Source organism: Caulobacter sp. 05L422 (assembly GCF_056397765.1).
On sequence record NZ_JBFTOB010000032.1, the window covers coordinates 1 to 54,453 of the forward strand.

The 54,453-nt window shown below is 68.7% G+C and carries 56 protein-coding genes, 2 pseudogenes and 1 riboswitch (1 of these 59 only partly in view); of the genes and pseudogenes, 33 read left to right on the top strand and 25 right to left on the bottom strand.

The window, feature by feature from the left end:
• Nucleotides 1-71: 71 nt before the first annotated feature.
• Nucleotides 72-181: pseudogene (locus tag AC1DMQ_RS24045) on the top strand (hypothetical protein); the annotation flags it as partial.
• Between the two features lie 184 nt (nucleotides 182-365).
• On the top strand, nucleotides 366-896 hold the full coding sequence (locus AC1DMQ_RS24050; RefSeq protein ID WP_477036059.1) for an AAA family ATPase: 531 nt from the start codon (nucleotides 366-368) through the stop codon (nucleotides 894-896).
• Nucleotides 897-944: 48 nt separating this feature from the next.
• Here AC1DMQ_RS24050 and AC1DMQ_RS24055 read toward each other — a convergent pair whose 3' ends face one another.
• The gene (locus AC1DMQ_RS24055) at nucleotides 945-3,188 is read right to left on the bottom strand and encodes a S9 family peptidase (RefSeq protein WP_477036060.1); all 2,244 of its coding nucleotides are present in this window, start codon (nucleotides 3,186-3,188) and stop codon (nucleotides 945-947) included.
• 308 nt (nucleotides 3,189-3,496) lie between these two features.
• On the bottom strand, nucleotides 3,497-5,875 hold the full coding sequence (locus AC1DMQ_RS24060) for a TonB-dependent receptor (RefSeq protein WP_477036061.1): 2,379 nt from the start codon (nucleotides 5,873-5,875) through the stop codon (nucleotides 3,497-3,499).
• 252 nt (nucleotides 5,876-6,127) lie between these two features.
• On the opposite strand from AC1DMQ_RS24060, the gene ettA reads away from it, so the two are divergent.
• The 3 genes from ettA to AC1DMQ_RS24075 are packed head-to-tail and all read left to right on the top strand — an operon-like array spanning nucleotide 6,128 to nucleotide 8,370.
• Nucleotides 6,128-7,795, top strand: a complete 1,668-nt coding sequence (gene ettA / locus AC1DMQ_RS24065; RefSeq protein WP_477036062.1) for an energy-dependent translational throttle protein EttA — start codon at nucleotides 6,128-6,130, stop codon at nucleotides 7,793-7,795.
• A gap of 15 nt (nucleotides 7,796-7,810) precedes the next feature.
• Nucleotides 7,811-8,041 (top strand): DUF433 domain-containing protein, encoded by a 231-nt coding sequence (locus tag AC1DMQ_RS24070; RefSeq protein WP_477036063.1) that lies wholly within the window; start codon nucleotides 7,811-7,813, stop codon nucleotides 8,039-8,041.
• Nucleotides 8,038-8,370, top strand: a complete 333-nt coding sequence (locus AC1DMQ_RS24075) for a DUF5615 family PIN-like protein (RefSeq protein ID WP_477036064.1) — start codon at nucleotides 8,038-8,040, stop codon at nucleotides 8,368-8,370. The genes AC1DMQ_RS24070 and AC1DMQ_RS24075 overlap by 4 nt, the downstream gene beginning before the upstream one ends.
• 66 nt (nucleotides 8,371-8,436) lie before the next feature.
• On the opposite strand, the gene AC1DMQ_RS24080 is transcribed toward AC1DMQ_RS24075, so the two are convergent.
• Both AC1DMQ_RS24080 and AC1DMQ_RS24085 read right to left on the bottom strand, forming a co-directional pair.
• Nucleotides 8,437-8,862, bottom strand: a complete 426-nt coding sequence (locus AC1DMQ_RS24080) for a hypothetical protein (RefSeq protein WP_477036065.1) — start codon at nucleotides 8,860-8,862, stop codon at nucleotides 8,437-8,439.
• 151 nt (nucleotides 8,863-9,013) lie between these two features.
• Nucleotides 9,014-9,157, bottom strand: coding sequence for a hypothetical protein (locus AC1DMQ_RS24085; RefSeq protein WP_477036066.1), 144 nt, complete (start codon nucleotides 9,155-9,157; stop codon nucleotides 9,014-9,016).
• Between AC1DMQ_RS24085 and AC1DMQ_RS24090 the strand changes: the two genes are divergently transcribed.
• A complete protein-coding gene (locus AC1DMQ_RS24090; protein WP_477036067.1) occupies nucleotides 9,156-10,115 on the top strand; it encodes a 2-hydroxyacid dehydrogenase in 960 nt (319 codons plus the stop codon). The two genes, AC1DMQ_RS24085 and AC1DMQ_RS24090, sit on opposite strands and share 2 nt — an antisense overlap.
• Here the strand turns inward: AC1DMQ_RS24090 and AC1DMQ_RS24095 are convergent.
• Both AC1DMQ_RS24095 and AC1DMQ_RS24100 read right to left on the bottom strand, forming a co-directional pair.
• Complete coding sequence (locus AC1DMQ_RS24095; RefSeq protein WP_477036118.1) at nucleotides 10,112-10,339, bottom strand: carboxymuconolactone decarboxylase family protein; 228 nt, start codon at nucleotides 10,337-10,339, stop codon at nucleotides 10,112-10,114. The two genes, AC1DMQ_RS24090 and AC1DMQ_RS24095, sit on opposite strands and share 4 nt — an antisense overlap.
• A pseudogene (locus tag AC1DMQ_RS24100) lies at nucleotides 10,319-10,654 on the bottom strand (carboxymuconolactone decarboxylase family protein); the annotation flags it as partial. The gene AC1DMQ_RS24095 and the pseudogene AC1DMQ_RS24100, both read right to left, overlap by 21 nt.
• A 45-nt stretch (nucleotides 10,655-10,699) precedes the next feature.
• Between AC1DMQ_RS24100 and AC1DMQ_RS24105 the strand changes: the two are divergent.
• The 9 genes from AC1DMQ_RS24105 (at nucleotide 10,700) to metH (ending at nucleotide 19,634) form a co-directional block, all read left to right on the top strand.
• Complete coding sequence (locus tag AC1DMQ_RS24105; RefSeq protein WP_477036068.1) at nucleotides 10,700-11,095, top strand: winged helix-turn-helix transcriptional regulator; 396 nt, start codon at nucleotides 10,700-10,702, stop codon at nucleotides 11,093-11,095.
• On the top strand, nucleotides 11,096-11,470 hold the full coding sequence (locus AC1DMQ_RS24110; RefSeq protein WP_477036069.1) for a VOC family protein: 375 nt from the start codon (nucleotides 11,096-11,098) through the stop codon (nucleotides 11,468-11,470). It abuts the gene before it with no gap.
• 97 nt (nucleotides 11,471-11,567) lie between these two features.
• Nucleotides 11,568-12,545 (top strand): ArsR/SmtB family transcription factor, encoded by a 978-nt coding sequence (locus AC1DMQ_RS24115; RefSeq protein WP_477036070.1) that lies wholly within the window; start codon nucleotides 11,568-11,570, stop codon nucleotides 12,543-12,545.
• Nucleotides 12,542-13,513: a methylenetetrahydrofolate reductase [NAD(P)H] gene (metF, locus tag AC1DMQ_RS24120; protein WP_477036071.1), complete on the top strand. Its 972-nt coding sequence runs from the start codon at nucleotides 12,542-12,544 to the stop codon at nucleotides 13,511-13,513. Before AC1DMQ_RS24115 ends, metF begins: the two co-directional genes overlap by 4 nt.
• A complete protein-coding gene (gene blaCAU, locus AC1DMQ_RS24125) occupies nucleotides 13,510-14,385 on the top strand; it encodes a CAU/MBL1b family subclass B3 metallo-beta-lactamase (RefSeq protein ID WP_477036072.1) in 876 nt (291 codons plus the stop codon). The genes metF and blaCAU overlap by 4 nt, the downstream gene beginning before the upstream one ends.
• 96 nt (nucleotides 14,386-14,481) lie before the next feature.
• Nucleotides 14,482-15,558, top strand: coding sequence for a homocysteine S-methyltransferase family protein (locus tag AC1DMQ_RS24130; protein ID WP_477036073.1), 1,077 nt, complete (start codon nucleotides 14,482-14,484; stop codon nucleotides 15,556-15,558).
• An 11-nt stretch (nucleotides 15,559-15,569) separates the two neighbouring features.
• Nucleotides 15,570-16,565 carry a D-alanine--D-alanine ligase family protein gene (locus tag AC1DMQ_RS24135; protein ID WP_477036074.1) on the top strand — a complete coding sequence of 332 codons (996 nt, stop codon included), beginning with the start codon at nucleotides 15,570-15,572 and terminating at the stop codon, nucleotides 16,563-16,565.
• A gap of 1 nt (nucleotide 16,566) precedes the next feature.
• Complete coding sequence (locus tag AC1DMQ_RS24140; protein WP_477036075.1) at nucleotides 16,567-16,968, top strand: DUF4259 domain-containing protein; 402 nt, start codon at nucleotides 16,567-16,569, stop codon at nucleotides 16,966-16,968.
• Nucleotides 16,965-19,634: a methionine synthase gene (metH, locus tag AC1DMQ_RS24145; RefSeq protein WP_477036076.1), complete on the top strand. Its 2,670-nt coding sequence runs from the start codon at nucleotides 16,965-16,967 to the stop codon at nucleotides 19,632-19,634. The genes AC1DMQ_RS24140 and metH overlap by 4 nt, the downstream gene beginning before the upstream one ends.
• 51 nt (nucleotides 19,635-19,685) lie before the next feature.
• On the opposite strand, the gene AC1DMQ_RS24150 is transcribed toward metH, so the two are convergent.
• Complete coding sequence (locus AC1DMQ_RS24150; RefSeq protein WP_477036077.1) at nucleotides 19,686-20,609, bottom strand: LysR family transcriptional regulator; 924 nt, start codon at nucleotides 20,607-20,609, stop codon at nucleotides 19,686-19,688.
• A gap of 107 nt (nucleotides 20,610-20,716) precedes the next feature.
• Between AC1DMQ_RS24150 and AC1DMQ_RS24155 the strand changes: the two genes are divergently transcribed.
• From AC1DMQ_RS24155 to AC1DMQ_RS24165, 3 genes are all read left to right on the top strand, one after another.
• Nucleotides 20,717-21,325 (top strand): FMN-dependent NADH-azoreductase, encoded by a 609-nt coding sequence (locus AC1DMQ_RS24155; protein ID WP_477036078.1) that lies wholly within the window; start codon nucleotides 20,717-20,719, stop codon nucleotides 21,323-21,325.
• 87 nt (nucleotides 21,326-21,412) lie between these two features.
• Nucleotides 21,413-23,251, top strand: coding sequence for a DUF885 domain-containing protein (locus AC1DMQ_RS24160; RefSeq protein ID WP_477036079.1), 1,839 nt, complete (start codon nucleotides 21,413-21,415; stop codon nucleotides 23,249-23,251).
• Between the two features lie 89 nt (nucleotides 23,252-23,340).
• The gene (locus tag AC1DMQ_RS24165) at nucleotides 23,341-24,789 is read left to right on the top strand and encodes a GH1 family beta-glucosidase (RefSeq protein ID WP_477036080.1); all 1,449 of its coding nucleotides are present in this window, start codon (nucleotides 23,341-23,343) and stop codon (nucleotides 24,787-24,789) included.
• Between the two features lie 50 nt (nucleotides 24,790-24,839).
• Here the strand turns inward: AC1DMQ_RS24165 and AC1DMQ_RS24170 are convergent, their stop codons facing one another.
• Nucleotides 24,840-25,709: a hypothetical protein gene (locus AC1DMQ_RS24170; RefSeq protein ID WP_477036081.1), complete on the bottom strand. Its 870-nt coding sequence runs from the start codon at nucleotides 25,707-25,709 to the stop codon at nucleotides 24,840-24,842.
• A 369-nt stretch (nucleotides 25,710-26,078) separates the two neighbouring features.
• Here AC1DMQ_RS24170 and AC1DMQ_RS24175 point away from each other — a divergent pair, with 369 nt between their 5' ends.
• The 5 genes from AC1DMQ_RS24175 to AC1DMQ_RS24195 all read left to right on the top strand — a co-directional run bounded on the left by AC1DMQ_RS24175 (nucleotide 26,079) and on the right by AC1DMQ_RS24195 (nucleotide 30,029).
• On the top strand, nucleotides 26,079-26,774 hold the full coding sequence (locus tag AC1DMQ_RS24175) for a TerB family tellurite resistance protein (RefSeq protein ID WP_477036082.1): 696 nt from the start codon (nucleotides 26,079-26,081) through the stop codon (nucleotides 26,772-26,774).
• 125 nt (nucleotides 26,775-26,899) lie between these two features.
• The gene (locus AC1DMQ_RS24180; protein ID WP_477036083.1) at nucleotides 26,900-27,187 is read left to right on the top strand and encodes a hypothetical protein; all 288 of its coding nucleotides are present in this window, start codon (nucleotides 26,900-26,902) and stop codon (nucleotides 27,185-27,187) included.
• A 130-nt stretch (nucleotides 27,188-27,317) separates the two neighbouring features.
• A complete protein-coding gene (locus AC1DMQ_RS24185; RefSeq protein WP_477036084.1) occupies nucleotides 27,318-27,608 on the top strand; it encodes a putative quinol monooxygenase in 291 nt (96 codons plus the stop codon).
• Nucleotides 27,609-27,613: 5 nt separating this feature from the next.
• Nucleotides 27,614-28,825, top strand: a complete 1,212-nt coding sequence (locus tag AC1DMQ_RS24190; RefSeq protein WP_477036085.1) for an acyl-CoA dehydrogenase family protein — start codon at nucleotides 27,614-27,616, stop codon at nucleotides 28,823-28,825.
• Between the two features lie 112 nt (nucleotides 28,826-28,937).
• A complete protein-coding gene (locus tag AC1DMQ_RS24195) occupies nucleotides 28,938-30,029 on the top strand; it encodes an NADH:flavin oxidoreductase (protein WP_477036086.1) in 1,092 nt (363 codons plus the stop codon).
• Nucleotides 30,030-30,158: 129 nt separating this feature from the next.
• Here the strand turns inward: AC1DMQ_RS24195 and AC1DMQ_RS24200 are convergent, their stop codons facing one another.
• The 9 genes from AC1DMQ_RS24200 to AC1DMQ_RS24240 all read right to left on the bottom strand — a co-directional run bounded on the left by AC1DMQ_RS24200 (nucleotide 30,159) and on the right by AC1DMQ_RS24240 (nucleotide 37,188).
• Entirely contained in the window at nucleotides 30,159-30,950 is a 792-nt protein-coding gene (locus AC1DMQ_RS24200; RefSeq protein WP_477036087.1) for an SDR family NAD(P)-dependent oxidoreductase, read from the bottom strand.
• Nucleotides 30,951-31,056: 106 nt separating this feature from the next.
• On the bottom strand, nucleotides 31,057-31,968 hold the full coding sequence (locus tag AC1DMQ_RS24205; protein ID WP_477036088.1) for an SMP-30/gluconolactonase/LRE family protein: 912 nt from the start codon (nucleotides 31,966-31,968) through the stop codon (nucleotides 31,057-31,059).
• Between the two features lie 156 nt (nucleotides 31,969-32,124).
• Nucleotides 32,125-32,523, bottom strand: a complete 399-nt coding sequence (locus AC1DMQ_RS24210; protein WP_477036089.1) for a hypothetical protein — start codon at nucleotides 32,521-32,523, stop codon at nucleotides 32,125-32,127.
• Nucleotides 32,523-33,038: a dihydrofolate reductase gene (locus tag AC1DMQ_RS24215; protein WP_477036090.1), complete on the bottom strand. Its 516-nt coding sequence runs from the start codon at nucleotides 33,036-33,038 to the stop codon at nucleotides 32,523-32,525. The genes AC1DMQ_RS24210 and AC1DMQ_RS24215 overlap by 1 nt, the downstream gene beginning before the upstream one ends.
• Before the next feature lie 45 nt (nucleotides 33,039-33,083).
• The gene (locus AC1DMQ_RS24220) at nucleotides 33,084-34,181 is read right to left on the bottom strand and encodes a hypothetical protein (protein WP_477036091.1); all 1,098 of its coding nucleotides are present in this window, start codon (nucleotides 34,179-34,181) and stop codon (nucleotides 33,084-33,086) included.
• A gap of 68 nt (nucleotides 34,182-34,249) precedes the next feature.
• Entirely contained in the window at nucleotides 34,250-34,678 is a 429-nt protein-coding gene (locus AC1DMQ_RS24225) for a PaaI family thioesterase (protein ID WP_477036092.1), read from the bottom strand.
• Nucleotides 34,675-35,517 (bottom strand): thymidylate synthase, encoded by an 843-nt coding sequence (locus tag AC1DMQ_RS24230; protein ID WP_477036093.1) that lies wholly within the window; start codon nucleotides 35,515-35,517, stop codon nucleotides 34,675-34,677. The genes AC1DMQ_RS24225 and AC1DMQ_RS24230 overlap by 4 nt, the downstream gene beginning before the upstream one ends.
• Nucleotides 35,518-35,615: 98 nt before the next feature.
• Nucleotides 35,616-36,566 (bottom strand): SH3 domain-containing protein, encoded by a 951-nt coding sequence (locus tag AC1DMQ_RS24235; protein ID WP_477036094.1) that lies wholly within the window; start codon nucleotides 36,564-36,566, stop codon nucleotides 35,616-35,618.
• A gap of 67 nt (nucleotides 36,567-36,633) precedes the next feature.
• Entirely contained in the window at nucleotides 36,634-37,188 is a 555-nt protein-coding gene (locus tag AC1DMQ_RS24240) for a DUF924 family protein (RefSeq protein WP_477036095.1), read from the bottom strand.
• A 133-nt stretch (nucleotides 37,189-37,321) separates the two neighbouring features.
• On the opposite strand from AC1DMQ_RS24240, the gene AC1DMQ_RS24245 reads away from it, so the two are divergent.
• The 4 genes from AC1DMQ_RS24245 (at nucleotide 37,322) to AC1DMQ_RS24260 (ending at nucleotide 40,858) form a co-directional block, all read left to right on the top strand.
• Nucleotides 37,322-38,293: an RcnB family protein gene (locus tag AC1DMQ_RS24245; RefSeq protein WP_477036096.1), complete on the top strand. Its 972-nt coding sequence runs from the start codon at nucleotides 37,322-37,324 to the stop codon at nucleotides 38,291-38,293.
• Nucleotides 38,294-38,489: 196 nt separating this feature from the next.
• Nucleotides 38,490-38,882, top strand: coding sequence for a DoxX family protein (locus AC1DMQ_RS24250; RefSeq protein ID WP_477036097.1), 393 nt, complete (start codon nucleotides 38,490-38,492; stop codon nucleotides 38,880-38,882).
• 240 nt (nucleotides 38,883-39,122) lie between these two features.
• Entirely contained in the window at nucleotides 39,123-40,142 is a 1,020-nt protein-coding gene (ilvC, locus tag AC1DMQ_RS24255) for a ketol-acid reductoisomerase (protein ID WP_477036098.1), read from the top strand.
• 131 nt (nucleotides 40,143-40,273) lie between these two features.
• On the top strand, nucleotides 40,274-40,858 hold the full coding sequence (locus AC1DMQ_RS24260; RefSeq protein ID WP_477036099.1) for a YceI family protein: 585 nt from the start codon (nucleotides 40,274-40,276) through the stop codon (nucleotides 40,856-40,858).
• 4 nt (nucleotides 40,859-40,862) lie between these two features.
• Here the strand turns inward: AC1DMQ_RS24260 and AC1DMQ_RS24265 are convergent, their stop codons facing one another.
• Nucleotides 40,863-41,675, bottom strand: coding sequence for a CAP domain-containing protein (locus AC1DMQ_RS24265; protein ID WP_477036100.1), 813 nt, complete (start codon nucleotides 41,673-41,675; stop codon nucleotides 40,863-40,865).
• 50 nt (nucleotides 41,676-41,725) lie between these two features.
• Between AC1DMQ_RS24265 and AC1DMQ_RS24270 the strand changes: the two genes are divergently transcribed.
• On the top strand, nucleotides 41,726-42,289 hold the full coding sequence (locus tag AC1DMQ_RS24270) for a nucleoside 2-deoxyribosyltransferase (protein WP_477036101.1): 564 nt from the start codon (nucleotides 41,726-41,728) through the stop codon (nucleotides 42,287-42,289).
• Between the two features lie 148 nt (nucleotides 42,290-42,437).
• On the opposite strand, the gene metE is transcribed toward AC1DMQ_RS24270, so the two are convergent.
• The gene (gene metE / locus AC1DMQ_RS24275; protein WP_477036102.1) at nucleotides 42,438-44,783 is read right to left on the bottom strand and encodes a 5-methyltetrahydropteroyltriglutamate--homocysteine S-methyltransferase; all 2,346 of its coding nucleotides are present in this window, start codon (nucleotides 44,781-44,783) and stop codon (nucleotides 42,438-42,440) included.
• Between the two features lie 118 nt (nucleotides 44,784-44,901).
• Nucleotides 44,902-45,129: riboswitch (cobalamin riboswitch) on the bottom strand.
• A 144-nt stretch (nucleotides 45,130-45,273) separates the two neighbouring features.
• Between metE and AC1DMQ_RS24280 the strand changes: the two genes are divergently transcribed.
• The gene (locus AC1DMQ_RS24280) at nucleotides 45,274-46,626 is read left to right on the top strand and encodes an FAD/NAD(P)-binding protein (protein ID WP_477036103.1); all 1,353 of its coding nucleotides are present in this window, start codon (nucleotides 45,274-45,276) and stop codon (nucleotides 46,624-46,626) included.
• Between the two features lie 9 nt (nucleotides 46,627-46,635).
• On the opposite strand, the gene AC1DMQ_RS24285 is transcribed toward AC1DMQ_RS24280, so the two are convergent.
• Nucleotides 46,636-47,316: a tRNA1(Val) (adenine(37)-N6)-methyltransferase gene (locus AC1DMQ_RS24285; RefSeq protein ID WP_477036104.1), complete on the bottom strand. Its 681-nt coding sequence runs from the start codon at nucleotides 47,314-47,316 to the stop codon at nucleotides 46,636-46,638.
• 218 nt (nucleotides 47,317-47,534) lie between these two features.
• On the opposite strand from AC1DMQ_RS24285, the gene AC1DMQ_RS24290 reads away from it, so the two are divergent.
• Entirely contained in the window at nucleotides 47,535-48,545 is a 1,011-nt protein-coding gene (locus tag AC1DMQ_RS24290; protein ID WP_477036105.1) for a polyprenyl synthetase family protein, read from the top strand.
• 1 nt (nucleotide 48,546) lies between these two features.
• Complete coding sequence (locus AC1DMQ_RS24295) at nucleotides 48,547-49,149, top strand: hypothetical protein (protein ID WP_477036106.1); 603 nt, start codon at nucleotides 48,547-48,549, stop codon at nucleotides 49,147-49,149.
• Between the two features lie 4 nt (nucleotides 49,150-49,153).
• Here AC1DMQ_RS24295 and AC1DMQ_RS24300 read toward each other — a convergent pair whose 3' ends face one another.
• Entirely contained in the window at nucleotides 49,154-50,008 is an 855-nt protein-coding gene (locus tag AC1DMQ_RS24300; protein ID WP_477036107.1) for an FkbM family methyltransferase, read from the bottom strand.
• 176 nt (nucleotides 50,009-50,184) lie between these two features.
• Between AC1DMQ_RS24300 and AC1DMQ_RS24305 the strand changes: the two genes are divergently transcribed.
• A complete protein-coding gene (locus tag AC1DMQ_RS24305; RefSeq protein ID WP_477036108.1) occupies nucleotides 50,185-50,586 on the top strand; it encodes a YccF domain-containing protein in 402 nt (133 codons plus the stop codon).
• 11 nt (nucleotides 50,587-50,597) lie between these two features.
• On the opposite strand, the gene AC1DMQ_RS24310 is transcribed toward AC1DMQ_RS24305, so the two are convergent.
• The 4 genes from AC1DMQ_RS24310 to fumC all read right to left on the bottom strand — a co-directional run bounded on the left by AC1DMQ_RS24310 (nucleotide 50,598) and on the right by fumC (nucleotide 54,111).
• Nucleotides 50,598-51,458, bottom strand: coding sequence for a class I SAM-dependent methyltransferase (locus AC1DMQ_RS24310; protein ID WP_477036109.1), 861 nt, complete (start codon nucleotides 51,456-51,458; stop codon nucleotides 50,598-50,600).
• Nucleotides 51,459-51,590: 132 nt separating this feature from the next.
• Entirely contained in the window at nucleotides 51,591-52,274 is a 684-nt protein-coding gene (locus AC1DMQ_RS24315; RefSeq protein ID WP_477036110.1) for a phytanoyl-CoA dioxygenase family protein, read from the bottom strand.
• Nucleotides 52,271-52,717: a GNAT family N-acetyltransferase gene (locus AC1DMQ_RS24320; protein ID WP_477036111.1), complete on the bottom strand. Its 447-nt coding sequence runs from the start codon at nucleotides 52,715-52,717 to the stop codon at nucleotides 52,271-52,273. Before AC1DMQ_RS24320 ends, AC1DMQ_RS24315 begins: the two co-directional genes overlap by 4 nt.
• Nucleotides 52,718-52,719: 2 nt before the next feature.
• A complete protein-coding gene (gene fumC, locus AC1DMQ_RS24325; protein ID WP_477036112.1) occupies nucleotides 52,720-54,111 on the bottom strand; it encodes a class II fumarate hydratase in 1,392 nt (463 codons plus the stop codon).
• A gap of 128 nt (nucleotides 54,112-54,239) precedes the next feature.
• Between fumC and AC1DMQ_RS24330 the strand changes: the two genes are divergently transcribed.
• Nucleotides 54,240-54,453, top strand: the beginning of a protein-coding gene (locus AC1DMQ_RS24330) for a DUF1697 domain-containing protein (protein ID WP_477036113.1). 326 nt of this gene lie beyond the right edge of the window; 214 of the gene's 540 nt are visible here — the first part of the coding sequence; the start codon lies at nucleotides 54,240-54,242; its stop codon lies off the right edge, out of view.

Here is a 54,453-nt window from a genome sequence, read left to right on the forward strand (position 1 = left end):
CACGCGCTTTGTCCCCGTTCGACGCCGACGGCGGGCGGGGCCTGCAACGCCAGGCTCCCCGGACACGCTGAAGTAACCCCCTCCAGCCCAGTCCCGCTCGATCGCCCCCCGCCGCCGCATCGGTCGCTGGCCATGCGCCCTTTCCCTGCAACGAGGTGAKATCAGGATATGGGCGCTTTGAAGGGGTGAGCACAGACCCGGGTCGAGAAAGTTCAGGGCGTTGAAATCGCGGGGGTTTGTTTGCTGAACGCCGAGCATAAGCGCCCTTGCCCCCTCCCTCTCCCCTCCGGGAGAGGGTGAAAGGAGGGCGTTCCATCGCCCCGGCTCGCAAGGGACGACGTAGACAACAGCGCAGGAGTTCGAACTTGAATCGTTTCGTCGTGATCTCCGGCTGCTCCAGCGGCGGCAAGTCTACCCTGCTGGACGAGCTGAAGCGGCGCGGCCTCGCCGTGGTCGAGGAGCCCGGCCGGCGGATCGTGCGGGCGGAACTGACCGGCGACGGCGCGGCCTTGCCATGGGTCGACGCGGCGGCGTTCGCGCAGCGAGCCGTGGCTATGGCGCTGGCTGATCGGGACGAGGCCGAGCGCCTGGATGGCTGGGTGTTCTTCGACCGGGGCCTGGTCGACGCGGCGGCCGCCCTGGAGCATGCGACGGGCGAGGCCGTGCTGCAGCGGCTGGGCCGCGCCCATCGCTATCACCGACAGGTGTTCCTGACGCCGCCCTGGCCGGAGATCTATGTCAACGACCCCGAGCGGCCCCACGGGTTCGAGGCGGCACGGGCGGAGTATGGGCGGTTGCTGGAGGCCTATGCGGCGCTGGACTACGCGGTCTCGATCCTGCCCAAGATCGACGTCGCCGCGCGCGCCGACGTCCTGCTGGAGGTGTTGGAGGTCTAGGAAGCGCTGGGGACACGCGCGCGTGTCCCCAGCCGTGCCAGCCGACGTCTATTCGCCCTTCAACTGGCGATCGAAGAACTCCAGGTGCGTCTTCAGCACGTGCAGGCCCTTGGTCTTGCTGCCGGGCGCGCTGTGGCGCTCGCCCGGATAGAGCATCATCTCGAACGGGATGGCGTTCTTCTGCATCGCCGCGATCAGGCGGGTGCTGTTTTCGAAGATGACGTTGTCGTCGGCCATGCCGTGCAGCAGCAGCAGGCTGTCCGGCTTCAGGTTCTTCAGACGATTGAGCGCGTCGGAATTGGCGTAGCCTTCCTTATTCTCGTCCGGCTTGCCCATGAACTGCTCGGTGTAGTGGGTGTCGTAGAGGCCCCACTCGGTCGGCGGCGCGCCGGCCGCGCCCGCCTTGAACGGGGTGTCCGGCGCGGTCAGCAGCATCAGGGTCATGAACCCGCCGTACGACCAGCCCATCACGCCCAGCTTGTCGGCGTCGACATAGGGCAGGCCCGCCAGGAACTTGGCGCCGGCCAGCTGGTCCTCGACCTCGACCGTGCCCATGCGGCGGTCCAGGGCGCGCTTGAACTTGGCGGAGCGGTTGCTGCTGCCGCGGTTGTCCAGCTTGAAGATGACGTAGCCGTCCTCGAGATAGGGCCGCTCGCCGACCTTCTGCCAGGACCGACTGACGGTCTGGGCGTGCGGGCCGCCATAGACCGAGACGATGGCCGGATACTTCTTGGCCGGGTCGAAGCCGACCGGCTTGAGGATCTCGTAGTTCAGCACCTCGCCGTCGGACGCCTTCAGCGTGCCGTACTCCGGAACGGGCAAGGTGGCGGCGTAGGGGCCGTAGGGGTGGCTGGCGTCGAGCTTGTTCTCCTCGATCCAGCGCACGCGCTTGCCCGTGGCGTCATAGAGCGCGGTCTGGGGCGGGGTCTTGGGATCGCTGTAGCCGGCCGTGAAGGCGTTGCCCGCCTCGGCGACCTTGGCGGTCCACCAGCCGCCGGCCGGGGTCAGGGCCTTGGGCTTGCCGGGTTTGGCGTAGCTGACCTCGTAGATTCGGCGTTCCAGCGGGGTGTCGATCGAGGCGGAGAAGATCGCGATCTTGCGAGCTTCGTCGACGCCTTCCAGCGCGGTGATCGGCCAGTCGCCCTGGGTGACCTGGGCGATCAGCTTGCCGCCGGCGGCGTAGTGGTAGAGGTGGTTGTAGCCCGACTTCTCGGACGACCACAGGAAGCTGCCGTCCTTCAGCGGATGGAAGTCGTCGTTCAGCTCGATCCAGTGGGCGTCGGTCTCGGTCAGGATCGTCTTGCCCCCAACCATCTGATTGGAGCCCTTGGCCGGGTCGTAGGCGATCAGCTCGACGGTCTTCTGGTCGCGGGTCTGGCGCTGGACGTACAGGGTCTTGCCGTCGGCCGACCAGTCGACGCGGGCGACATAGATGTCCTTGTTGGGGCCCAGGTCGATCTGCACGACCTTGCCGGTGGCCAGGTCCTGGACGAACAGGTCGACCACGGCGTTCGGGCGGCCGGCGCGCGGATAGCGCTGCTCGACCACCGTGGCGCCGCCCGGACCGATGTCGGCGCGCGGGATCACGTCGACGGTGCTCTCGTCGACGCGGGTGTAGGCGATGCTGGTTTCGGCGGGGTTCCACCAGTAGCCGGTGAAGCGGTCCATTTCCTCCTGGGCGACGAACTCGGCCGTGCCGAACGACAGGGCGTCCTTGCCCTCGGTCGTCAGGGCCTTCTCGGCGTCGCCGGTCGCCCCCCGATTTAGGGGCTTGATGTAGAGGTTCTGGTCGCGGACGTAGGAGACGAAGCCGCCCTTGGGCGAGACCTTGGCGTCGACCTCGTCGCCGGGGGTCTGGGTCAGGCGGCTGACCTTGCCGTCGGCGACGCTGTCCAGATAGAGGTCGCCGTCCAGCGGCACCAGGATGAAGCGGCCTTCCTTGTCCCAGCTGTATTCGACGATGCCGCGGGCCGAGACGCGGGCGCGTTCACGTCGGGCCTTCTCGGCTTCCGACAGTTCCTTGCCGCCGGCCGACAGGGCCGCCGAGTCGATCAGGCGATAGGGCTCGCCGCCCTTGATGTCGGCCGCCCACAGGTCCTGGACGTTGGCCGCCTCGGCCTTGCCCTTCAGATAGGTGACGCGCTTGCCGTCCGGCGACAGGGCCACGCCCTTGGCGGTGGGACCGTTCAAGGCCGGGTCGGCGAAGATCCGCTCCGGGGTCAGTTTTTCCGCCAACACAGGCGACGACAGGGCGAGGCAGGCCGCGATGGCCAGGAGCGAGGGTCTGATCATGGCGCGGGACGCTATCGGCGAGCGTGACTGTTGTCAGCAGGGAAGTTTGGCTCGCCCTTGTCGTGGCCGCAGGTGCGTCAGCTCGCCGCGCCTCGATGGAATCGCTTGCAATGACACCGGTGTTAGCGGTAACAGCTCGTCCGTGAGGCGCCGAGCGCCTCTGCCCTTCCTGGGCGTTTCCTCCCTAATGACTTCAAGCCCGGTCTTTTTGGCCGGGCTTTCTTTTTGGGCGCGACCCTGGCGGAGCGCATGAAAAAAGGGCCGGAGGTTTCCCTCCGGCCCTTCGCTTCGTCAGTGACGCCGCGGTCCTAGAACCGCTTGCGGATCGTCACGTAGCCCTGGCGCGGGGCGCCCGGCAGCAGGGTCATGGCCGTGCCGCCCGGGTCGGCCTTGGCCGCGCCGCCCGAACCCACCGTCGAGATGTAGTCCTCGTCGGTCAGGTTGGTGATGTTGGCCTGAACCTCCAGGCCGCGCAGCCAGGCGTTGTCGCCGCCGTCGAAGCGGTAGCCCACCGTCAGGTCGGCCACCGTGAAGCCCTCGACGTTGCCGCCGTCGTTCTCGAACGTGTACCAGCGCGAGCTGGTGTAGCTGACGCCGAGATTGGCGAAGAGGCCCGGGCCGTTGTCGTAGCCCAGGACGGCCTTGAACAGATGCTTGGGCGTGAAGACCACGTCCTTGTCCTTGGTGTGCATCGCTACCGCGCCGCCGGCGCCGGGGACGTCGTCCTGGTAGACGGAGTCGTTGTAGGCGTAGGAGCCGTACAGCGACCAGGCGTCGGTCAGGCGGTACTGGCCGGCCAGCTCGATCCCCTTGGTCTCGACCGCGCCGACGTTCGACAGAACGGCCGGCAGGCCCAGGATCGGCGGAGCCGTGCTGGCGCTGTCCAGGCGGTTCTCGAAGTCGACGTGATAGACCGCCGCCACGCCTTGGAAGCGGTCGGTCTTGAGGCGGACGCCGCCTTCGAAGGTCTTGGAGGTCTCGGGCTCGAGGTTGTCGCGGATGTAGTCGACGACGGTCTGGTTCTGCGAGGCGAACGGACCCGAGGTCGCGGCCGACACGAAGGCGGCCATGTTCTCGGTGTAGCCGGCGAAGAACTCCACGCCGTTGTTCAGGCTATAGACGGCGCCGACCTGGGGCAGGAAGCTGTCCTTGGACTCGATCTTGCCGTTCACCGCGCCGACGATCGACTTGACCTCGTTCTCGACCTTCAGGGCCTTGAAGCCGAAATTGACCTTCAGGGCGTCGGTCACGGTCCAGACGTCCTGGATGTAGCCGGTCGTGGTCTTGGTGTTGAACTTGTATTCCCACGAGGTCAGGAACGGGTTGGACTGGAAGTCCAGCGGGTCGCGCGACGGGGAAGACAGGGTCTCGGCGTAGAACCGGCGAGCCTGGTGGAAATCGTTGTCCTCGGTCCAGAAGCCGGCGCTGATCGCGTGGCCGCCCAGATCGACATAGACGTTGCCGATCAGACCCTTGCGATCGATGTCGTATTCGGTGGTGCGGATCGACAGCGGGGCGGCGTTCGATCCGGCCGTGCCGTAGCCGGGGCTGACCGTGTAGGGCGTGTACCACAGGCCCTGGCCTTCGTTCTTGTGGCCGTAGCCGGTCAGGTCGAAGCGGGCCATTTCGCCCAGGTCGTGCTTCAGCGTGACGGCGTAGATGTCGTCGTCGCGGATGCCGGCGCCGGCGTAATAGGCGTCGTCAGGCGTGGCCACGCCGTACTGGGCGTAGGGGTTGGTCCCCACGCCGGTCCAGTAGCCGCCGTTCAGGATCGGGTTCGGGCCCGCGTAGTTGGCCGGGTTGTTCAGCACCGTGGCGACGCCGACGGCCTTGTTCCAGTCGGGCTGGAAGTTGTCCCAGTCGCGGCCCAGGCGCTTGATCATGTCGAACGACATGTCCTGGTAGTCCTGCTCGCGGCGCTCGGAGTGGTTATAGAACGCGGTCAGCGAGCCGGTCTCGCCCAGGGGCAGCACGACCTTGGCGTCGAACTGGCGCTGCTTCTGCTCGCTGCCGCCCTTCCACTTGTCGGCCTTCTGGTCGACGCCCGAGATGTAGGCGCGCAGGCCGCCCAGGCTTTCGATCGCGCCGGTGTCGATGCGGCCGAACACCCGGTACATCGAGTCCGAACCGACCGTGGCGTTGGTCTGGACGTGGAACTCGCGCGACGGGTCGCGGGTGAAGAACTGCAGCGTGCCGCCCAGGTTCGAGGTCGAGGCGGTCGACAGCGAGCCGGCGCCCTGGGCCAGCTCGACCTTGCCCAGGTCTTCGCTGGTGACGGCGCGGCTGATGTGCAAGCCGTTGTAGTTGCCGTAGCTCATGTCGCCCAGCGGCACGCCGTCCAGCGTGAAGCCCAGGCGGCTCTGGTCGAAGCCGCGGATGGCGACGCGGGTCGACCACTCGTAGGCGCCGAACGCGTCGGCCGACTGGAAGCTGACGCCCGGCAGTTTCTCGATCGCGCGCAGCGGGCTGGAACCGGCGGCCAGGACTTCGATCTGGGTGGTGGTGATCGTCTGGACCTGGCGGCTCTGGCCCTGGCCCAGCACGATGACGGCGTCGACTTCGTTGGCGTCCGCCGGAGCGGCGTCGGCGGGGGCCGCGGCGGGCGCGGTTTCGGCGGCCAGGGCCAGGAGCGGCGTGGCCGACAGCAGGGCGCACAAGGCCCCGCCCAGCATCAGGTGTCGTTTCATGATTTGAATCCCCACGCCGGCGCTCAAGGGGAGCGGCGCCGGCTTAGTGATCTGCGGTAACAGTGCTCGGCGACAGAGTTTCGACAGTTCCATGTCAGGTTGCGGACGGTCCGGCGACGGCCGGATGACAGGCTGTCGCACCGCCGCGAGCCCCCTGCGCATTGCGGAATCCCGCCCCGAAGGCTATCTGAGCGCCCGACCCCTGATCCCCAAGATCTTCCCCGATCTGACCAGCGAGAACCAACGCCCCCCATGGCTCAGCAATATATTTTCCAGATGCAAGGCCTGACCAAGGCCTATCCCGGCGGCAAGAAGGTCTTCGAGAACATCTGGCTGTCGTTCTACTCCGACGCCAAGATCGGCGTCGTGGGCGTTAACGGCTCGGGTAAGTCGACCCTGCTGAAGGTGATGGCCGGGATCGACAAGGAATTCTCGGGCGAGGCCAAGGCCGCCGACGGCATCCGCCGCGGTTACCTCCCGCAGGAGCCGGTGCTGGACCCTACGCTCGACGTCTGGGGCAACGTCATCGCCGACTGCGAGGACAAGCAGATCTTCGACCGCTACAACGCGGCCGCCAACAAGCTCGGCGAGGAATATTCCGACGAGCTGATGGAGGAGATGACCAAGCTCCAGGAGATCATCGACGCCCGCGACCTGTGGGACATCGACTCCAAGGTCGAGATGGCCATCGACGCGCTGCGCTGCCCGCCCAACGACGCCAACATCGACAGCCTGTCGGGCGGTGAGAAGCGCCGCATCGCCCTGGCGCGCCTACTGCTCAGCAAGCCCGACATCATGCTGCTGGACGAACCGACCAACCACCTGGACGCCGAGTCGGTGGCCTGGCTGCAGCATCACCTGGAAAACTTCCCGGGCTGCGTGATCCTGGTCACCCACGATCGCTACTTCCTGGATCAGGTCACCAAGTGGACGCTCGAGCTCGATCGCGGCAAGGGCATCCCCTACGAAGGCAACTATTCCGGCTGGCTGGAGCAGAAGACCAAGCGCGTCGTGCAGGAGCAGTCGGAGTCCGACAGCCGCCAGCGCGCGCTGACCCGCGAACTGGAATGGGTCCGCAGCTCGCCCAAGGCCCGTCAGTCCAAGTCCAAGGCCCGCCTGGCGAGCTACGAGGAAATGGTTTCGGCGCAGGAGAACGCCCGCGCCGCCCAGACCCAGGCCCACATCCAGATCCCGCCCGGCCCGCGCCTGGGCAACCTGGTGCTGGAAGTCTCAGGCCTGGAAAAGGAATACGGCGACAAGGTGCTGTTCAAGGACCTGTCGTTCAAGCTGCCGCCCAACGGCATCGTCGGCGTCATCGGCCCGAACGGCGCCGGCAAGTCGACGCTGTTCAAGCTGATCACCGGCCGCGAGCAGCCCGACCAGGGCACGGTCAAGGTCGGCGAAACCGTCAAGCTGTCGTATGTCGACCAGAGCCGCGACGCTCTGGATCCGAACAAGACCATCTGGCAGGAAGTCTCGGGCGGCACCGACGTGATGGTCGTCGGCAAGCGCGAGATCAACAGCCGCGCCTATGTCGGCAGCTTCAACTTCAAGGGCGCCGACCAGCAGAAGAAGGTCGGCCTGCTGTCGGGCGGTGAGCGCAACCGCGTCCACCTGGCCAAGACCCTGGCGACCGGCGGCAACCTGCTGCTGCTCGACGAACCGACCAACGACCTGGACATCGAAACCTTGCAGGCCCTGGAAGAGGCCCTGGAAGAGTTCGCCGGCTGCGCCGTGGTCATCAGCCACGATCGCTGGTTCCTGGACCGCCTGGCGACCCACATCCTGGCCTTCGAGGGCGACAGCCACGTCGAATGGTTCGAAGGCAACTTCGAGATGTACGAGGAAGACAAGAAGCGCCGCCTGGGCGCCGACAGTCTGATCCCCAAGCGCATCAAGTTCCAGAAGTTCGCCCGCTAGTGTAAGGTGCGGGGCATGAGCGATCTCCTGTCCCGCATCACCATCGAAGACGGCAAGCGCGGCGGACGCCCCTGCATCCGCCACATGCGCATCACCGTGGGCGACATCCTGGGCTGGCTCGCGGGCGGGATGTCCGAGGCTGAAATCCTCGCCGACTACGAGGAACTCGAGGCGGACGACATTCGGGCCAGTCTCACCTACGCGGCGCAGGAGCTCGACCACGCTTCGGTGACCGTCGCCGCTTGAAGTTTCTGATCGATCAGAACCTGCCTGTCGGCCTGACGGAGGTGCTGAGCGCTCTTGGGCACGAGGCGCTTCACGTCAAGCAACTGGGCCTGTCCATGGCTTCGGATCAGTTGATCTGGCGTACGGCGGAATCGCTCGGGGCCGTGATCGTGAGCAAGGACAGCGATTTCATTGGTTTTGTCGCGCGGGGCGCGGCCGGAACGGCGCTCGTCAGGTTGCGAGTCGGAAACTGCGCCAACGCTGCGCTCTATGATATCGTGCGCCGCGCCTGGGCGGGTGTCGTCGATCGGTTGACGGAAGGCGAATTCGTCGTCGAGGTTCGCATCTAACCAGTTGATTTTCCTGTCGAACACGAGGCGGAGCGGCCTGCGAGGGCCGCCCCGTTTTCGTTGGTCCTACTTCGGTTCGGTCGGCGCGCCGGGCGTCGTGGTCGAGCCGGGGAGGTTCGAGCCCGGGGCCGGGGTCGAGGATTCCGGCATGGTCGGCGGCGTGGAGGGCATGCTGGTCGAGGAGTCCGAGGGCATGCTGGTCGAAGCCGGCGGGTTCACCGAGGTGTCGGGCGCCGGGGTGGTCGTGGTGGTGGTCGTGGTCGACGTGGTGGCCGAGGTGTCGGCCGACATGCCGGTCGAGGCCGAGCCGCTCCACCAGTCCTTGCTGGCCCGTTCCTTGGGCGAGGCCTTCAGATAGGCGTCGAGCTGGGCGTAGGGGATCGGCTGCTTGGGGCTGGTCGAGGCCGTCGAGCCCTTGTGCGTACCGGCGGAAGCGCCGCCGGCGACAAGCATGGCCAGCGCGGCGCCGGCGGCGAGCGTTCTGATCATCATGGGATTCTCTCCAGAACTGGCGCGTCCACACTGATCGCGTCGCTTAGCAAAACCCCTCAGCGTGACCGCAGTTCACAGCTTGGCCTTTTCCGCGCGCGGAACCCGGGGCGCGCGCGGCGGGTTTCGCTGGCCGGTTCCTCGCCCGCGATCACTATTCCGGGACCCGGCGGGCAATGGCGTTCGCCAGGAACTGGAGTAGCTTGATCTGGCGAAACTGATCCCGATCTTTCAGGAACAGATCGCGGATGCGTGGCCTGCGTTGGCCGCGCGCGTTGTCCGGGATGGAGAAAAGCATGCCCCAAACGCCCGTCGAGAAGCCCCACATCGTCCTTTCGCACGAGATGCTGATGCCGCTGCAGCCGCTTCTCGAGGGGGCGTACCAGGTGCACCGGCTGTGGGACTATCCCGACCGCCTAGCGTTCCTGGACGGGCCGGGGCGACAGGTGCGGGCCATCGTCCACGCGGGCGAAATGGTCCTGACCAAGGACCTGCTGGTCGAGATGCCCCGGTTGGGCCTGATCGCTTGCGTCAGCGTCGGCTATGACGGCGTCGACGTGCCGTGGTGCAAGCAGCACGGCATCGCCGTCACCCACTCGACCGGCCTGAACGCCGCCGACGTCGCCGACCATGCCGTGGGCCTGGTGCTGGCCGCCTGGCGCGGCATCGTCGAGGGCGACCAGAAGCTGCGCAGCGGCCATTGGACCAGCATGGAGCGGATGAGTCCCCGCCACGGCCTGCGCGGCCGCAAGGCCGGCATCGTCGGCCTGGGCCATATCGGCGAGGCGGTGGCCCAGCGCCTGGAGGCCTTCGAGCTGAAGGTCTCGTGGTGGGCGCCGCGTCCCAAGGAGACCGAGCGTCCACGCGCCAAGAGCCTGCTCGACCTGGCCAAGGACAGCGACATCCTGGTGGTCTGCGCCCGTCCGGACGCCACCAACCGCCACATGATCAACCAGGCGGTCATCGAGGCGCTGGGGCCGCAGGGCCTGCTGGTCAATGTGGCGCGCGGCTCGCTCGTCGACGAGGACGCCCTGATCGCCGCCCTCAAGGACGGCCGGCTGGGCATGGCCGGGCTGGACGTGTTCGACCACGAGCCGACGCCCGCCGCGCGCTGGGCGGGCGTGCCGCACACCGTGCTGACGCCCCACACGGCCGGCGCCACGCTGGACAGCATCCCGGCCATGGTCGGGCTGACGGTCGAGAACCTGCGCCGGTTCTTCAAGGGCGAAGGCCTGGCTTCACCGGTCGACGCTTAGGCCGGAAAGGCCGCCGCGAACGGCTCCGGCGCCAACCGCAGACCGTTCGTCAGCAGGCTGACCGTCCGGTAGAAGCCGGCCAGCATCATCAGCTCGATCCGCGCCTCCTCGGCGAAGGCCTCCGACAGGCGAGCCCAAAGAGCGTCGTCGATGTCGGCCTTGGCGTTGACCGCATCGCAGAACGCGATCAGCAGGGCCTCGCGCGGCGTCCAGCAGGCGGCCACGCCCGGCGTCGTGGTGGCCGTCAGCCGCTCGGTGTCCAGTCCCGCCGCCTCGGCGAAGATCGCCGCGTGCACGCCCCACTCGTAGGCCGCGCCGTTCAGGGCGCAGATCCGGTGGATGACGATCTCGCGCTCGGCCAGGCCGAGATGGCCCTCGTCGAGCAGACCGCCGCCGGTGAAACGGGCGAACAGCCGCGCGTCGCGGGCCAGAGTGCGGAACAGCGACAGCGGCTGGTCGCCGGGCGTCTTCAGATGGTCGAGGGTTTCCTGGACGGCGGCGGGGTAGGGCGGTTTGGCGGGCGTGATACGGGCGGACATGGCGGTCTCCCTGAACGCACGAGGGCGTGCTACAGAATCTGTATCATGGCGAAATCCGAGTCCGCTACAGAAATTGAAGCGTCCGTCACGGCGCCGCTGCCGGGTGCGCCGGTGCGGGGTTCGACGACCGGTCGGCCGGTCATGGCGGCGCTGGACCTGATGGGTCGGCGCGGGGCGTTGCGGATCCTCTGGGAACTGCGCGACGGCGCGGTCCTGACCTTTCGCGCCTTGCAGGCGGCGGCCGAGCTGCCGCCGGGCACGTTGAACGCCCGCCTGGGCGAGCTGCGGGCGGCCGGGGTGGTCGACCAGGCCAGCGGCTATCGCCTGACCCCGCGCGGAGCCCAGCTGCTGGACGCCCTTGCGCCGCTGCAGGCCTGGTCGCAAGCTTGGGCCGAGGATCTGGGCGCGCACGATCCGTGCGCCGGGACGAGGGAGATCTAGATGGCCAAGGTGCTGGGCTTGGGCGGGGTGTTCTTCAAGGCGGAGGACCCCGACGCGGTCCGTGCCTGGTACGCCCGGGTGCTGGGCTTCGACGTGTCCGACTGGGGCGGGGTGATCTTCAAGCATCCGAAGGTCGGCGTCGCCAACTGGTCGCCGTTCGCCGCCGACACCCGCTACTTCGAGCCGTCGCAAGCGCCGTTCATGATCAACTACATCGTCGACGACCTGGACGGCGTGCTGGCCAAGGCGGCCGCCGAAGGCGTCGAGCCGACCGGGCGTCAGGACGAGGACATGGGGCGGTTCGCCTGGCTCATCGACCCGGCCGGGGTGAAGATTGAGCTTTGGGAGCCTTCCAAGGTATCTTCCGAGGCATAGTTTACCGCGCCGGCCCGCTTGAACGGGGATGCTTCGCGAGCGGGGCGGGTACGGATTTAGCTTGCCAAATCGGACATAAAGATATCTTTATGTCCTTATGAAAGTGTCGTCCGAACAGGTCGTGGATCTGCTGCGCGCGGCGGGGGAGTCGACCCGCCTGCGCGTGCTGGCCCTGCTCGCGGCCGAAGAGCTGTCGGTGCTGGAGCTGTGCCGGATTCTGGACCAGAGCCAGCCCCGAGTCTCTCGCCATCTGAAGCTGCTGGCCGAGGCCGGGCTGGTCGAGCGCTTTCCCGACGGCGCCTGGGTGTTCTACCGCCTGGCCCTGAAGTCGCCCGGTCGCGCCGTGATCGACCAGGCCCTGGACCTGATCGATCCGCAGGACCCCGTCGCCCTGGGCGACGCCGAGCGACTGGCCCTGGTGCGCGCCGAACGCACGGCCGGCGCCCAATCCTATTTCGCCCGCAACGCCGCGCGCTGGAACGAGATCCGCTCGCTGTACGTCGACGAGGCCGAGGTCGAGGCCGCCATCCTGCAGGCGGCCGGCGAGGGGCCCTTCGACGAGATGGTCGACCTGGGCGCCGGGTCGGGCCGCATGCTGACCCTGCTGGGCAAGCGCGCCGGAACCGCCCTGGGCCTGGACCTGTCCCAGCAGATGCTCAACATCGCCCGCGACGAGGTGGCCAAGGCCGGCCTCGTCCAGTGCGAACTGCGCCACGGCGACATCTTCGCCACCGGCCTGCCCAGCGGCTGCGCCGATCTGGTGACCGTCCATCAGGTGCTGCACTATCTGGGCGATCCCGCCGCGGCGGTCTCCGAGGCCGCGCGGCTGGTGGCGGACGGCGGCGTGTTGCTGATCGCCGACTTCGCGCCGCACGATCACGAGTTCCTGCGCGAGAACCACCAGCACCGTCGCCTCGGCTTCGCCGACGCCGAGATCATCCCCTGGATCGAGGCCGCCGGCCTGGTCCTGGACGCCAACATCGCCCTGCCGTCGCATTCCGACGAGGGGCTCACCGTCAAGATCTGGACGGCTCGCCGCCCAGCCGTTCGAAACGCCGAAAGAAGCGCAGCATGACGACCGTTCCCGCCAGCCCCTTGGCTCCCCGCCGCGTCCTCGGTCCCGTCGCCCGCGCCGGCGAGCGCACCGACCGCCCGCGCGTCTCGTTCGAGTTCTTCCCGCCGAAGACCGAGCAGATGGAAGAGAACCTGTGGGCGGCGATCAAGCGCCTGGCCCCGCTGGACCCGGCCTTCGTCTCGGTCACCTACGGGGCCGGCGGCTCGACGCGCGAGCGCACGCACCGCACGGTCAAGCGCATCCTCGAGGAGACCACCCTCAAGCCGGCCGCCCACCTGACCTGCGTCGGCGCCAGCCGCGCGGAGGTGGACGAGGTGATCCGCGAATACTGGGAGACCGGCGTGCGCCACGTGGTGTCGCTGCGGGGCGACCCGCCTCCCGGCGAGGGCGGCATCGGCGGCGTCTACGTGCCCCGCGAGGACGGCTACAAGAACGCCACCGAACTGACCGCGGCCCTGACCTCGATCGCGCCGTTCAACGTGCTGGTCGGCGTCTATCCGGAAAAGCATCCCGAGAGCCCCTCGATCGAGCACGACATCGAGGTGCTGAAGGCCAAGGTCGACGCCGGCGCCACCCTGGCCATCAGCCAGTTCTTCTTCGACACCGACGCCTTCCTGCGGTTCGTCGACAAGGTGCGGGCCGCCGGGATCACCATCCCGATCGTGCCGGGCATCATGCCGGTGACCAACTTCAAGGGCCTGGTGAAGATGTCGGCCGCCTGCCAGACGGCGGTGCCGGCCTGGCTGGCCAACATCTTCGACGGCCTGGACGAGGACGCCGACACCCGCCGCCTGCTGGCCTGCTCGGTGGCCGCCGAGATGTGCGCCAAGCTGCAGGAGCAGGGCTTCAGCGACTTCCACTTCTACACCCTGAACCGGGCCGACCTGGTCTATGCGATCTGCCGCGTGCTGGGCGTGCGCGAGACCGCGCCGGCCCCGTCCCCGATCTCGGCGGAGGCCGCGGCGTGAAACGGACGGCGTCGATCCTTCTGGCGGCCTTCACCCTGGCGACCGTGATCCCGGGGGCGACGGCGTTCGCCGACGATCCGGCGAACTGGTCCAAGCCGATCCGCCCCTATCGCGTGGTCGGCAATATCTACTATGTCGGCTCCGAAGGGCTGTCGGCCTGGCTGATCTCGTCGTCGGAAGGCCATGTGCTGCTGGACAGCGGTCCGTCGGCGGCGGGCGCGAAGCTGATCGAGGCCAATATCCAGGCTCTGGGCTTCAAGCTCTCGGACGTGAAGGTCCTGATCAACACCCACGCCCATTTCGACCACGCCGGCGGACTGGCCCAGCTGAAAGCCGACACCGGCGCCAAGGTCTGGGCGTCGCGCGCGGACGAGCCGGCCCTGAAGAAGGGCCAGCACTTCGGCGACAACGACAACGGCCTGACGCCGTTCGCGGCGGTCAAGGTCGACAAGGCGTTCGGCGACGGACAGAAGCTGAAGCTGGGCGAGAACGTCCTGATCGCCCACCTGACGCCGGGCCATACGATCGGCTGCACCACCTGGACCACCCAGGTGGTCGACCGCGGCCGGCCGCTGAACGTCACCTTCAACTGCTCGACCTCGGTGGCGGGCAACGTGCTGGTGGGCAACAAGACCTACAAGACCATCGTCGCCGACTACCGCGCCACCTTCGCCGCGCTCAAGGTCTTGCCCACCGACGTGATGCTGCCCAGCCACGAGGAGCAGGGCGGCCTGCTGGCCAAGCGCAAGAAGATGCTGGCCGGCGACGTGAACGCCTTCATCGACCCGACCGAACTCGCCCGCTACGCCACCGCCTCGGAGGAAGCGTTCGACAAGGAACTGGCGCGCCAGCAGAGCGCGCGCAAACCGTGACGCTGGCCCCCGGCCAGCAGAATTGAGTCCCGCTTCCCCGCGAAGCGCTAGAAAGACCCGAACGGCCGGAGCCCGATCCTCCGGCAGGAGCCGACCATGACCGATCTCACCACCCGTGCGGGGCGCGTCGCCGCCCTCAAGGCCGCCGCCAAGGAACGCATCCTGATCCTCGACGGCTCGTGGGGCGTGATGTTCCAGAAGCGCAAGCTCTCCGAGGCCGACTACCGCGCCGAGCGCTTCGCCGACTACGACGGCCAGATGAAGGGCAACAACGACATCCTGTGCCTGACGCGGCCGGACATCGTCGCCGACCTGCATCACCAGTATTTCGCGGCCGGCGCCGACATCTCAGAGACCAACACCTTCTCGGGCACCACCATCGCCCAGGCCGACTATCGCCTCGGAACCGACGTGGTGCGCGACATCAACTACGAGGGCGCCCGCATCGCCCGCTCGGTGGCCGACGAGTGGCTGGCCAAGGAGCCGGAAAAGCCGCGCTTCGTGGCCGGCTCGATCGGTCCGCTGAACGTGATGCTGTCGATGTCGTCGGACGTGAACGATCCTGGCGCGCGCAAGGTGACCTTCGACCAGGTCTACCAGGCCTATCGCGAGCAGGTGGCCGCGCTGCACGACGGCGGCGTGGACCTGTTCCTGATCGAGACCATCACCGACACCCTCAACTGCAAGGCCGCGATCAAGGCGATCATGGACCTGGTCGACGAGGGCTACGAGGAGCTGCCGATCTGGATCAGCGGCACCATCACCGACCGCTCGGGCCGCACCCTGTCGGGCCAGACGGCCGAGGCGTTCTGGAACTCGATCAAGCACTGCAAGCCGTTCGCCGTGGGCTTCAACTGCGCCCTGGGCGCGGACCTGATGCGCCCGCACATCGCCGAGATGGCCCGCATCGCCGACACCCTGGTGGCCGCCTATCCCAACGCCGGCCTGCCCAACGCCATGGGCGAGTATGACGAGGAGCCGCACCAGACCGGCCACCAGCTGCACGAGTGGGCCAAGGACGGCATCGTCAACATCCTGGGCGGCTGCTGCGGCACGACGCCGGACCACATCAAGCACGTGGCCGACGAAGTGCGCGGCGTGAAGCCCCGCGCCATCCCCGAGCGTCCGAAGGCCATGCGCCTGGCGGGCCTGGAACCGTTCGAGCTGGCCTAGAGATAGTGACGATGCGTACGACCCTTCTTTTCGGCGGCATGAGCCGCGAGCGCCTCGTCTCGGTGGCCAGCGCCAAGGCCTTGTCCACGGCCCTGCCGGACGCCGACCTGTGGTTCTGGGCCCCCGACGACCAGGTCTATGTGGCCAGCGACGCCGTGCTGCAGGCCCACGAGCGTCCCTTCGAGATCGACCTGCCCACCGAGGGCGCGCCGATCGGCGGCATCGAAGCGGCGCTCGACAGGGCCAAGGCCGAGGACCGCGTGCTGGTCCTGGGCATGCACGGCGGCGCGGCCGAGAACGGCGACCTGGCGGCCCTGTGCGAGGCGCGCGGCGTGGCCTTCACCGGCTCGGACAGCAAGTCCAGCCGCCTGGCCTTCGACAAGATCGCCACCAAGGCCGCCGTGGCCAAGGCCGGCGTCGTCGCGCCGTCGACGGTCGAACTGGCCGACGCCGAAGCGGCGCTGGCGAAGTACGGCAAGCTGGTCGCCAAGCCGGTGGCCGACGGCTCCAGCTACGGCCTGATCTTCGTCAACGAAGCGGCCGACCTGGAGACCCTGAAGGCCGCCGCCGCCCGCGAAGCCTATGTGATCGAGCCCTTTGTGGCCGGCGCCGAGGCCACGTGCGGCGTGCTGGAGCAGGACGGCAAGGTCTTCGCCCTGCCGCCGGTCGAGATCCGCCCGGCCGACGGCGCGTTCGACTATGTCGGCAAGTACCTGGCCAAGACGACGGAAGAGATCTGCCCGGCCACCTTCGCAGCCGACGTCAACGCCGCCATGCAGGAAGCCGCCCTGAAGGCCCACAAGACCGTGGGGGCGGGCGGCTATTCGCGCAGCGATTTCATCGTCACCCCGAACGGTCCGATCTTCCTGGAGATCAACACCCTGCCGGGCATGACCGCCGCCTCGCTGTATCCCAAGTCGCTGAAGGCCCAGGGCATCGCGTTTCGCGACTTCCTGGACGGCCAGATCGCCCTGGCGGTCGCCCGCGCCAAAGCCGAGGCGGTCTAAGATGAGCGCCTGGACCAGCGGACTGTTCGACAACGACGACGCCTTGGACTTCATCGACGACCTGGCCGAGGCGCCCGACTGGCGCACCGTCGTGCAGGCGCTCGACTACGTCACCAAGCAGGCGGGCTATCTGGAGGCGCCGGAGGGGCAGATCGCCGTTGCCGCCGCCGCCATCGTGGCGGCCGCCGTCGGCGACGTGACCATCCTGCCCGACAATCACCGCGAGCTGAAAGCCGCCCTCGGCGCGCCGCCGGAAGGGGCCGTCGCCCTGGCCCGTTCGGCCTTGGCGCGCGTTGTGGCTCCAGCCTCCGAACTGGACGAACTCTGGCAGGAGGGGGACGAGCACGACGCGTGGCTCACCCAGATCGCCGCCCTGCAAACGACTTTGAGCAAAGCCCAATGAGACCTGTCTTCGTCAATATCGGTGAACGCACCAACGTCACCGGCTCGGCCAAGTTCAAGAAGCTGGTGATCGAGGGCGACTATCCGGCCGCCCTGTCGGTGGCCCGCCAGCAGGTCGAGGCCGGCGCCCAGGTCATCGACGTCAACATGGACGAGGGCCTGCTGGACTCCAAGCAGGCCATGATCACCTTCCTGAACCTGATGGCGGCCGAGCCCGACATCGCGCGGGTGCCGGTGATGATCGACAGCTCCAAGTGGGAGGTGATCGAGGCCGGCCTGAAGTGCGTGCAGGGCAAGGCCATCGTCAACTCGATCTCGATGAAGGAAGGCGAGGCCAAGTTCATCGAGCAGGCCAAGCTGTGCCTGCGCTACGGCGCGGCCGTCGTGGTCATGGCCTTCGACGAGGTCGGCCAGGCCGACACCGCCGCCCGCAAGATCGAGATCTGCGAGAAGGCCTACCGCATCCTGGTCGACAAGGTGGGCTTCCCGCCGGAAGACATCATCTTCGACCCCAACATCTTCGCCGTGGCGACCGGGATCGAGGAGCACGACAACTACGCCGTCGACTTCATCGAGGGCACGCGCGAGATCAAGAAGCGCTGCCCCTACGCCCGCATCTCGGGCGGGGTGTCGAACGTCTCGTTCAGCTTCCGCGGCAACGAGCCCGTGCGCCGGGCCATCCACTCGGTGTTCCTGTACCACGCCATCGAGGCGGGCATGGACATGGGCATCGTCAACGCCGGCGACCTGCCGGTCTACGACACCCTGGACGCCGAACTGCGCGAGGCCGTCGAGGACGTGATCCTCAACCGCCCGCAGCGCACCAACGTCTCCAACACCGAGCGCCTGGTCGACATGGCGCCGCGTTACAAGGGCGACAAGAGCCAGGTCCAGACCGCCAACCTGGAATGGCGCAAGGGCAGCGTGAACGAGCGCATCACCCACGCCCTGGTCAACGGCATCACCGAATTCATCAACGAGGACACCGAGGAAGCCCGCCTGTCGGTCGAGCGGCCGCTGCACGTGATCGAAGGCCACCTGATGGACGGCATGAACGTGGTCGGCGACCTGTTCGGCTCGGGCAAGATGTTCCTGCCGCAGGTGGTGAAATCGGCCCGCGTGATGAAGCAGGCCGTGGCCTGGCTGGAGCCGTTCATGGAGGCCGAGAAGGCCGGCAAGCCGCGCGAGCAGGCCGGCCGCATCCTGATGGCCACCGTCAAGGGCGACGTCCACGACATCGGCAAGAACATCGTCGGCGTGGTCCTGCAGTGCAACAACTACGAGGTCATCGACCTGGGCGTGATGGTTCCGGCCGACCGCATCCTGGAAGAGGCCAAGAAGCACAACGTCGACATGATCGGCCTGTCGGGCCTGATCACCCCGTCGCTGGACGAGATGGTGTTCGTGGCGTCCGAAATGGAGCGCCAGGGTTTCACCATGCCGCTGCTGATCGGCGGGGCCACCACCAGCCGCACCCACACCGCGGTCAAGATCGAGCCGGCCTACCACAAGGGCTCGACCACCTATGTGCTGGACGCCAGCCGCGCCGTCGGCGTGGTCTCGGGCCTGCTGTCGGCGGGCGAGCGCGACCGGTTGCAGGCGGAGACGCGGGCCGAATATGTCCGCATCCGCGAGCAGTACGCGCGGGGCCAGACGGCCAAGGCGCGCACCAAGATCGCCGACGCCCGCAAGCGCAAGTTCGACATCGACTGGAAGGGCTACACGCCGCCCAAGCCCAGCTTCATCGGCGCGCGCACGTTCGAACCCTCGCTGGAAGAGCTGGTCCCGTTCATCGACTGGTCGCCGTTCTTCGCCAGCTGGGAGCTGATCGGCCGCTTCCCGCAGATTCTCGAGGACGACGTGGTCGGTGAGGCCGCGACCGATCTCTATCGCGAAGCCCGCGAGATGCTCGACAAGGTCGTGGCCGAGAAGTGGTTCGGGGCCAAGGGCGTGGTCGGCTTCTGGCCAGCCCAGGCCGACGGCGACGACATCGTTCTCTACACGGATGAAAGCCGCACGACCGAGCTGGCCCGCCTGTTCACCCTGCGCCAGCAGATGGACAAGTCCGAGGGCAAGGCCAACCTGGCCCTGGCCGACTTCGTCGCGCCGATCGGGCAGGGCGGCGACTACATGGGCGGCTTCGCCGTCACCGCCGGCCATGGCGAGGACGAGATCGTCAAAAAGTTCAAGGACGCCGGCGACGACTACAGCGCGATCATGGCCTCGGCCCTGGCCGACCGCCTGGCCGAAGCCTTCGCCGAGTGGCTGCACTACAAGGCCCGCGTCGAGCTGTGGGGCTACGCGCCCGGCGAGTCGCGCGACGTCGACGTGATGATCGCCGAGACGTACCAGGGCATCCGCCCGGCCCCCGGCTATCCGGCCCAGCCCGACCACACCGAGAAGGGCACGCTGTTCAAGCTGCTGGACGCCGAGGCGGCCACCGGCATGATCCTGACCGAGAGCTACGCCATGAGCCCCGGCGCGGCGGTGTCGGGCTTCTATTTCAGCCACCCGCAGTCGCACTATTTCGGCGTCGGCAAGGTCGATCTCGACCAGGTCGAGGACTATGCCCGCCGCAAGGGCTGGGACCTGGCCAAGGCCGAGAAATGGCTGTCGCCGATCCTCAACTACGACCCCGGCGCCAAGGCGCGGGAGGCGGCGGCTTAGACTCAGCGAGCGCGGCTGGGGACAGGCGCATGCGCCTATCCCCAATCGATCCTAGGCGGCGACCTCCTGGCTTGGACATCGCTCGGCCGTATCCTTCAGCCGCTCGATCAGCCAGCGCCCGGCCGGGCCCGGCGGGGTGTCGGCGCGGTGGGCGGCGTACATCGGCATCATGAAGCCGCCGGTCGGGGCGTCGCGCATCGTCAGTTCGACCAGGCGCCCGGTGGCGAGATCGTCCTCGACCCGGTCCCAGGGCATGCCGCCCCAGCCCAGGCCGGCCAGCAGGAAGGCGTGCTTGGCCCCCAGGTCGGCCAGCCGCCAGGTGCGGGTCGAGAACACCCCGAACTCGCGGCCCTGGGTCAGGGGCGACCGGTCGGTCAGCACCAGCTGGACGTGGCCCGCCACGTCCTCGGGGCTCAGCGGGCCGGTCAGGGCGGTCAGGGGATGGCCGGCGGCCGCCACCTGGATCATGCGCAGCGTGATCAGCCGCTCGCGCACCAACTCCGGCGGAGAGTCGGGCAGCGAGCCCATCACTCCGAACGCGCAGCGTCCGTCCAGCACCGGCTGAAGCACCGCGCCCAAGGCCTCGACGTGGATGCGCAGGGTGGTGTCGGGGAAATGGTGCTGGAAGTCGCCGATGGCGTGGGTCAGCACCACCATCGGGAACAGCACGTCGACGACGATCGAGACCTCGGGCTCCAGCCCGCCGGCCAGGCTGGCGGCGCGGGCCTTGAAGGCGTCCATGCGGCCGGCCACCTCGCGCGCCTCGACGACCAGGGCGCGGCCGGCCTCGGTCAGCACCGGCAGGCGGGCGGCGCGGTCGAACAGCCGCACGCCGATCTGGCCCTCCAGATTGGCCAGGGTCTGGCTGACCACCGACTGGGCGCGGCCCAGCTTGCGGCCGGCCGCCGAGAAACTGCCCTCGTCGGCGGCGGCCAGGAAGGTGCGCATCTGGTCCAGGGTGACGCCATCCAGCATCTATCGTTCCTGACTATGGATATCATCCAATTATATAGGCTACAGCGCTGGATACGGAAGGCCTAAATCACCCGTCGCGCCAGAGGGCGCTTCGGAGTTCCAAGGCTATGAAACTGCTTCACATCGATTCCAGCATCCTGGGCGCCGGCTCGGTGAGCCGCACGCTGTCGGCCGCGATCGTCGCCGCCCAGCAAGCGCAGCACCCGGGCCTGGAGGTCAGCTACCGCGACCTGGCCGCCCAGCCGGTCGGCCACCTGTCGGGAGCCCACCTGGCCGCCGGCCAGGGCGCTGTTCCCGAGGACGCCACGCTGGCCGCCGACGTCGCCGACGGCGCGGCCGTGCTCGACGCCTTCCTGGCCGCCGACATCGTCGTGGTCGGGGCGCCGATGTACAACTTCTCGATCCCCACCCAGCTGAAGGCCTGGATCGACCGCCTGGCCGTCGCCGGCCGCACCTTCCGCTACACCGAAAAGGGCGTCGAGGGCCTGGCGGGCGGCAAGACCGTGATCATCGCCTCGTCGCGCGGCGGCTTCTACGGCGAGGGCACGCCGATCGCGTTCCTCGACCACCAGGAGACCTATCTGAAGGGCGTGTTCAGCTTCTTCGGCGTCACCGACATCCGCTTCATCCGCGCCGAGGGCGTGGCCCTGGGCGACGACCAGCGCACGAAGTCGGTCGAAGGCGCCCACGCCGAGATCGAACGCCTGGCGGCGTAAGCGGCGAGGGGACACACGCTCACGCCCCCGGAGTGTGTGTCCCCGTCTTATGCGCTAGGACTCTCCTCGAATCCGGGGAGATCCAGCGTGAGCCAGTTCAATCGACGTGACGTCCTAGCCCTCGGCGCGGCCGCCGCCGCGTTCGGCGGGCAGGCCCTTGGGAGCGTCGCCCAGGCCGCCGCGCCGGGCGACGCCGCTGCCGAGGCCCTGCTGTCCTCGGTCGCCGAAGACCTGATGCGGGAATATCCCGAGAACGCCTCGGCCTTGGGCTTGGACAAGGACAAGCGGGCCGCCCTGAAGTCCAGCCTGACAGACCGCTCGCTGGACGGCCGCGGCAAGCTGGCCGCCGCCGCCAAGGCGCGGGTCGCTCGGATGAAGGCGGTCGACCGCAAGGGCCTGAGCCCCGCCGCCGCCCTCGACCTGGGCGTCGTCCAGACCGCCCACGAACTGGCCGTCGAGGGCTTCGACTTCCCCTATGGCGACGCCATCGGCCTGTCGTCGCAATGGTCCTACCGCAACGCGCCCTACGTCGTGGCCCAGAACACCGGGGCCTTCGTCGAGACGCCGGACTTCCTGGACAGCCTGCACGGCGTAAGCAACGCCGCCGACGTCGAGTCCTACCTGGCCCGCCTGGAGCTCTACGCCGCCCAGCTGGACGGCGAGACGGCGCGGCTGAAGCATGACGGCGCGATGGGCGTGATCGCGCCGGACTTCCTGCTCGACAAGACGCTGAAACAGCAGAAGGGCGCCCGCGCCCAGCCGATCGCAGACTGGGGCTTGGTCACGTCGCTGGCCAAGAAGGCCAAGGACATCCCGGGCGACCACGCGCGCCGCGCCGCCGCCATCGTCGAGGGCAAGATCGCCCCGGCCATGGACCGCCAGATCGCCGAACTGACCGCTCATCGCGCCAAGGCCACGTCCGACGCCGGCGCCTGGAAGCTGCCGAACGGCGAGGCCTATTACGCCTGGGCGCTGCGGGCCGGCACCACCAGCCGCCTGACGCCCGACGAGGTCCACCAGATGGGCCAGGAAGAGCTGAAGGCGCTGTCGTCGCGCATGGACACCCTGCTGAAGGCCCAGGGCCTGACCCAGGGCAGCGTCGGCGCGCGGATGAAGGCGCTGGGCGAGGACCCCAAGAACCTGTTCCCCAACACCGACGAGGGCCGGGCCCAGATCCTGGCCTATCTGAACGGCCGGGTGGCCGACATCCGCACCCGCCTGCCGCGCGCCTTCGCGACGATGGTGCCGGGCAATCTGCTGATCAAGCGGGTGCCGGTCGAGATCCAGGACGGCGCGCCGGGCGGCTATGCGGCGGCGGGCTCGATCGACGGCACGGTGCCGGGCAACTACTACATCAACCTGCGCGACACGGGCATGTGGCCGCGCTACGGCCTGCCGACCCTGACCTATCACGAGGGCCTGCCGGGCCACATCTGGCAGGGCGAGTACACCTACAAGCTGCCGCTGGTTCGCTCGCTGCTGGCCTTCAACGCCTATTCGGAAGGCTGGGCCCTCTATGCGGAACAGTTGGCCGACGAGTTGGGCGCCTATGACGGGGATCCGCTGGGCCAGCTGGGTTATCTGCAGTCCATCGCCTTCCGGGCCTGCCGTCTGGTGGTCGACACCGGCATCCACGCCAAGCGCTGGACCCGCGACCAGGCCATCGACTGGTTCGTGACCACCAACGGCTCGACCCGCGAGGAAGTGCAGGGCGAGGTCGACCGCTACTGCGCCTGGCCGGGCCAGGCCTGCGGCTACAAGGTCGGTCACAGCGAGATCGTCCGGCTGCGGAGCAAGGCCCAGGCCGCGCTGGGCGGACGCTTCGACCTGCGCACCTTCGACGACGCGGTGGTGATGGGCGGCAACGTCCCGCTGACCGAGCTGGAGGGCGTGATCGACACCTATGTGAAGGGGCGACGGGCCTGATACGACGGGCAGACTAGCCAAAGCTCGCGCTTTGCGTTCATCCTGACCGCGCACGGGGACGTCGATCCCCGGCGGGGCAGGGGGCGAAGATGAGCGACAACGGCATCAGCCGCAGAGCGCTGGGAGCGCTCGCGGCGGGGGGCGTGGCCAGCGTGGGCCTCAGCGGCTGCGACAGCGTCGGACCGACCGAGGCGACGATCAAGTCGCGGCAATTCCCGAACGACTTCGTCTGGGGCGTCGCCACGGCGGCCTTCCAGACCGAGGGCTCGCCCACCGCCGACGGGCGCGGCCCGACCATCTGGGACACCTTCGAGAAGCAGCCGGGCCGGATCAAGGACGGCTCGAGCGCCGACCTGGCCACCGACAGCTACCGCCGCTACGCCGAGGACGTCGACCTGATCGCCGGGGCGGGGCTGAAGGCCTTCCGCTTCTCGATCGCCTGGTCGCGGGTGCTGCCCACCGGCGCGGGCACTGTCAACGCCGCCGGCCTGGACCACTACGAGCGCCTGGTCGACGCGTGCCTGGCCAAGGGCGTCACGCCCTACGCCACCCTGTTCCACTGGGACCTGCCCCAGGCCCTGCAGGACAAGGGCGGCTGGAGCGCGCGCGACACCGCCAGGAGCTTCGCCGACTACGCCGCCGCCGTGGCCGGACGGTTGGGCGACCGGCTCAAGCACATCATCACCCTCAACGAGCCGGCCGTGCACACGGTGTTCGGCCACGTGTTGGGCGAGCACGCGCCGGGGCTGAAGGACATCGCCCTGCTGGGTCCGACCACCCACCACATGAACCTGGGGCAGGGCCTGGCGATCCAGGCCCTGCGCGCGGCCCGGGGCGACCTGCGGATCGGCACGACCCAGGCGCTGCAGCCGTGCCGGCCGTCAGGCGGATCGCTGGCCTTCTGGAACCGCCCGGCGTCCGACGGACTGGACGCCCTGTGGAACAGGGCCTGGCTGGATCCGCTGCTGAAGGGGACCTATCCGGGGCTGATGGACGACTTCCTCAAGGGCCACGTCCGCGACGGCGATCTTGCGACTATCCACCAGCCGATCGATTTCCTGGGGGTCAACTACTACGCCCCGGCCTATGTGAAGCTGGACCTCGCCAGCCCCAGCCACATCGCTCCCGGCGCGCCGCCCAAGGGCGCCGAGCTGGACGCCTTCGGCCGGCAGATCGATCCGTCGGGCCTGGTCGAGGTGCTGGAGATGGTCCGCCGCGACTATGGCAACCCGCCGGTGATGATCACCGAAAACGGTTGCTCGGACCCGTTCGGCAATGGTCCCGGCGTGATCGACGACGGTTTCCGCAGCCAGTACCTGCGCCGCCACCTCGAGGCGGTGAAGAGCGCCATGGAGGCCGGTTCGCGGATCGGCGGCTACTTCACCTGGACCCTGATCGACAACTGGGAATGGGACATCGGCTACACCTCCAAGTTCGGCCTAGTGGCGATGGACCGGGCGACCGGCGTGCGAACGCCCAAGGCGTCGTACGGGTGGTTCAAGCAGGTGGCGACGACGGGGCTGCTGCCGACCGCCTAGGCGCGGTCGGGGACACGCGCATGCACGTGTCCCCGGTCGTGATCAGGCGACTAATCCGCCTTGCAGATCAGCACGTTCTTGCCGCCGCGCTTGGCGGGGACCAGGCTGCCGGCGCAGGGCTGGGGATTGGCGGGATCGATGATGATCTCGCCCTTGGCGGCGATCGGCATGGCCGCGGGCTTGGCGCCGATCGGCGGCAGGTCGGCCGGCTTCTTGGCGGTGGTCTTGGTCGCGGCCTTGACCGGCGCTTCGGCGACAGGCGCCTCGGCCACGGGGGCGGCCGGAGCCGGCGCCTCGGGCTCGGCGGCCGGCGGGGCGGCTTCCGGAGCCGGCGTCGGCGTCGGCTCGGAAGGCGCTGCAGCGGGGGCGGGGGCGGGGGCTTCGCCCTTCTTGACGTTGAAGTTCAGGGCCTGGCCGAACAGGTTGGACTTGGTCTCCAGGGTCTTGGCGCGGGTCTCGCAGTCGCCGGGCGGGCTCCAGCTCATCCACACCTGGGCCAGGCGGGCCTTGTCGACCTGGTCGGAGCCGCTCCAGACCGAGCGGCCCTTCTTGATCGCCGCCGCGCCGTATTCCGAGATCGGACGAGGGCTGGCCTTCTCGGCCGCGACGATCGCCGAGCGGTAGACCACCATGTCTTTCTTGGCCTGGTCGCGCAGCGCCGGATATTCCTTCATGGCGGCGTTGAAGCCGTCGGGACCGGGGAACGCCTTCTCGATGCGGGTGACCTCGGGCATCACCTTGTCGTACAGGTCGGCATAGCCGCCCAGCGCGCCGTAGCACCAGCCGACATAACCGTAGTCGTCGGTCGGCGGGGTGTTGGCCGGCGTGGTGCGAGCAGGGGGAGCGGAAGCGGTCGGCGCGGTGGAGACGGGAGCGTCCTGGGCGATCAGGGCCAGGGCGAGAAGGAAGGCGGTCGCCATGCGGGCGGAAGTCCTCTTGTAGGGCGTCGCTCAGAGAGTCGGTCGCGTTCGAATAGAGCATTTCCGGTCGCATTGGGACCGGAGCATGGCGCCGAGGTGTTTTGCACCGCGGTCGGTCAAGCGGCACCATAACGAACGGATCGGCCAAACGCTCCCGCTTCGGACAAAGATTCCTGTGCGCAGCCGCGCGTTGCGAACATCGCGTGCTCTTCCGTACGTTACAAAGTTTCAATGTGCGCCGCAGCAAGGACCGGGTGGGGACGCGACTTTTTTATGCTAGAAGGCAAAACGGGAGCGTGATCCGTTGGGGCGGGCGACGCATCTCCGGTCGTCATACCTCCGCCACGCTTCTGGACTTTCGTCGCAGCCATGACCTTCTGGCGTAACATCGCAACTCTCGCCGCGCGGCGGTTGGACATGGCGGAATGCCAGGAATGTCCGCCGGGTCTGCCGGGGCAGGATCCCGCCTTCTCGACGGCGGTCACGGCGCTGGGCGCGAAGCTGGCGCGGGCCGACGGCTCGGCCGACGGCGACGAATACGCCGCCTTCGCCGAGGTGTTCCATCCCGACCCCGAGTCGGAAAACAACATCCACCGCCTGTACGACCTGGCGCGCCAGACGACCCACGGCTTCGAGAGCTACGCCAAGCGGTTGGCCAAGCGCTATCGCACCTGCCCGCAGATCCTCGAGGACGTGCTGGACGGCCTGTTCCACATCGCCAAGGCCGACGGGGCGGTGACCCAGGACGAGCTCAGCTATCTGGAACGCGTGGCCGACCTGTTCGGCATGTCGCCGCTGTCGTTCCGCCGCCTGACCGCCACCCACGTCGGGACCGGGCCGGACGATCCGTATCGCATCCTCGACGTGCCGGCCGACGCCGACGACGCGGTGGTGCACTCGGCCTGGCGCGCGGCGATGTCGGAGGCCCACCCCGACCGCGCCCGAGCCCGCGGCCTGCCGCTGGAGTTCATCGAGGTGGCCGAGGCCAAGTCGGCCGCGATCAACGCCGCGTTCAGCACGGTGATGCGCGAGCGTCGCGAATTGGCGGGTCTCGCCGCGGGCTAGACGGCCAATTCGCGGTGGTTAGCGCGGAATTCATTTTACGGAACGATCCGCCGGGTGTTCAGTTGACGTTCAGAACTGGCGCCCCATCTTGAATCCATGGGCGGGGCACGCCTGCGAGGACCACGATGGAGACAGCTAAGGCTACCGGTATCGCCTGGCGCAGCCTGGCCACCTTGGCCGGCGCCGTCGCGACCTCCATCGCTGTCGCCGTCGCCGCCGTGATCGCGGTGGTGTTCGCCGCCACCCTGGTCGTCATCGGCTTCATGGCCACGGCCCTTCTCGGCCTCGCCGCCTTCGCCCTGCGCGGCCGCACCGCGACCGCCGCCGCTCCCAGCGGCGACCCCGGCCTGATCGAGGCCCGCCACATGGGCGGCCACTCGTGGGTGGCCTACGGTTGGAACGAGCGGCGCTAGCCAGCCGCCTTCAATTCACAAGATCGCTGTCATCCCGAGCCCCGCGCTCGGGACCCCTTGCCCTTCGCCTCCGCTTCCCCGACACTGCCTTCAAACAAGTGTTTGGCCGGCAAGGCCTCGGGAGGACGACATGATCGGCGTGGTGGCGGTGCTGAAGGTTCAGCCGGACAAGGCGGGCGACTTCGAGAAGGTGTTCCTCGACCTCCAGAACAAGGTGAAGGCCAACGAGCCTGGCTGCCTGGTCTACCAGCTGACCAAGAGCAAGACCGACGCCGGGATCTACAAGGTGCTGGAGCTCTACGCCTCTGAAGACGCCCTCAAGCATCACGGCGGGACCGACTACTTCAAGGCCGCCGGCGCGGCGATGGGGCCGTTCATGGCCGGCCGCCCCGAGATCGAATATCTCGACGCGGTGGAGTAGGGGCCTTGGATCTCGCCTTCTCGCCGCAGGACCTGGCCTTCCAGCGGGAGGTCCGCGACTGGATCGCCGCGGCCTTTGACGACGACCTGCGCCGCAAGGTGGCCCAGTCGAAGAACGGCTATCTGGACAAGGCCGGCCAGGTGAAATGGCAGAAGAAGCTGTTCGAGCGCGGTTGGGCGGCCCCCGACTGGCCGGTCGAACTGGGCGGGGCCGGCTTCACGCCGTCGCAGCGCTACATCTTCAACATGGAGCTGGCCCAGGCCGGCACGCCCAATCCCTCGCCGATGGGGCTGAAGATGTGCGCGCCGGTGGTCATGGCGTTCGGCACGGAAGAGCAGAAGAAGCAGCACCTGCCGCCGATCCTGTCGTCCGACATCTGGTGGTGCCAGGGCTATTCCGAACCCGGTTCGGGCTCGGACCTGGCGTCGCTGTCGATGAGCGCGGTGCGAGACGGCGACGACTACGTGCTGAACGGCTCGAAGATCTGGACAACCCACGCCCAGTGGGCCGACTGGATGTTCTGCCTGGTGCGCACCTCGACCCAGGGCAAGCCGCAGGAGGGCATCAGCTTCCTGCTGCTGCCGATGACCCTGCCGGGCATCCAGATCAAGCCGCTGCCCACCCTGGACGGTCCGGCCGAGGGCGAGCAGGAGATCAACCAGGTCTTCTTCGACAATGTACGGGTGCCGGTCGCCAACCGCATCGGCGAGGAGAACAAGGGCTGGACCTACGCCAAGTACCTGCTGGAGTTCGAGCGCGGCAACGCCTATGCGCCCGGCCTGATGCACATGCTGCGCAAGGTGAAGAAGATCGCGGCCCTGGAGCGGGCCGACGACGGCGGGGCGCTGATCGAGGACCCGGACTTCCGCCGCAGGATCGCCGAGCTGGAGATCGCCGTGGAGTCGCTGAACGCCACCGAGCTGCGGATCTTCTCCGGGCGCGGGGCGGGCAAGGCGGTGGGACCGGCCTCGTCGATGCTGAAGCTGGCGGGCTCGGAAACCCAGCAGGCGATCACCGAACTGGCCCTGGAGGCGGTGGGAACCTACGCCGCGCCCTTCGTGCGCGACACCTGGGCGCCGACCAACGACGGCCGCGCGGGGCCCGACTACGCCGGCCCGGTCGCCCCGGCCTATTTCAGCTACCGCAAGACCACGATCTATGCGGGCTCCAGCGAGATCCAGAAGAACATCATCACCAAGCTGGTGCTGGGGCTCTGACGTCGTCCAGCGACTTCATGGGACGCCGCTCACGTTTCAGTTTTTCTGAGTGGTCCTGAAACGAAACCCACTGCATAAGTTTTTCAAACAACTGTTTCTCCGGAGCCGCCTCATGGCCCTCGACGCCCTGTTCAAGCCGTTCGAATTCAAGTCGCTGAAGCTGCCCAATCGGGTGGTGATGGCCCCGATGACCCGGTCGTTCTCGCCCGGCGGCGTGGCCACCGACGACGTCGCCGCATACTACCGCCGCCGCGCCGAGAACCAGGTCGGGCTGATCGTCACCGAGGGTACGGGCGTGGCCCGCCCGGCCTCGCTGAACGACGCCAACATCCCGCGCTTCCATGGCGAGAAGGAGCTGGCGGCCTGGAAGAAGGTGGTCGACGAGGTCCACGCCGCCGGCGGCCTGATCGCCCCGCAGCTGTGGCATGTGGGGTCGGCCAAGGGCAAGGACGTGCTGGGCAAGATCGACAGCCCCTCGGGCATCTCCAAGCCCGGCGGCTCGCCGTTCACCGAGCCGATGACCGACGAGGAGGTGGCCGACACCATCGCCGCCTTCGCCAGCGCCGCCGCCAACGCCAAGCTGCTGGGCTTCGACGCCATCGAGCTGCACGGCGCCCACGGCTACCTGATCGACCAGTTTTTCTGGAACGGCACCAATGTCCGCGACGACGTGTTCGGCGGTCCGACCATCGCCGAGCGCGCCAACTTCGCCGCCGAAATCCTCAAGGCCGTCCGCGCCGCCGTCGGCCCGGACTATCCGGTGATCATCCGCCTGTCGCAGTGGAAGCAGCAGGACTACGCGGTGAAGAACGCCGAGACCCCGCAACTGCTGGAGGCCTGGCTGCAGCCGCTGGCCGACGCCGGGGCCGACATCTTCCACTGCTCGCAACGCCGGTTCTGGGAGCCGGAGTTCGAGGGCAGCGACCTGAACTTCGCCGGCTGGGCCAAGAAGCTGACCGGCGCTCCGACCATCACCGTCGGCTCGGTGGGCCTGTCGGGCGAATTCATCGCGGCCTTCGGCGGCGAGGGCAGCCAGCCCGCCTCGATCGACGGCCTGCTGGAGCGCCTGGAGCGCGACGAGTTCGACCTGGTCGGCGTCGGCCGCGCGATCCTGCAGGACCCGGAGTGGGTCGTGAAGATCCGCGACGGCCGCGAGGACGAGCTGAAGAGCTTCGAGCGGTCGGCGCTGGGGGTGCTGTACTAGGCGCTGCCTAGGCCCTCCCCCTTTGGGGGAGGTGTCGGCGAAGCCGACGGAGGGGGGAGTTTGCCGAGGTGGGTCTTCTCCCCCCACCGGCGCCTTCGCGCCGCCTCCCCCACAGGGGGAGGAACGTGACTAAGCGATCGTCGTCACCAATCCGCCTTCGACCTTCAGCGACGCGCCGTTGGTCGCCGCCGCCAGGGGGCTGGCGACATAGGCCACCAGGCTGGCCACTTCCTGGGGCTCGATCATCCGCTGCAGCAGCGAAGACGAGCGGTGCTTGGTGAAGAACTCGGTCTCGTGTTCCTCAGGTGTGCCCTCGGGATTGCTGGACACGCTCTTGAGGAAGTCGGCGATGGCCGCCGCGCGGGTCGGGCCGGGCAGGACCGAATTGACCGTCACGCCGGTGCCCTTGGTCTGCTGGGCCATGCCGCGCGCGACCGCCAGCTGGGCGCTCTTGGTCATGCCGTAGTGGACCATCTCGCCGGGGATCGCGAGGCCGCTTTCGCTGGAGATGAAGATCACCCGGCCCCAGTTGCGCTCCAGCATGCCGGGGAAATAGCCGCGCGACAGGCGCACGCCGCTCATCACATTGACCTCGAACAGCCGCAGCCAGTCCTCGTCCGGGATGTCGGCGAAGGCCTTCATCTCGTAGATGCCGAGGTTGTTGACCAGGATGTCGACCTGCGGGACGGCGGCCAGCAACGACGCGGCTCCCTCGGCGGTGGCCGCGTCGGCCAGGACGCCCGAAACGTTCGCGCTGCCCGAGGCGCGGATGTCGCTCACCGCCGCGTCGAGCTTGGCCTGGTCACGGCCGGTGACGAACACCTTGGCGCCCTCCACGGCCAGGGTGCGGGCGATCTCCAGGCCGATGCCGGCGGTCGAGCCGGTGACGAGGGCGGTCTTGTCTTTGAGTTTGAGATCCATCGAGGGACTCCGTTGCGTTCGAGCCCATAACTGGGCATGCGTGGGCAGCGGAGCCATGCCCGCAGGGGCACATGGCTTGTGACTTCAATTCACAAGTCGATCGGACTCAGGCGTTGAAATTCAACCTCAGTCCGGGCCTGGGCCACCGCGCCCTATAGAGCTTGCCCGTTCCCGACGCCGTGATCCAGGCGTCGCGCATATCCGCCCCGCCGAAGCAGATGTTGGTGACGATCACATCAGGCACGGCGAAGTGCTCGGTCGTCCCGTCCGGCGAGAAGGCGGTGATGCCGCCGTTGATGATCGTCGCCACGCAGACCTTGCCGTCGGCCTCGACCGCCAGGCTGTCCAGCAGCTGGTAGCCCGGCAGGTTGCAGACCACCCTTCCTGGCTCCAAGGGCGCGGGATCGGCCAACACGCCGGGCGAGGCGATGTCGAACGACCACAGCCGGCCCAGCATGGTGTCGGCCATGTAGACGGTCTTCTCGTCCGGCGAGAGGCCCACGCCGTTGGGCGAGACGAAGTGCTCGCGCCAGCGGACGATCTTCGAGCCGTCGGCCAGGGCGTAGTACAGCGCTCCGTACTTGCGGCCCTCGGGCGTGGTGCAGCCGTGGTCGGTGAACCAGAAGCCGCCCTGCTTGTCGAAGACCAGGTCGTTGGGCCCGACCAGCGGCTTGCCGTCGCATTCGGTGTAGAGCGTCGTGACCTTGCCCGTGGCGAGGTCGACCCGCTGGATCGAGCCGCCAGTGTGTGTGGGCGGGGTGGGGCCGGGCACGTTCAGGCCGCCCATGTCGATGAAGTGGAAGGCCCCGCCGTTGTTGGTGACATAGATCGCCCCGTCCGGGCCGATGGCCGCGCCGTTGGGCCCGCCGGGGACCTCGGCGACGGTCTCCTTGCGGCCGTCCGGATGCACTCGGGTCAGGACCAGGCCCTGGATCTCGGTGAGGATCACCGAGCCGTCGGCCATGGCGATCGGGCCTTCGGGGAATTGCAGGCCCTCGGCGACGAGTTCCAGCTCCATGCGTCTCTCCCTGGATGACGCCTCTAGCGGGCGTGCTTGGGGAGTAAACGGGCGTTTGAACGACGCCGCAAGCCGCGATCGGGGACATGCACTTGTGCGTGTCCCCAGTTCATCCGAGGCGCTGGTGGGGACACGCGCGAGCGCATGTCCCCGGCCTCAGTTCAGATCATAGAGCTCGTAGGCGATCAGTCCGCCGTCGCCGCTCAGGAAGGCGCGGCCGTGGGCCGAACGCACCAGGGCCTCGCGGTCCACCCACTTGGGCGTGGCGTCCGAGGCGTCGGCGCCCTGGGTCGCGCAAGGCACGGTCAGGCGCAGCGTCTGGCGGGGACGGAAGCGCTTGCCCCGCTCGGCCCGGATCGCCCGGCCGAACACGCGGCAACTGGCGACCTCGCCGCCGTCCAGCGGCCGCACCTTGACCACGTTGAACACCACCACGTCGGTGGCGCCGGCCCGCGCCAGGCTGTCGGTCTGACCCAGGCTGACGTCGGCGAAGGCGGTCTCGGTCGTGCCGACGCCAAGGGCCAGGGCGCAGAGCAGGGCGGTCAGAAGGCGCATCAGCGGCGCTCCAGGACGCGGAAGACGAAGGCGTGATCGTCGTCGGGACCGGCAGGATGCGCCTCGCGACGCACTTCGGTCCAGGCCGCTTCGTCGAAAGCGGGGAAGCTGACGTCGCCTTCGACCTCGGCTTGCACTTCCGTTAGGTAAAGGCGCCTCGCCTTGGGCAGGGCGGTCTCGAACAGGGCCCGGCCGCCGATCACGCAGACCTCGTCGACGCCGTCCTCGGCCGCCTGCTCCTTGGCCATCTGCACGGCCTCCAGGAAGCTCTCGCAAACCACCGCCTGGGGCGGCTCGAACGAGCCGTCGCGCGACAGGACGATGTTCATCCGTCCCGGCAGCGGCTTGCGCGGCAGGCTGTCCCAGGTCTTGCGTCCCATGATCACCGGCTTGCCCATCGTGCAGGCCTTGAAAATCTGGAGGTCGGACTTCAATCGCCAGGGCAGGTCGTTGTCGCGGCCAATGACGCCGTTGAGCGAGCGGGCGACGGGGCCGACGGTAAGGATAACGGACATGCCCTGTCTTACCCTTCAACCCCGCAAGATGTCGATGAGTCGACGCTAGCGCGCGGGGGCGGTCAGCACCAACTGCTCGCGCTCGGGCGTCACGCCGGCCAGCCAGACGAACCGGGAGAGCATGACCATATAGGCTTGCATTCGACCGCGGGTCGCGAGGTCGGCCTTCGCCCCGTGGTCGACCGCCGACAGGGTTCCACCGCCCGATCGCGCGCCGACCAGAGGCTGGGCCAGGGCGGCGGAGAGGCCGGCGCCGCTGGACCAATCGTGGTCCGTCAGCGAGATCGCCTGCAGGGTCGTGAACGGCTTGTCCGCCGAGTCGTCCTTGACGGCGGCCAGGGTCTGCTTGGCGAAGTCGCTGACCGGCTTTCCGTCGGGACCTGTCATGCTCTGGCGCATGGTCAGTTCGTTCGTGCCTTCGATATGCAGCATGGCGATCGTGGATTTGGCCAGCTCCGGGGGGGCGCGCAGCGAGGGGCAGATCTCGCCGGCCGCCAGGTTGCAGACCTCGGTCTTGGCGAGCTCGGCGAACAGGCTGGCGGCCAAGCCCGGCGTCACCTCGTCCAGCACGGCCTCGTCGAAGCGCCAGGCGCCGTCCCGCTGGGCGGCGATCGGCTTGCTCGAGGGCAGGCGCGCCTTGATGAAGGCGGTGGTCTTGGCGAAGGGCTCGCGCCGGGCTCGCCAGGTGGAGAACAGATAGCCGTCGCGAACCTGGAAGGCCATGGCGGTGACTTCCAGCACCGTATCGCCGTCCTTCGGCGTCAGGCAGTAGACGACGACCTGGCCCCAGGCGGGCAGGGCGGGATCGGCGACATCCCGCACGTTCGGCTGGGGGCAGCGCGACCCGATCGAACCGCGCGTGGCCTCAAGCACCTGGACCAGGGTGACGCCCGGCGGCATGGGCGTGACGCTGAAGCCGATCAGGTCGATATAGGCCGCGCCGCCCTGATCCTTGGGCGTGATCTCGCCCAGTTCCGAGCGACCGTTGGCCGAATAGGTCCCGACGAACCAGCCTGGGGGAATGACCGGGACGATGATGGTCGAGCGCAGGCTGGCGGGCGGCGGCGCGGCGGCCTGGACCGTCGTGACGGTCAGCGCCGCGACGAGCGCGCCGGCCAGCGCGCGAAGAACCTGAAACCGCATGAGCATTCCCCGACTTGAGGTGGAAAGCTCTACCACAGGTTCATGACGCGAGAAGAAGGCGACCGCGATCAGCCGCCGAACGGGACCACGATCTGCTGCGCCGAGGCGCGGGCGATCAGCTCGCCGTCGGGGCGTCGGAAGTCGGCCTCGACGTGGATCATGCCCTTGGTCCTGGCGACCACGCGACCTTCCAGCGTCAGCACCTCGGCCTTGCCGACCCGGATGAAGTCGACCTTCAGGTTGCTGGTGCGGAACATGGCGTCGGCGGACGCGACGGTCATGGCCGCGAAGGCCAGGATCTGATCGGCCAGGGCGGCGATGTAACCTCCGAACAGCGAGCCGTCGACGTTCAGCAGTTCCGGCGCCGGCGTCCAGGTCTTGCGGACCCAGCCCTCGCCCCAGTCGTCGAGACCGCCCAGCTGAAGCGTTTGAACCACCGGCGGCAGGACGACGTCGCCGCCCTTGATCTGGTCCAGCCGGTCGGTGGCCCAGGTCAAACGGCGACCGCCGCCTTGATGTGCGGGTGGGCCTCGTAGCCTTCCAGCTGGAAGTCCTCGTAGTCGAAGGCGAACAGGTCGCGCTTGTCGGCCATCTTCAGGGTGGGGAAGGGCTTGGGCTCGCGCTGGATCTGTTCGCGGGCCTGTTCCAGGTGGTTCAGGTAGAGGTGGGCGTCGCCGAAGGTGTGGACGAACTCGCCCGGCTCCAACCCCACGACCCGGGCGACCATGATCGTCAGCAGGGCGTAGGAGGCGATGTTGAACGGCACGCCCAGGAAGACGTCGGCGCTGCGTTGATAGAGCTGGCAGCTGAGTTTGCCGTCGGCGACGAAGAACTGGAACAGGCAGTGGCAGGGCGGCAGGGCCATGTCCTCGACGTCGGCCGGGTTCCAGGCGCTGACGATGTGGCGGCGGCTGTTGGGATTGGTCTTCAGGCCTTCGACCAGGTTGGCGATCTGGTCGATCGACTGGCCGTTCGGAGCCGCCCACGAACGCCACTGCTTGCCGTAGACGGGACCCAGGTCGCCGTTTTCGTCGGCCCACTCGTCCCAGATCTTGCAGCCGTTGTCCTGCAGGTACTTTACGTTCGTGTCGCCCTTCAGGAACCACAGCAGCTCGACGATGATCGAGCGCAGGTGCAGCTTCTTGGTGGTCAGCACCGGGAAGCCCTTCGACAGGTCGAAGCGGATCTGCCGGCCGAACACGCCCAGCGTGCCGGTGCCCGTGCGGTCGCCGCGCTGGACGCCGTTCTCCAGGATGTCGGCGAGCAGGTTCAGGTACTGCCGCTCGGGATGGTCGGCGGCGGCCTGTTCGGCGTGAATGGCGGTGACGGCGTTCATGGCGCCACTCTCCTACGCGAATCGCCGCGATGGCCAATCACAAAAACGCCCCGCTCGAGGTCTCGGGCGGGGCGTCTTGTCGCGGGTCTGGCGGAGGCTTAGCGCGCCGGCTCGAGACCGGTGTTCAGCACCCAGCCGACATTGTCGTTCTCGTCGGCGACTTCCCACCACAGGCCGTTCTTCTCGCCGGTGGGATAGACGATCGCGCCGGCGGGGAGGGCGCGGATCAGCTTGCCGCCGGCCGCGGCCGTGGCGCGCAGGTTTGTGACCCGGCTGGCCACGAAGGTCTTGGACGGAGCGGCGGCCGCGGCCGTGGTCGTGGTCGACAGCAGGCCCAGGTCGGTCACCAGCTTGGTGTAGCTGTTGATGAACGACAGGGTGATGATCCGGCCGATCTCGGTGTCTTCATAGCCGCCGCCGACCGCGCCGGCGAAGCCGATGCCGCCGCCAGCACCCCAGCCGATGTCGTTCTTGGCCGCGTAGCCTTCCTGCACGGCCACCGTCTCGGTGGTGCGCACGTTGGTCAGGGACAGCACGGTGTTGGCTTCCAGCTTCTTGGTCTTGATGCCGCCGATCAGGCCGCCGGCCCGGCCGCCGATCAGGCCGCCGATCGCGCCGGCCACGGCGCCGCCGCCCGAATTGCCGTCAGCGGCCTGGACCTCGGCCACCAGCACGTAGTCGGCGGCCTTGATCTGGCCCTGGCCGACGTTGGAGCCGCGCTGCATGCCGAGATTGCCGCCGATATTGCGCTCGATCTGGGCGGCGTTGAGGCCCGCGCCACGGTCGACCAGGTTGAAGCAGCCCGACTTCTGGACCATCGCCTTCAACAGCTTCTGCGGCGAGGCCAGATTGTACTGCATCCAGCCGCGCGTATCGTCGCCGTCCATGATCGACAGCGTGCCCAGCTTGCGGGCGCAGCGGGGGATTTCGGCGACGGCCTGGGTCTGGAGCTTCTGGGCGTTGCTGGGTCTGGCCTGGGCCAGGGCCGCGCTCGGCGCGAGAATAGACAGCGTGAAGCCGGCCGTGACCAGGCCCGATAGCAGTTTCATAATACGCTCCAGAAAACTCCGACGAGCACCAACCTTAGCTTGAGGCAGAGGCTCGGCCAAGCTTGCCTCAGCCCGCGAAACCGCCTTCGTCGAGGAAGTCCTGTTCGGCCGCCGTCGTGCTTCGGCCCAAGGCCTTGTTTCGGTGAGGGAAACGGCCGAAGCGGGCAATGATGTCGCGGTGGGCGATCGCCCACTTCAAAGTATCGGCGTCGCCTGTCTCCTTCAGAAGCCCTTCGCAAAGGGCGATGCTGGTCTCCTGGTCGGCCAGTGACTCCGAGTGCTCGTAGGGCAGGTAGAAGAACGGCCGCAGCTCGGGCGCGACGGCCTTGTCATGGCCGGCCGCGAGGGCCGCGGCGGCGATCGCCCGGGCCTTGCCGTCGGTGGCGAAGGCGTGGCCGCTGTCCCGGTAGAGGTTGCGGGGGAACTGGTCCAGCAGGATCAGCAGGGCCAGGGCGCCTTCCGAGTCGGCGGCCCAGGCGTCGTACTTGCCCCGCGCGGCGGCCAGGTGGACGGGTTCGAACTTCAGCCGGATGGCGGCGTCGAAGGCGTCGGACTTGGCGAACCACTTGTCCGGACCGGCGGCGGTCCAGAAACCCAACACGTCCTGCGGTTTGGCGGTCATGGCGGATCCCCCTGAGGGTGACTTTTGAAACGGACGGCGTCGTTCAAATGCGGTTCATGCAACAGGGACGACACTCGACGCAAGGGATGAGCGACAGGGCCGACACGAGGCCCCTTGGAGCACTTGGAAAGCAATGAAACGTCTGATCACGACGGCGATGGTCCTGTCCTTGCTGGGCGGCGTCGCGGCGGAAGCCGCCGGCGCGGGCCTGGGGCAGGAACGCCCTGAACGCCAGGGACGCCAAGGCGGCGGGCGCGGCGACGGCGGTGGGGGCGGTTGGCGTCAACAGCAGTCACAGGACCAGCCGCAGCAGCCTCAAGCGCAGCAGCAACAGCAACAACAGCCTTCCGGCGGCGGGGATCGCGGCGGCGGCTGGCGTCAGTCGGGCGGCGATCGCGGTGATCGCGGCCCTAGTTCCGACGGGGGCGGCCGCTCGCCCCTGACGCCGCGCCCCCAACCTCAACCGCAACAGGCCGCGCCCGCGCCGCAGGCCCCGAGCCCGCAGCAAGCCCAGGGCCAGCAGCAAGGCCGCGACGGCGGCGGCTGGCGGGGCCAGGGCGGACGTCCCGGCGGCGGCGATCGCGGGGACCAGAACCGGGGCGATCAAAATCGCGGCGACCAGAACCGAGGTGACCCGAACCGTGGCGACCGCAACGGCGGCGACCGGGGCGGCTGGGATCGCAACGCCCAGAACGGTGGTCAGAACGGCGGCTGGGACCGCGGTCCCGGTCGTGGTGACCAGGGACGGGGCGATCAAGGTCGCGGCGATCACGGCCGGCCGGGTCAGAACAACGGCCACTACCGCGATCGCGACAACGACCGTCAGCGCTACGACCAGCGCCGCTACCGGCCGTCCTATCGCGCCGCGCAGCGCTACCGGGCCCCGGCCTACCGCTATCCGCGCGGCTTCTATGCGCGGTCCTGGTCGTTCGGCGACTACCTGCCGGGCGGCTGGTACGGCTCATCCTACTATCTGGACGCCTGGCAGTTCGGCCTGCCGTATCCGCCCATCGGCTGCGAGTGGGTGCGGGTCGGCAACGACGCCCTGCTGGTCGACGTCTGGAGCGGCCAGGTGCTGAGCGTCTATTACGGCCTGTTCTGGTAGCTTGGCCGCGTGTTGAAGAAGCCCGGGCGGATCGCCGATCCGCCCGGGCTTTGTCGTTTCGAGCGCCTGTCGTCTGGCCGAGGCTCCGACGGTGAAGTTTTCGACGGGGCGGTGTCGGATCGCGGACGACGGGATCGTCCTAGGGGCGTTGGCGCAATGCCTTCCCCGCCGCGTGACGGCCTCGAAAGGAACGACGATGTTGAAAGCTTCGCCCATGGTCTGGACGGGACGCGTCCTGACCGGCCTGTTCGCCCTGTTCATGCTGGGCGCGTCGGTCCTGCCGAAACTGGCGGGCATGCCGGTGGCGGCCGACACCCTGACGGCGCTGGGCTGGAAGGCCGACTACGTCCTGATGATCGGGCTCATGGAGCTGACCTTCGTCGCGCTCTACCTCTTTCCGCGCACGGCCGTGCTGGGCGCGGTGCTGATGACCGGCCTCTTGGGCGGCGCCATGGCGACCCAGGTCCGGGTCGAGAACCCGTTGTTCAGCCACGAGCTGTTCTCGATCTATCTGGGCCTGTTCATGTGGGGCGGCCTGTGGTTGCGCGATCCCGCGCTGCGGGCGCTGTTCCCGTGGCGCAAGGCCTGAGGCCAGCTCGGTTCAGGCGAAGCGATCGGCGCGTCCAGGAGGGCGTTTGGGAGGGCTTCTCGAAGGCTTGCCATGGCGGTGGAACGCCCCAGCGTCTAAAACGTCGCCACAGAGGCTTTCGGGTCACGGTGTTCTGTCGTCATCGCCTTGACGAAACGGCAAAAAAACGCTCAAACGCCCGGCCTTTGTCGCTTCGCTGTTGCGCGAGGCGGCCTATTTGACCAGTCCTGGAGAAAAAACATGCGCGTCTATTATGATCGCGACGCCGACCTCGCTCGCATCCTGGACAAGAAGATCGCGATCGTAGGCTATGGTTCGCAAGGTCACGCGCACGCTCTCAACCTTCGGGACTCGGGCGCGACCAACGTCGCCGTCGCCCTGCGCGCCGGCTCGGCCACCGCCAAGAAGTGCGAAGCCGAAGGCCTGAAGGTCATGACCGTCGCCGAGGCCGCCGCCTGGGCCGACCTGATCATGATCCTGGCCCCCGACGAGCATCAGGCCGCGATCTACAAGAACGACATCGCGCCCAACATCCGCGACGGCGCGGCCCTGCTGTTCGCCCACGGCCTGAACGTGCACTTCGGCCTGATCGAGCCCAAGGAGACCATCGACGTGCTGATGGTCGCCCCCAAGGGCCCTGGCCACACCGTGCGCGGCGAATATCAAAAGGGCGGCGGCGTGCCCTGCCTGATCGCGGTGCACCACAACGCCACCGGCAACGCCCTGGACCTCGGCCTGGCCTACGCCTCGGCTATCGGCGGCGGCCGTTCGGGCATCATCGAGACCAACTTCCGCGAGGAATGCGAAACCGACCTGTTCGGCGAGCAGGCCGTCCTGTGCGGCGGTACGGTCGAGCTGGTCCGCGCCGGCTTCGAAGTGCTGGTGGAAGCCGGCTACGCGCCGGAAATGGCCTATTTCGAGTGCCTGCACGAGCTGAAGCTGATCGTCGACCTCATGTACGAAGGCGGCATCGCCAACATGAACTACTCGATCAGCAACACGGCCGAGTACGGCGAGTACGTCACCGGTCCGCGCATCATCACGCCGGAAACCAAGGCCGAGATGAAGCGCGTGCTGGAAGACATCCAGTCGGGCAAGTTCGTCCGCGACTTCATGCTGGAAAACCAGGTGGGCCAGCCGAGCTTCAAGGCGACCCGTCGCCGCTCGGCCGAGCACCAGATCGAGGAAGTCGGCGGCCGCCTGCGCGCCATGATGCCCTGGATCGCCAAGAACAAGCTGGTGGACGTGGCCAAGAACTAGGCTTCGGCTTCATCGCTGGATACGGAAGAGCCCGGCCTCGCGCCGGGCTCTTTTCGTTTGGGCGCTTGCCGTTCGTCGCCCTTCGCGTGAAGCTTCCGCCGTCCCGCTGAACGGGATGAGGGGAACGCCCGATGAAACGCCTGCTCGCCGTCATGACCGCCTGCGCCGCCCTGGGGGCCGCCGCCACGCCGGCCGCCGCCGCCGAGGTCGCCTACAAGCTCGACGAGACCCACACCGAGACCAGCTTCGTCATCGACCGCTTCGGCTTCACCTCGGTGATCGGCATCTTCGGCAAGGCTGAAGGCACGATCTGGCTGGACGAGGCCGCGCCCGAGAAGTCGCGCGTCGAGGCCACGGTCAGCGTCGACAGCCTGCAGGCCGGCAACGCGACGCGCGAGGAGCACCTCAAGGGCGAGCGCTGGCTGAACGCGGCCAAGAACCCGACCATGACCTTCAAGTCGACCAAGGTGGAGAAGACCGGCGACGCGACGGCCAAGGTCACCGGCGACCTGACGATCATGGGCGTGACCCTGCCGACCACCTTCGACGTCAAGCTGAACAAGCTGGGCTCGGCCCCGAACAACAACAAGAAGCAGGCCGGCTTCACCATCACCGGCTCGATCAGCCGCAAGGCCTTCGGCAGCGCCGGGGCGGCGGGCGTGATCGGCGACGCGGTGGCCATCCGCATCGAGACGCTGGGCGTGGCGCAGCCGTAAGGCCCTAGCCCAGCACGAACACCGGACCCCAGGCCACCAGGTACTTCCGCACGCCGGTCGACAGGTGAGGGCGCAGCTGCCAGGCGCCGGGCGGCAGGGTCTGGGCGCCGGGAGCCTCTACATAGGTCTCGATCAGCGCCTCGGCGCCCGGCTCGGACACCGAGAACTGGTCGATGCGCGGCGTGGCGTTCGACAGGGCCGTGGCGATGGCGGCGACCGACGCCACCCGCAGCGGGGCGGGGACGGCCAGGCGGGCCGAGACCTCGGCATAGGCCCCGACCGCGATCACCTCGCGGCCCTGGCGCAGCACGCCGTAGCCGACGTGGGTGAAGCCGGGCGCCAGCAGGTTGGCGCGGTGGCCGGGGCTGGTCTTCCATTGCCCCATGATCTGATCGGGCCGCACCGCCCCGGCCGCGTTCATTCGCTCGGCGATGTTCTCGCCCGGGGCGCCGATCAGGTCGCGGGCCAGCAGGCCCACCCGGGCGGCGGGACCGAAGCCTTCGCGGGTCATGTGGTCGAAGACCCCCGTGCGGACGATGTCGGCGGCGTGGGCGCGGGCCGCCAGGGTCAGGCCGGGATCGGGCGCCAGTTCGGAGAGCCTCTGGCCGCGTCGGAAGATGTCGCCCAGGTCGCGCAGGTCGGTCTCGAAATCGGGATCGAAGTCGCCCCTGTCCTCGGCCAGCTGGCGACGCAGGCGGCGGTCATAGGCCAGCCAGGGGTCGCTGATGGCGGCCCCCGCGGGGTTGGGGGCGAGGCTGGGCATGACCAGGGCGGAAGCGGTCGCGGCGATCAGAGTGCGGCGGTTTGGGGCGATCATGGTCCTCAAGGCGGTTGACAGCGTCCCGTTTCGGCAAGCTCTAAGGGTCTATGAGACCCGTACGTTCCATTTGGCTGGCCGGACCCGAACCTTGGCTTCCCGACGCCGAGGCCCAAGCCGCGCGCCAACGCGCCCTCTGCCTGGATAACGGCTTCACCGGCCTGACCGCTCCCGCCATCGTCGAGACCCAGGCCGACAATGTCGAGATCCAGGCCCGGGAACTCTACGCCGAGAGAATGGCCAAGCTGCGGCAGGCCGACGCCGGGATCATCAATCTGACGCCGTTCCGCGGTCCCTCCTGCGCCAGCGCCGCCGCGTTCGAGGCCGGGGTGCTGGCCGGGCTGGGCCGGCCGGTCATGGCCTATGTGAACGTTTCCGACGAGAGCGAGGCCGAATATGTCGACCGGGTCGAGGTGCATGTCGGCGCCCAGCGCGACGAGCACGGCGTCTGGCGCGACGGAGACGGCTGCGTGGTCGAGGACTTCGGCCTGCCCGAGACCCTGATGCTGTGGGCCGAGGCCCGTCGGCTGTTCGTGATCATCACCGACGACCCGCTCCACGACCTGACGGGCCTGGAGATGTGCCTGGAGGCGCTGGCGCTGTACGCGGAGTAGGGCGGCTCACGCACTTGCCCCCACCTGGCGGCTTCGCCGCCTGTCCGCCCCCATAGGGGGCGGAGGACGCCGCGCTCAAGAGCCTCTTCCCCCTATGGGGGAAGACGATCGCGAAGCGATCCGTAGGGGGCAAGTGGTGATGAGCGAGCTACCCGGCCGCCAACGCCGCCAGCGCCGCCCGCGCGGCCTTGGCCGCCGCCACCATGTTGACCAGGGCGGGGCGCACCTCGTCCCACTTGCGGGTCTTCAGGCCGCAGTCGGGATTGACCCACAGCTGGCTCGGCGAGAGGCGGCGGCCCGCCGTGGTCAGCAGGGCGACCATCTCCTCCGAGCCCGGCACGCGCGGCGCGTGGATGTCGTAGACGCCAGGCCCGATCTCCGCCGGATAGGCGTAGGCCTCGAAGGCGTCCAGCAGCTCCATCTTCGAGCGCGCGGTCTCGATGGAGATGACGTCGGCGTCCATCGCCCCGATCGCGGCGATGATGTCGTTGAACTCCGAATAGCACATGTGGGTGTGGATCTGGGTCTCGTCGCGGACGCCCGAGGCCGTCAGGCGGAAGGCCTCGACCGCCCAGTCCAGATAGGCCTGGCGGTCGGCGCGGCGCAGGGGCAGGCCCTCGCGCAGGGCCGCCTCGTCGATCTGGATGACCTTGGCGCCGGCCGCCTCCAGGTCGACCACCTCGTCGCGGATCGCCAGGGCGATCTGCCGGCAGGTCTGGCTGCGCGGGATGTCGTCGCGGACGAACGACCACTGCAGGATGGTGACCGGGCCGGTCAGCATGCCCTTCATCGGCCGGTCGGTCAGCGACTGGGCGTAGCGCCACCACTCCACCGTCATCGCCCTGGGCCGCGACACGTCGCCGAAGATGATCGGCGGCCGCACGCAGCGCGAGCCGTACGACTGCACCCAGGCGTGCTTGGTGAACACGAAGCCGGCCAGCTGCTCGCCGAAGTACTGGACCATGTCGTTGCGCTCGAACTCGCCATGCACCAGCACGTCGAGGTCGATCTCCTCCTGCCAGGCCACCGCGGCGGCGGTCTCCTCACGCAGGAACACTTGGTAGTCGGCGTCGGCCAGGGCGCCCTTGGCGTGGGCGCTGCGGGCCTTGCGCACGGCGCTGGTCTGGGGGAACGAGCCGATCGTGGTCGTCGGCAGCGGCGGCAGGTTCAGGCGCGCCTGCTGCAGGGCGATGCGCTGGGAGAACGCCGCGCCGCGCCGGGCGTCGTCAGAGGTCACGGCCGCCAACCGCGCCTGGACGGCGGGGTCGTGGATGCTGGGCGAGGCGCGACGGGCGGCGGCGGCCTTGGACGCGGCCTCCAGGGCGGGGCGGACGGCGTCGCGACCTTCGTTCAGGGCCTTGGCCAGGACGGCCAGCTCCTCGATCTTCTGGACGGCGAAGGCCAGCCATTGGCGAACCTCCGGATCCAGGGCCGTCTCCAGCTCCAGGTCGATCGGCGTGTGCAGCAGCGAGCACGACGGGGCCAGGACGACGCGGTCGCCGCCGCGCTTGGAGACGATCGGGTCCAGCCGGTCGAGCAGGGCCTCCAGGTCGGCGCGCCAGACGTTGCGGCCGTCGATCACGCCCAACGACAGCACCAGGCCCTCGCGGGCCGCCGACAGCACGGCGTCCAGTTGCTCGGGCGCGCGGGCCAGATCGACGTGCAGGCCGTCGACCGGCAGGTTGGCGGCGGTCGACAGGTTGTCGCCATAGGCTCCGAAATAACTGGTCAGCATGATGCGCAGGCCCGGCGTGGCGTGGGTCAGCAGGCCATAGGCCCGGCGCAGCTCGCCGCGCTCGAATTCGGTCAGGTCCAGCGCCAGGCAGGGCTCGTCGATCTGCACCCAGTCGGCGCCGGCCGCCATCAGGCGCTGCAGGACCTCGACATAGACGGGGATCAGCGAGGACAGCAGCGACAGCGTCGAGAAGTCCGGATCACGGGTCTTGGCGAGCTTCAGGAAGGTGACCGGACCCAGCAGCACCGGGCGGGTGCGGATCCCCAGGGCCTTGGCTTCCAGGAACTCGTCGATCGGCTTGGTCGAGGACAAGGCGAAGACCTGGCCGCGCGACACCTCGGGGGTCAGGTAGTGGTAGTTGGTGTCGAACCACTTGGTCATCTCCATGGCGGGCAAGCCGGCGCCATGGGCGTGGAGATGGCCGTGCTCGCAGACCTCGGCCTGGCCCTGGGTCCCCCGCGCCATGGCGAAGTAGGTCGCGGTGTCGACCGGTCCGCCGGCCTGGCCGTAGGCGGCCGGGATGGCGCCGACCATCACGCTGGCGTCCAGCACGTGGTCGTAGAGCGAGAAGTCGTTGCTGGGCACGTGATCCACGCCCAGGGCCTTCTGGCGGGCCCAGGCCTTGGCGCGCAACTCGGCGGCCGCGGCCAGCAGGGAAGGGGCGTCGATCTTGCCGGCCCAGTGGTCCTCGAGCGCGAGCTTCAGCTCGCGGCGGGGGCCGATGCGGGGAAAGCCCAGGGTGGCGACGGTGACGGTCATTTCAAAAAGCCTCTGCCGGTGTGATGGCGGGAGGCTGATCGGGGCGCGCGGTCGGCCGCGCACGGGTGCTCACGCCCCGGTCACGCCTTGCAAGCGACCAGACCGGGCACCCCGCCGGAGGACGTTATCTGTCGGGGCAGGTCTCCTGGCTCACGGGTCAGCGCCCCTGTCCTGGCCTTCCCGACACGCCACCGATCCAGCTTCGGCGCGTCAGTGACACGTAACGGACAGCGGCTCGCCGCTCACAGTTGCGGGGGCAGCGCCGGATTCGGGTTTTCAGGCCCTCACCGACTTCCCTCTTAGCTCCGGACGCGAGCGTCCGCAGACCACGACGAGCATAGGAAGCGCCCGTTCCGCCCGATCGTCAAGAGGGATATAAAGATATCCTTATATGATTTTCCGAGCGTCGGAGGCCGAAGCGAAAGAATGGGATCGACCGGTCAGGCGGGGTCGATCACAATGTCTTCCAATCTGGTAGGATTTAAGCCGCGTGAGACCTTCATCGACCATCGCCGTCGTCGGCGCCGGCTTCAGCGGCGTCATGACGGCCCTTCATCTGCTGCGCCAGGACGCCGCCGTGAAGGTCGTGCTGGTCGAGCGCCGCAGTCCGCTTGGCCTTGGGGCGGCCTACGCGACCGACAATCCGCGCCATCGGCTCAATGTCCGGGCCGGCAACATGAGCGCGTGGCCGGATCAGCCCAACGCGTTCGTCGACTGGCTGGCGGCTCAGGGGCGCGACGTGGGGCCGGGCGGATTCGCGACCCGCGGAGACTACGGCGCCTACCTCCAGAGTCTGCTGGCCGGGGTCGCCGAGGGGCCCGAGGCGGCGGGCCGGCTGGTGATCACGCCCGACGAGATCACCGCGATCACGCGCTCCGGCGACGGCTGGCGCCTGACCTGCGGGATGGGGCGCACGCTGAGCGCGGACGCGGTGGTGCTGGCGCTCGGCAATCCGCCGCCATCGCGGCCCGAGGGCGTCGATCGGGACTTCGCCGAATCCGATCTCTACGTCGCCGATCCGTGGCGCTGGGAGCCGCGCGTTCCAGAGGGAGACGCGCCGATCCTGCTTCTGGGCTCAGGCCTGACTATGGTCGACGTGGCCCTGGCGCTGGACGAGGCGCGCCCCGGGCAGTCCTTCGTCGCCCTGTCGCGACGCGGACTGACCCCGCTGCGGCACGACGGCGCGCCGCCGGTCACGCTTCCGCCGCCGCCGTCGCCCTTGGCGGGGCCGTCGCGAACCCTGGCCTGGCTGCGGTCGGCGGCGGAGCGGCATGGGTGGCGCACCGCCATCGACGCCCTTCGGCCCGTGACCAAGGCGCTATGGCGCGGATGGAGCCTCCAGCAGCGGACCCGCTTCCTGCGCCACGGGCGGGCGTTCTGGGACGTGCACCGGCATCGCCTGGCCCCTCAGGTGGCGGCGCATATCGACCACATGCGCCGGACGGGACGCCTAAGGGTCATCGCGGGGCGGCTGGAGCGCGTCGACGCCGCCCGGGATCAAGGTTTCGCCGTGACCTGGCGTCCACGCGGCTCGGCGCGATCCGAGCGGTTCGAGGCCGGCCTGCTGGTCAACTGCACCGGTCCGGCGGCGAGCCTGGCGCGATCGTCCGAGCCCTTGCTGGCGTCGCTGTCGGAACAGGGGCTGGTCCGGCCCGATCCCTTGGGTCTGGGCGTCGATGTGGACGTCGATCATCGCGTGATCGCCGTGTCCGGCCAGGCGCAGCCCACGCTGTTCGCGGTCGGGCCGATGACGCGCGGCGCGCTCTGGGAAATCAACGCCGTGCCGGACATCCGCGTCCAGGCCGTCGAGGTCGCTCAGGGCGTGATCCGGGCGCTGCGATGACGCCGCGCGTCACCAGCCCAGGGCCGAGTCGCCGCGCAGGATCGCCTCGGCCGCCGCCGAATGGCCCGCGCCCTCTCGCTCATGCAGCACCAGAGGCGGCAGAAGGACCAGCGGCGCCTTGCCGGTCTTGATCGCCCGCACGATCACCCGCTTGGCCGGAGCGTCGGCGAAGGGGGCGACGGGGCGGATCTTGAACGAGCCGGCCTTGGGCGCCAGCAACGCGAGAATGTCGGCCAGGCGGTCGGCGCGGTGGATCAGGGTGATGGTCCCGCCCTCGCGCACCGCCTTCAGGCAGAACGCCGTCCAGGCCGCCAGCCCGCCGTCGGCCATCCAGGCGCCGGATTTCTCGGGGGAGGGCGCGCGCAGAGCGGCGGGATCGTCGAAAAAGGGCGGATTGCTGATCGCCGCATCGAACACCGGCAGGTCCAGGGCGCGAAAGCCGCGCTCGACCTCGCCGCCGACGATCTCGACCCGATCGGTCATTTCGTTGAGCGCGACATTGCCCCGGGCCAGGTCGGCGGCCGCGGAATCGCGCTCCAGCCCGACGAATCGGGCTTCCGGACACCGGCTCGCCGCCGCCAGCAGGGCGCCGCCAACCCCGCAACCGGCCTCGATCACCCGTTCGCCGGGATCCGCGTCGCAGGCCGCCGCCAGCAGGGCCGCGTCCATGCCCGCGCGATAGCCCGCCACGGGCTGACGCAGCCTTACGCGGCCGTTCAGGACGGCGTCTTCGGTGACCCCCGAGGGTTCCGGAGGGGCTGGTATCTCGTCCGGCAACGTTTCAAGCCTTGTGCTCGCCTTGACCCTGACCTATCCCGCCAGCATTGTCGCTCGCAACGGCTGATCAAGCCCAAGGGACGCGAGGCGCACGCCGACCGCCGGCGGGCGTCAGCAGGGAGAGTATGGTTTTGGACGCAGCTGCAGCGACCCTCGCCCGGGAGCCGGGATCGGTGGATCGTCTCGTGCGGCTGGCCGCCGCCGACATGGCCGGGGTCGACGCCCTGATCACCGCGCGCATGCAGAGCGAGGTTCCGGTCATTCCCGCCCTGGCCGAGCACCTGATCGCCGCCGGCGGCAAGCGCCTGCGTCCGCTGCTGACCGTGGCCGCCGCCCGCCTGGCCGGGTCGGACAACGCCGCCTGCCTGAAGCTGGCCGCCGCCGTCGAGTTCATCCACACCGCCACCCTGCTGCACGACGACGTGGTCGACGGCAGCCAGCTGCGGCGCGGCAAGGTCGCGGCCCACCTGATCTGGGGCGCGGCCCAAAGCGTGCTGGTCGGCGACTTCCTGTTCGCCCGGGCCTTCGAGCTGATGGTCGAGACCAACTCGATGAAGGCGCTGGAGATCCTGGCCAAGGCCAGCCGCGTCATCGCCGAGGGCGAGGTGCTGCAGCTCACCCGCAGCCACGACCTGAACCTCTCCCAGGCGCTGTATCTGGAGATCATTTCCGCCAAGACCGCCGAACTGTTCGCGGCGGCGTCGGAAGCCGGCGGCGTCTCGGCAGGCGTGTCACCGGACCAATCCGACAATCTGCGCGCCTATGGCATGAACCTCGGGATCGCCTTCCAACTGGCCGACGACGCCCTGGACTACGGCGGCGCCACCGAAGCCCTGGGCAAGAACGCCGGCGACGACTTCCGCGAAGGCAAGGCCACCCTGCCGCTGCTGCTGGCCATCGCCCGCTCGGGTCCGCGCGAGGCCGAGTTCTGGGAACGGGCCATCGGCCGCCGCGAGCAGACCGAAGCCGACTTCCGCCGGGCCCGCGAACTGATCGTCGGCACCGGGGCCCTGGAGGCCACGCTCGACCTGGCCGCCAGCTACGCCGACAAGGCCAAGGCGGCGCTGTCGGGCTTCCCGGCCAACGACTGGCGCGCCAGCCTGGAAAGCCTGGCCGACTTCGCGGTCAGCCGGCGAACCTGACATGACCTGGGCGGGGGGGAACAAGACCAGCAACATGCTTCCGCTGCCGCCGGAAGGTCCGCTGCCGTCCCTGAACACCGTTCTGAAGGCCACGCCGGCAAATCCCAGCGGGGATCCCCACGGTCATGCCCACCAGGCCGGCGAGGCGGCCGGCCAGGTGATCGGCGGCGGCCTGGGCGTTCTGGTTGGCTTCAGTGTCCTGCTGTTGATGTTCGGCCCCGTGCTTTGGGTGCCGCTGTGGGCGGCCTTTTCGGCGGGCGTGCGGGTCAAGGCCCTGGCGCACAACGGCTGGCTGACGGCCGGGGCGGCGATCGCCGCCGGCCTGGCCGTGGCCTTCGTGCAGTTCCTGCTGCTGGTCCAGAAGAGCCCGCTGCTGCGCTATCCGGCCGTGCTGCTGTTCTCGCTGGCCTGGGTGGGCGGGCTGTGGCTGGAGCTGACCGCCCCGCCGCACAACTGGCTGGTCCCGCCGCCTTGGCACGCGCCGGGGCCCTGGGCGATGGCGATCGTCGGCGTCGGCACGGTGATCTATGCCGGGCTCTACCTGCTGATCCTCACGCGCTTCGGCAAGGGCCGATGGGCGCGCAAGTGGCAGCTGATCAAGTAGGCGCTTAAGCCTTCGCCTTCAGGCACAGGTCCAGGTGGGTGCCGTTGTCGTCCTCGACGTGACGCTTCCAGGCCGCGTCGACATTGGCGATCACCTCGGCGGGCGTCGCGCCCTTCACGGCCTCGCGCTTCTTCTTGCGGTGCAGGATCTCGACGCCGTAGCCCAGGTCCAGGAAGAAGCTCAGCAGGGCCGAACCCTCGGCGCGCGAGGTCTCGGCCTGGAAGCGCGGCGAATATTCCAGGAACGTGATCGGCTTCTGCTCGGCCATGAAGGCCTTGGCGCCCATGAAAGCGCGATATTCCATGCCCTCGATGTCGATCTTCATCACGTCGACCTTGCCCAGCTCCCCGCGCAGCAGGTCGATCGGCACGACCGGCGCGAAATCGTAGTCGCTCAGGTCGTCCGGCGCGGCCTGGCCCGAGGGCTCCAGCTGGTGGTTGTTGTGCATGGTCTGGCGACGCAGGAAGGCCGTCTCCAGCTTGTCGGACACGCCCACCAGGATCAGGCGGATGTTGTCGATGGCGTTGGTCTTGGCGCTTTCGAGGATCACCCGGCCGTTGCCGGGGCTCATCTCGATGGCGATCACCCGACCGGTCGGCCCGACCTTCTTGCCGGCCGGCAGGGCGAAGGCGCCCCAGCTGGCGCCGACGTCCAGCACGGTCATGCCGGGCTTCAGGGTCTGCAGGAAATAGTCCAGCACCCAGGGCTCGTAGTCCTTGCCGTCCAGCAGCTGCTTGGTGATCACCCAGTGGTCGGGCATGCGGAACGTGCAGCCGCGGAACTTCACCGAAGTGGGGACGGGGGCGGCGCCGACCGGCAGCGAGATCGCCTGGTGCTTCTTCTTGCGGAACAGACCCATGGAGCCCTCGTGAGCGCGGCGCTTTGGAATCAAGCGCGGCGGCTTTGTTTCTGGGCCGACACATAGCGATAGCTTGTGGCAAGGTCACGTCCGCCGGCCGAGAAAGGTGAAGCTCGACATCGATCGCGATTTGTCGCACGCCTGGGGCCCCAATCGCGTCGTCGCCGGAGACCGTCATGATCCGCCTGCTGCTCAACATCCTGTGGTTCATCTGCGGCGGCTTCATCTCGGGCTGCCTGTGGCTGCTGGGCGGTGCGCTGCTGGCCATCACGATCGTGGGCCTGCCCTATGCGGGCGCGGCCTGGCGTATCGCCGGCTTCGCCTTCTGGCCCTTCGGCAAGGAGATCGTGCCCCGAGAGCTGGTGACCGGCCGCGACGACCTGGGCACTGGCGGCCTGGGCTGCGTGCTCAATGTGATCTGGTTCCTGCTGGGCGGCTGGTACATCGCCCTGTCGCACCTGATCGCCGCCGCCGCCGAGGCGGTGACGATCATCGGCATCCCGTTCGCGATCAAGGACCTGCAGCTGGCCATCGTGGCCATCGCCCCGATCGGCCGGACGGTGGTCGACCGCCGCTAGAGCGGAAGCCCCTAGGCGGCGGCCTTGCGCAGGACCACCAGGTCCTGCCAGCCGTCATAGGCCGGAGAGACTTCCCAGCGGCCGGCCTTGACCGAGACCCGCTCCAGCCCAGCCTCTTCGGCCAGGTTCAGCAGCAGGGTCTGGTCGTGGGCGATGGCGCGTTCGGGCGTGCGGGGGTCGGCGACCATCGAGCCGTCCCGCCAGTCCTGCAGACGCATGTTGGCGCGCCGGCGCACCCGCTCGCGTCGTTCGTCGTCGAGCAGATAGGCCGTGAAGAACACCCGTCCGCCCGGGGCGAGGACGCGGGCCGTCTCCGACAGATAGCGCGCGACGTCGCCCAGCGGCATGTGGCTGTAGACCGATGTGGCGAAGACCAGGTCGAAGGTCTGGTCGGCGAACGGGAACTCGAAGCGCGAGGCGGGGACGTCGCCGTCGGGGCGGTAGTCGCCGTTGCGCACGGGCGCGTGGATGAAGCGGAAGTCCGGCCGCGACTTGGCGAACCGGCGCTGGCAGGCCGCGATCGCCGCCTCGGTGATGTCGAAGCCGGCATAGCCGCCCGAGGGGGACAGGAAGTCGGCGAGGGCGGTGGTGACGCGGCCCGTGCCGCAGCCGATGTCCAGCACCCGATCATCCGGCGCCAGCCCGGCATGCTCGCGCAACTGGGTGAAGATGTGTCGGCCGACCGCCTGGAAATCGCCGCCGCCGACATGGTGGATCACCTGCAGGGGATCGGCCCAGCGTTTCGGATCGGACAGGCGCGCCGGGAGGCTGCGGATATCCTCCACGAGGCCGGCGGCCGAACGAACCCAGCCGGTGGGCAAAAGGCTCGCGGCCTGGCGTCTCACCTCGATGAGAGCGTCGATGTTACTCATTGGTCCCCCGACCAGTACTGATGGCGGAGCCTTAGCGAGCTCGACCGTGCCGAGCAATAGCCAAATTCACCCTAGAGTTGGATGACGTGATCGCTGCTGACGCGTCGAGCGGGACCGCTGGGCTTTGCTCGATTACGGGGCGACGATGCCGATCCAGGCGAGGCCGCCCGGCAGCTCGAAATCAGCGTAGTCGACCTGCAGCACCCGTCGGCGGCGCGGCGGTTCCGCGCGGTCCGAGGCGTGGAGGATCGGGGTGGCGTAGGCCCAGACGTCGCCGGGCGCGGCCAGGCAGTCGATGACCGGGTGGGCGGCGGCGCGTTCGGCCGCCTCCTCCGCCGGTACGCGGCCCAGGCTATGCGAGCCCAGAGCGACGCGCAGGGGCGCATTGCCCAGGGCGACGGGGTCGAGGTGGATGCGCAGGGTGATCATCCGCGCCAGGATCTCGAAAGGCGGCGCGACGTGCAGCAGGCCGTCCTTGGTCGACCAGGGGCCGAAGCCTTCGACCTCGACGCGTTCGGCGACKGGCAGCGTGCGGTCCTGATGCCAGGCCACGGCCCAGTTGGCGTCGGGCGTCTTGTCGAACATCACCGCGTGCACGGGGCGGGCGGTCTGCGAGGTCAGGCGGGCGGCCAGGGCGCCGACGGGGCCGGTCGTTGCCAGGATGTCGTCGAGCACGGGAGCGTCGCGCAGCCGCGCTCCGGGGCGGGCGCCGACCACCTGGTCGGCCAGGTCGCGCAAGGCGGCGAGGTCGTCCGGCGAGAGGACGCCTGGAAAATGGACGGCGCCGTCACGTGCGAAATCGCTGGGTGCGCTCATCCCAGACTCCGCCGCAGCACGTGGGTCCAAGGGCCTGAAGTGTCTGGTGAAAACCCCTGCGCTTCCCAGAACGGACCGGCGGCAGGGGAGGCGGCGGCGTTGCAGGTCAGGAGATCGACCTGGTCGAGGGCTTCCTGGATCAGGGCCGAGGCCAGGGTTCGCGCCACGCCCTGGCGACGGAAGGCGGGGCGGACATAGAAGCGGCGCACGCGGCGGGCCGGCTCGTGGGCGGCGGGCTCGACCGACAGGCCGCCGATCCCCGCCAGTTCGCCGGCCAGCAGCGCGCCCAGCAGGGCCTCGCCGTCGCCGTCGAAGCGCTGGTCGCCGCCGGCCCAGTCCCGAGCCAACAGCACCATGTTGCGAACGCCCTCGCTCGCCGCGTCGGCGAGGAGGGCGTCGAAGCCGTCCGGCAGGTCGTCGATGATCCGGATCAGCTGAATCAAGATCAGCCCGGCGAGATCATGTTCTCGGGGCGGACGTACTGGTCGAACTCTTCGTTGGTCAGGTAGCCGCCGCCGACGGCCTCCTCGCGCAGGGTGGTGCCGTTCTTGTGCGCGGTCTTGGCGATCTTGGCGCAGATGTCGTAGCCCAGCTTGCCGTTCAGGGCCGTGACCAGCATCAGGCTGTTCTCGACGCCCTTCTTGATGTTGTCGACGCGGGGCTCGATGCCGACGACGCAGTTGTCGGTGAAGCTGATCGCGGCGTCCGACAGCAGGCGCACCGACTGCAGGAAGTTGTAGGCCATCACCGGGTTGAAGACGTTCAGCTCGAAGTGGCCCTGGCTGCCGGCGAAGGTGACGGCGGCGTGGTTGCCGAACACCTGCACGCAGACCTGGGTGAGGGCCTCGCACTGGGTCGGGTTGACCTTGCCCGGCATGATCGACGAGCCGGGCTCGTTCTCCGGCAGGCTCAGTTCGCCCAGGCCGGCGCGCGGGCCGCTGCCCAGGAAGCGGATGTCGTTGGCGATCTTGAACAGGCTGGCGGCGACCGTGTTGATCGCGCCGTGGCTGAAGACCATGGCGTCGTGGGCGGCCAGGGCCTCGAACTTGTTCGGAGCGGTCTTGAAGGGCAGGCCGGTGATGCCGGCGATCTGTTCGGCCACCTTCTCGGCGAAGCCGATCGGGGCGTTGAGGCCGGTGCCGACCGCGGTGCCGCCCTGGGCCAGCTCCATCAGCTTGGGCAAGGTGCTTTCGATGCGCTCGACGCCGTTGGCCACCTGCTGGGCGTAGCCGCCGAACTCCTGGCCCAGCGTCAGCGGGGTGGCGTCCTGGGTGTGGGTGCGGCCGATCTTGATGATCTTGGCCCAGGCGTCGGACTTGGCCTTCAGGGCCGTGTGCAGGTGCTTCAGGGCCGGCAGCAGGTCGTGGACGATCTGCTCGGCGCAGGCCACGTGCATCGCCGTCGGATAGGTGTCGTTCGACGACTGGCTCATATTGACGTGGTCGTTGGGGTGGACGGGTTTCTTGGAGCCCATCTCGCCGCCCAGCATCTCGATCGCGCGGTTCGAGATCACCTCGTTGGCGTTCATGTTCGACTGGGTGCCCGAGCCGGTCTGCCAGACCACCAGCGGGAAGTGCTCGTTCAGCTTGCCTTCGATGACTTCGTTGGCGGCCGCGACGATGGTCTCGGCGATCTTGGGGTCCAGCTTCCCCAGGGCCAGGTTGGCCTCGGCGGCGGCGCGCTTGACGATGCCCAGGGCGCGGACGACGGGAAGCGGCTGCTTCTCCCAGCCGATCTTGAAGTTGCCGAGCGAGCGCTGGGCCTGAGCGCCCCAGTACTTGTCGTTCTCGACGGCGATCGGGCCAAAGGTGTCGGTCTCGTTGCGCGTGGCGGTCATGCGGCGGGTCTCCCGGAAAAACGGTCGAGCGGGGTCTAGACCCAAGGCGGGCGGAGGGCAACGTTCCGCGCTTGCGAAGGCGTCAAACGGGCCTTACGCCTCGAAATCTGGCGGAACAGGAGTCTTCCATGAGCCCTCACATCGCCCTGCTGCGGGCCGTCAATGTCGGCGGGCGCAAGGTGCTGAAGGACGACCTGCTGGGCCTGGCCAAGGACCTGGGCTTCGACGACGCCAAGACCCTTCTGGCCAGCGGCAACCTGGTGCTGTGGGGCAAGGCCGGTTCGGACGCCGACATCGAAAAGCGCCTGGAGGATGGGCTGGAGAAGCGCATGGGCCTGCGCA

Coding starts and splice junctions, on each gene's coding strand:
- AC1DMQ_RS24055 (WP_477036060.1), bottom strand. CDS start 3,188: ATGATCAGACCCTCGCTCCTGGCCATCGCGGCCTGCCTCGCCCTGTCG.
- AC1DMQ_RS24060 (WP_477036061.1), bottom strand. CDS start 5,875: ATGAAACGACACCTGATGCTGGGCGGGGCCTTGTGCGCCCTGCTGTCG.
- ettA (WP_477036062.1), top strand. CDS start 6,128: ATGGCTCAGCAATATATTTTCCAGATGCAAGGCCTGACCAAGGCCTAT.
- AC1DMQ_RS24070 (WP_477036063.1), top strand. CDS start 7,811: ATGAGCGATCTCCTGTCCCGCATCACCATCGAAGACGGCAAGCGCGGC.
- AC1DMQ_RS24080 (WP_477036065.1), bottom strand. CDS start 8,862: ATGATGATCAGAACGCTCGCCGCCGGCGCCGCGCTGGCCATGCTTGTC.
- AC1DMQ_RS24090 (WP_477036067.1), top strand. CDS start 9,156: ATGCCCCAAACGCCCGTCGAGAAGCCCCACATCGTCCTTTCGCACGAG.
- AC1DMQ_RS24085 (WP_477036066.1), bottom strand. CDS start 9,157: ATGCTTTTCTCCATCCCGGACAACGCGCGCGGCCAACGCAGGCCACGC.
- AC1DMQ_RS24105 (WP_477036068.1), top strand. CDS start 10,700: ATGGCGAAATCCGAGTCCGCTACAGAAATTGAAGCGTCCGTCACGGCG.
- AC1DMQ_RS24110 (WP_477036069.1), top strand. CDS start 11,096: ATGGCCAAGGTGCTGGGCTTGGGCGGGGTGTTCTTCAAGGCGGAGGAC.
- AC1DMQ_RS24115 (WP_477036070.1), top strand. CDS start 11,568: ATGAAAGTGTCGTCCGAACAGGTCGTGGATCTGCTGCGCGCGGCGGGG.
- metF (WP_477036071.1), top strand. CDS start 12,542: ATGACGACCGTTCCCGCCAGCCCCTTGGCTCCCCGCCGCGTCCTCGGT.
- AC1DMQ_RS24130 (WP_477036073.1), top strand. CDS start 14,482: ATGACCGATCTCACCACCCGTGCGGGGCGCGTCGCCGCCCTCAAGGCC.
- AC1DMQ_RS24135 (WP_477036074.1), top strand. CDS start 15,570: ATGCGTACGACCCTTCTTTTCGGCGGCATGAGCCGCGAGCGCCTCGTC.
- AC1DMQ_RS24140 (WP_477036075.1), top strand. CDS start 16,567: ATGAGCGCCTGGACCAGCGGACTGTTCGACAACGACGACGCCTTGGAC.
- metH (WP_477036076.1), top strand. CDS start 16,965: ATGAGACCTGTCTTCGTCAATATCGGTGAACGCACCAACGTCACCGGC.
- AC1DMQ_RS24150 (WP_477036077.1), bottom strand. CDS start 20,609: ATGCTGGATGGCGTCACCCTGGACCAGATGCGCACCTTCCTGGCCGCC.
- AC1DMQ_RS24155 (WP_477036078.1), top strand. CDS start 20,717: ATGAAACTGCTTCACATCGATTCCAGCATCCTGGGCGCCGGCTCGGTG.
- AC1DMQ_RS24165 (WP_477036080.1), top strand. CDS start 23,341: ATGAGCGACAACGGCATCAGCCGCAGAGCGCTGGGAGCGCTCGCGGCG.
- AC1DMQ_RS24170 (WP_477036081.1), bottom strand. CDS start 25,709: ATGGCGACCGCCTTCCTTCTCGCCCTGGCCCTGATCGCCCAGGACGCT.
- AC1DMQ_RS24175 (WP_477036082.1), top strand. CDS start 26,079: ATGACCTTCTGGCGTAACATCGCAACTCTCGCCGCGCGGCGGTTGGAC.
- AC1DMQ_RS24180 (WP_477036083.1), top strand. CDS start 26,900: ATGGAGACAGCTAAGGCTACCGGTATCGCCTGGCGCAGCCTGGCCACC.
- AC1DMQ_RS24185 (WP_477036084.1), top strand. CDS start 27,318: ATGATCGGCGTGGTGGCGGTGCTGAAGGTTCAGCCGGACAAGGCGGGC.
- AC1DMQ_RS24195 (WP_477036086.1), top strand. CDS start 28,938: ATGGCCCTCGACGCCCTGTTCAAGCCGTTCGAATTCAAGTCGCTGAAG.
- AC1DMQ_RS24200 (WP_477036087.1), bottom strand. CDS start 30,950: ATGGATCTCAAACTCAAAGACAAGACCGCCCTCGTCACCGGCTCGACC.
- AC1DMQ_RS24205 (WP_477036088.1), bottom strand. CDS start 31,968: ATGGAGCTGGAACTCGTCGCCGAGGGCCTGCAATTCCCCGAAGGCCCG.
- AC1DMQ_RS24210 (WP_477036089.1), bottom strand. CDS start 32,523: ATGCGCCTTCTGACCGCCCTGCTCTGCGCCCTGGCCCTTGGCGTCGGC.
- AC1DMQ_RS24215 (WP_477036090.1), bottom strand. CDS start 33,038: ATGTCCGTTATCCTTACCGTCGGCCCCGTCGCCCGCTCGCTCAACGGC.
- AC1DMQ_RS24220 (WP_477036091.1), bottom strand. CDS start 34,181: ATGCGGTTTCAGGTTCTTCGCGCGCTGGCCGGCGCGCTCGTCGCGGCG.
- AC1DMQ_RS24230 (WP_477036093.1), bottom strand. CDS start 35,517: ATGAACGCCGTCACCGCCATTCACGCCGAACAGGCCGCCGCCGACCAT.
- AC1DMQ_RS24235 (WP_477036094.1), bottom strand. CDS start 36,566: ATGAAACTGCTATCGGGCCTGGTCACGGCCGGCTTCACGCTGTCTATT.
- AC1DMQ_RS24240 (WP_477036095.1), bottom strand. CDS start 37,188: ATGACCGCCAAACCGCAGGACGTGTTGGGTTTCTGGACCGCCGCCGGT.
- AC1DMQ_RS24245 (WP_477036096.1), top strand. CDS start 37,322: ATGAAACGTCTGATCACGACGGCGATGGTCCTGTCCTTGCTGGGCGGC.
- AC1DMQ_RS24250 (WP_477036097.1), top strand. CDS start 38,490: ATGTTGAAAGCTTCGCCCATGGTCTGGACGGGACGCGTCCTGACCGGC.
- ilvC (WP_477036098.1), top strand. CDS start 39,123: ATGCGCGTCTATTATGATCGCGACGCCGACCTCGCTCGCATCCTGGAC.
- AC1DMQ_RS24260 (WP_477036099.1), top strand. CDS start 40,274: ATGAAACGCCTGCTCGCCGTCATGACCGCCTGCGCCGCCCTGGGGGCC.
- AC1DMQ_RS24265 (WP_477036100.1), bottom strand. CDS start 41,675: ATGATCGCCCCAAACCGCCGCACTCTGATCGCCGCGACCGCTTCCGCC.
- AC1DMQ_RS24270 (WP_477036101.1), top strand. CDS start 41,726: ATGAGACCCGTACGTTCCATTTGGCTGGCCGGACCCGAACCTTGGCTT.
- metE (WP_477036102.1), bottom strand. CDS start 44,783: ATGACCGTCACCGTCGCCACCCTGGGCTTTCCCCGCATCGGCCCCCGC.
- AC1DMQ_RS24295 (WP_477036106.1), top strand. CDS start 48,547: ATGACCTGGGCGGGGGGGAACAAGACCAGCAACATGCTTCCGCTGCCG.
- AC1DMQ_RS24300 (WP_477036107.1), bottom strand. CDS start 50,008: ATGGGTCTGTTCCGCAAGAAGAAGCACCAGGCGATCTCGCTGCCGGTC.
- AC1DMQ_RS24305 (WP_477036108.1), top strand. CDS start 50,185: ATGATCCGCCTGCTGCTCAACATCCTGTGGTTCATCTGCGGCGGCTTC.
- AC1DMQ_RS24310 (WP_477036109.1), bottom strand. CDS start 51,458: ATGAGTAACATCGACGCTCTCATCGAGGTGAGACGCCAGGCCGCGAGC.
- fumC (WP_477036112.1), bottom strand. CDS start 54,111: ATGACCGCCACGCGCAACGAGACCGACACCTTTGGCCCGATCGCCGTC.